Here is a 55908-nt window from a genome sequence, read left to right as displayed (position 1 = left end):
CTTTCAGGGCCGGCTCCATCTGGTGCGACCCGGGCTGCAGCCTCGCCACGAGCAGCTGACATTGGCCGTGGGGGAGACGCTGATCCTGCCGGACGGGCTGGGGGAGGTGCGCTTGCTGCCGCGAGTGGAAGGCGAGGGGCTGCGGCAGCCAAGGGCGGACGAGCCGCTGTCGGTGCGCTTCGGGGTGGCCGCCGGCAGCATGCTCAAGCCGGTAGGGCGTGGCGGCAGCCGGCGCCTCAAGAAGCTGCTGCAGGAGTACGGGGTTCCCTCCTGGCAGCGCGGCCGCATTCCCATCCTCTATTACGGCGAGCAGGTGGCGGCGGTAGGTGAGCTGTTCTTCTGTGACGGATTCATGACGCAGGGCGCCGGTCTGGCCTGGCACTGGCTGCCGGCGGCGGCCTGTCAGCCTCCGGCGTGACGCTCTCCTTCGCCAACGCGGATAAAGCACAAGGCCGGCATATGCCGGCCTTGTCGTCTTCAGCGGCTGGCCGGTTCAGTCCAGCAGGCCGGCCTTGCCCGCTTTCTTGCGGGCATAGAGGTGGGCATCGGCGGCCTCGTACAGGCTGTGCACATCCACCCCGGACTGCCAGCTGGCGGCTCCCAGGCTGCAGCCAACCGAGAAGGTGCTGAGCTCCTTGTGGATCATCAGCATGTGCTGCAGGCGCAGCCAGACCGGGCGCCAGGCCTCGGGCTCGGCGGGTTGCAGCAGCAGGGCGAATTCGTCGCCGCCGAGGCGAAACGCCTGATCCGTGCTGCGGATGCAGTGGGTCAGCAGCTGGGCGAAGCGGCTCAGCACCAGATCGCCGACCGGGTGGCCCCAGGTGTCGTTGATCTGCTTGAAGTTGTCGAGATCCAGCAGCACCAGCACCAGGCCGTGGGATTCCCGGCTGTGCTGCTCTACCGCCCGGCCGATGGCTTCGTCGAAGTAGGAGCGGTTGCCGAGCCCGGTCAGGTGATCGAGCCTGACCTGCAGCTCCAGCTGTGACAGGCGCAGATAGAGAGGCAGGGGCAGGCAGAGCAGCTGGTGATACTGCTGCAGGATCCGCTGCTGGCTGCCGCTCAGGGCATGTTCCAGGGTGTAGTGCAACTGGCCGATCAGCTGACCATGCTGGCCGCGCAGCTCGAACGGGTAGCTGTGCAGGGTCAGGCTGGCCTGGGGCGGATGCTGGATCAGGGTGTGAGGCTGGCCGCAGTCGAAGTGCAGGCTGTGGATCCGGACAATTCTTGCCGCACGATCGGCAAAGGTTGCCAGCAGGCTGCCGAGGTCCATCTGCACCAACAACAACTCGAGCAACTGGTTGCGATCCTGACTGGCCAGCGGCGTGAGCCGCTCCATCTGGCGAACCCACTGCTCGATGCCATGTCCCAGACCATTCAATGATGATGTGTTTTCCACGGTACAGCCCTCAAACAACCTACTTCCTGACTCTTACCTGCAATCCTTGTGCCCAAAATATGTTCGATGTGAACAAGAGTGGCTGGCTAGGCTTAAGTAGATAAAAAGGGAGGAAATATTGTACGCAGATGTGTTGATCCTGCTGCTTGCCGCCGTGCTGTTGGTGGCGATTTTCCGGCGCCTCGGCCAGCCGGTGATCCTCGCTTACCTGCTTGCCGGGGTACTGCTCGGCCCCTATGGCGTGGCCGTGATCACCGGCCAGGCGATCATGCAGACCATCGCCGAGCTCGGCATCGTTTTTCTGATGTTCTCGCTCGGCCTCGAATTCTCGCTGCCCCGGCTCATCGCCATGCGTCGGCTGGTGATCGGGGTGGGCGGTCTGCAGGTGTTGCTCACGTCATTGCTGTTTTTCGCCATTGCCTGGTGGTGGGGCCTGAGCCTGCCCCAGGCGCTGGTGGTGTCGGGCACCCTGGCGCTCTCGTCCACCGCCGTGGTGATCAAGCAGCTGGGGGAGCAGAAGCAGCTGCACACCCGCCGCGCCCAGCTCGGGGTGAGCGTGCTGCTGTTTCAGGATCTGGCGGTGGTGCCGCTCTTGGTGATGATCCCCATCCTGGCCAGGCCCGAGATCCAGGGCAGCGCCCTGCTGGCGGAGATCGCCTGGGCCACCCTCAAGGGGCTGTTTGCCCTGCTGAGCCTGCTGGCGGTGGGCAAGTGGCTGCTGCCGCTGCTGTTTCACGAGGTGGCGCGGGCCCGCTCCGACGAGCTGTTCGTGCTGAGCGCCCTGCTGGTGGCGCTGCTGGCCGCCTCGCTGACCCAGTGGATGGGGCTCTCCATGGCGCTGGGGGCCTTTCTGGCGGGCATGATGCTGGGGGAGTCCCACTATCGCCATCAGCTGGAGGTGGACATCCGGCCGTTTCGGGACGTGCTGATGGGGCTCTTCTTCATCACCATCGGCATGACCATGGACTGGCAGCGGGTGGCACAGGACTGGTGGCTGGTGGCCACCAGCGTGCTCTGCCTGATCCTGTTCAAGTCCCTGCTGGTGCTGCTGGCTGGCCGGCTGATGGGGGAGCGCAAACGCGATGCCATGGCGGCGGGGATCATGCTGAGCCAGGTGGGGGAGTTCGGCTTCGTACTGCTGGCGCTGGCCAACCACCACGGTCTGCTCGACCATCGGCTGGTCTCCCTGCTCATCGGCATCGGCGTTACCTCCATCGCCATGACGCCCTGGCTGGTGCTGCAGGCCCATCATCTGGCCCGCTCCCTCACCGATCCGGCTCTGCTCACCCGCTCCGAGGTGGCCCAGTCGGGCCTGAGCAAGAGCCAGCACGTGATCATCGCGGGCTTTGGTCGGGCCGGCCAGACCTGCGCCCGTTTTCTCAAGCAGGAGGAGATCCCCTTCCTGGCGCTGGATCTCGACCCGGAGCGGGTGAGCGAGGCCAAGTCGGCGGGGGAGCAGGTGGCGTTTGGCGATGCCAGCCGCCGCGACATCCTGCTGGCCGCCGGCCTGCTGCGGGCCAGGCTGGTGATCATCACCTTTGACGATCACAAGCGGGTGGAGGCCATGCTGGCGCTGATCAGGGAGCTGGCGGGGGAGGTGAAGGTGCTGGTGCGCACCCGGGATGACAGTTTTCTGGAGGCGTTCAAGCGGGCGGGCGCCTTTGCGGTGATCCCCGAATCCCAGGAGGGGGCCCTGATGCTGGTCTCCCACCTGCTGCTCAACTGCGACATTCCCATCGGCCGGGTGATCCGGCGCATGGAGCACGAGCGCAGCAGCCAGTACCGCTTTCTGCACGGTTTCTACTGGGGGGATCAAAGCGCCGGCAATCTGGAGACGGACCAGCTGCTCGAGCGGCTGCACCCGGTGCTGCTGCACGAGCAGGCCTGGGCGGTGGGGCGCAGCGTGCAGGCCCTGGCGCTGGAGACGGTGCGGATCAAGGAGGTACAGCGCGGCGAGTTGCGGTTGGAGCCCAAGCCAGAGCTGGTGCTGGCGGCAGGGGATCGGCTGGTGCTGTTCGGCAATGGGGTGGCGGTGGAGCAGGCGGAGCAGCGCCTGCTGGAGGGTCGTTAGCCCTCCCTCAAGGTGTGTTCACCCTCGCCACAGGTGAGTGAGCCGCTTGCTGGCGTGCCGGCTCCCCCTTCAAGGGCCCAATTCAAGCTTCGACCGGTACCATCTCCTCTATCCCCAGAAACGCTTCGACCCGTCGGCGCTCGTTCAGGGTATCCAGGTAGCCCAGCTTGATCAGCTGCTGGCAGTAACCGGGATAGAACATCAGGAAACTGGCCAGGCTGCTGGTCTCGTCCCCTGTCACCCCCAGTACCCGCAGCAGGCGGCGCAGGTGCACCGGCAGTTTGCGCAGATAGGCCAGCGCCAGCAGGTCGAGATCCTGACTCGGCTTGAGTACGCAGGTCTCTACCCGTTTGAGTTTCAACCGGTTGCGCTCCCGCTCCGGGATGAGATCCAGGGTCTGGTTGATGCGCCACAACCGCTCCAGATCCGAGTTGAGGGTGTCGGTGAAGACGGTGTCCAGCAGGTGGCTGGCGATGTTGGAGCTGGTCAGGTGGCCATGGTGGAAGGTGGGGGCCGTGTGCGCCGGCGGATCCAGGGTGATCAGCAGGATCCGCTCCGCCCCCAGGTGGATGGCGGGGCTGAGCGGGCTCAACTGATGGATGGAGCCGTCGCCGTAGAACTTGTCGCCGATGTGGGTGGCCGGGAAGACGAACGGCAGCGCCGAGGAGGCGAGCAGGTGATCCGAGGTGAGCAGGGTGCGCAGCCCGCGCCGTCTGGCCCGCTCCCACGGCAGGTGCTCCGCCCGCCCCTGAAAGAAGGTGGTGGAGAGGCCGTCGTCGTAGTCGGAGGCGGTGATGGCCAGCGCCTCCAGGCTGCCGTAGAGGATGTTGTCGTCGATGCGGTGATAGTCGATGAGCTGATCCAGCAGGCGGCGCAGCGGCGCGTTGTCGAACAGGTGAAAGGCGTGGTTGGTGTGGGGATTGATGAGCCCGGCCGAGCCCTCATACATCAGCCGCCACAACAGGCGCCCCGGGTGAAAGTCGAAGATGTGGTGGGTCTCGAAGCGGCGCCAGACCCACTCCAGCTTGCGTACTCCCAGATGAAAGCAGGAGGCGTAGCAGGCCAGCGCGGTGACATTGATGGCGCCGGCTGAAGTACCGCACAGGATGGGAAACGGAATGCCGAGATTGCGGGGATAGAACTCGGCGATCGCCTTGAGGGCGCCGACCTGATAGGCGGCGCGGGCACCACCACCGGTCAACAGAAGAGCTGTGTTGGGTTTGGCCATGATACTGCGCCTTATGCATGCCACTGGGGGTGTTGCCACCGAGCAATTTAACTATAAGACGCTGTATCAAATATAAAAACAGGCCTGCCAACCATTTTTTGCAGGCCCTTTTTGAGGCTGTTCAGTTGGCGTGGCGAGCGGCGCTCAGCTGATCGAACGCGGCGAATGCGGGGGCACTGGCGAGGATGCGGCCGTGGCCGAGGCCACGGGTGCTCACCAGCCGGGTACGACCATCCTGGGTGGCGCGCAGGGAATCGCCGTGCGGAGCGAAGCGATCCTCCTCGTCGTGCACTATGATGGCGGGCCCGCTGCGGCCGGCGAGCCGCCCCAGCGGGTCGACCGTGCTCAGGGGGTGCTGGTACTCCTGCTCAATCTCCTTGACCACCGCATCGAACAGCCGGATGGAGTAGCCGGATCGCGCCACCATGCCGTAGAGCTGGGGCACGTAGTCGAGCACCGGCGAGATGAGCAGCAGCGGCAGGGCATCCAGCTCGCGTCGGCGGCTGGAGAGGGTGACGGCGCCCCCCATGCTGTGGGCGATGACACCCTGCAGCGGGCCGTACTCGGCCGTCATCTTTTCCACCAGTTCGTCGAAGGCGCGCACGAAGCGGGGCAGGTGGCCGGTATGGCCGGCGCTGTGGCCGTGCGCCGGGTGATCGTAGGCAATGGCCGTGAAGCCCTGGTCGGCGATGTGGCTAATCAGCGGGTAGAACTGGCCGGCGCTGCCTGACCAGCCGTGCATCAGCAGCCAGACCGGCCCCTGGCCGAGCCGGTAGCTCATCAGGGTGCCTTCGCTGGTGTGCACGGCCTGTTTGACCAGTCCGGCCGGCGCCGTGTCATCCCGCTGGTTGCGCTGGGGGGTGAGCAGCAGCTTGCTGGCGGTGCGCTTGGCATGAACGGGGGCCAGGGTGTGATGCAAGCGGGTGCCAAGGCCAAGCAGCCATTTGCTCGGGCTGAAGCGGCGGGTGTTGAAGTAGATCTTGCTGCTCATGGTCATCCTGTGGTTTTTATGTGCGAACGGTCGTGCTTTTTTGTCGGTTTTAAAAAAGAGAGGTCAATCTATCAGCGCCAGCCATCCAGCAGCGTCTCCACTTCGGGCCAGAAGTGGCGGGCCGGATCCTGACACAGATCGAGGGCATTGAATACCTGATCCGCCAGATAGAGGCCATAGAGGCGATAGACGGCGCGCCAGGGATCCATGTCGCTGCGCCACTCGCCCTCGCTCTGTCCCTGCACCACCTGACGGGCCAGGTAGTCGAGCCAGAAGCGCACCAGCTGGCGGGCGGCCTGCTGCACCTCCCCCTCCTGGGCCGAGGTCCAGGCGTCGAGGAACATGCAGCGGCCGGCGAAGCACTGGTTCCAGGCCAGCCAGGCCTGCAGCAGGGCCATCAGCTTCGCTCGCTGGCTGCCGTGCTGCTGCTGGCGCACCGGCTGGATCACCCGCTCCCGGAACACCTCGGCGGCGTACTCCAGCACGGCAATCTGCAGGTTGTCGCGGGACTGGAAGTGGGCAAACAGGCCGCTTTTCGACATCTCGCAGGCGCTGGCAAGGGAGCCGATGGTGAGGCTCTCCAGCCCCTGCTGGCTCGCCTGCTCGAACGCAGTCTGCAAAATGTTGTCGCGGGTCAGCCGGCCCTTGCTCATCGCACTCTCCTTCATTGACCGGAGCAGCATAAAGTACGACCGTGCTATTTGTCGAGCGGCGAATCAGCCTGCAAGAGGGGATGAGGCGGGCTCAGTCGTCCTTGATATCCATCTGCTGCAGGGCGATAACCGCCTGGGTGCGGTTCTTGACGCCGAGTTTGCGGAAAATGGCAGTAATGTGGGCCTTGATGGTGGCCTCGGAGACGTTGAGCTCCCAGGCGATCTGCTTGTTGAGGCTGCCGTCGCGCAGCATCACCAGCACCTTGTACTGCTGGGGGGTGAGGCTGGCGAGCTTGCTGGCGAAATCGGCGCCGTCAGTGGGCTCGGGGTGGAGCGAGATGCCGGCCGGCACCCAGTTGTCACCCCCGATCACCGTATTGAGGGCGTTGACCAGCTCCTTCATCGGCGCCGATTTGGGGATGAAGCCGAGCGCGCCGAGCCGCAGCACCTGCTGGATGATGGCGGGCTCTTCCGAAGCCGACACCACCACGATAGGCAGGTCGGGATATTGGCCGCGCAGGTGGGCGAGGCCGGAGAAGCCGTTGGCCCCCGGCATCTTGAGATCGAGCAGCAGCAGGTCGACTTCCGGGTGCTCACCCAGCAGGTGGGCCAGGCTGTCGATGGAGTCCGCTTCCAGCAGCTGGGCATCGTCGATGGCCATGTGCACCGCTTGATAGAGGGCGCCCCGAAACAGGGGGTGGTCATCTGCGATGACGATGGTAAATTGGCTGTCCATTGCTCACATTAGTTGCTAACTGATTGTTTTGGAAAATCAAACTAGCACCGCTCCCGGAGAGGGTCAAACCTGCCGGCGTGCAAATGTGAAGCGACCGTCGGATGTCGTGCCATTGGGGCAGATGGGATGGTCATGAACAACCCATGCAGGAGGCAATAGATGGGATCTCTGGTATTGACGGTGGGCACTGGCTCCACCTGGGCGATGCGGGCGGCACTGGTGCTGGCCATGAGCGGGCTGGAGTGGCAGGAGCAGGTGTTCGACCTGGAGGATGCCAAGGAGCTGCAGCGGCTCAAGCGGCTGGCCCCCGCCGGCCTGGTGCCCTGGCTCGATCACGATGGCGTGCGGATACACGACTCGCTGGCCATCGCCGAGTACCTGCACGAGCTCTGCCCCGCGCGCCGGCTCTATCCCGAGGCGCGAGCCGAGCGGGCGTTGGCCCGCAGTCTCTGCGCCGAGCTGCACGCCGGTTTTCGCCAGATCCGCACCCTGCTGCCCTTCTTCCTCGGCGCTCCCACCCGCAGCGAACCGCCGGTGGAGGCCATCGGCGAGCTGGCCCGGCTGCAGACCATCTGGTCCCAGGCGCGGGGCCCCTTCTATTTTGGCGAGGCGGGGATCCTCGATGCCTTCTATGCGGTGATGGCCTACCGGCTGGCGAGCTACGGCACCCAGCTGCCCGGGCAGGCGGGCGCCTATCAGCAGGCGCTGCTGGCCTGGCCGCTGTGGCAGCAGACCCTGGTCAAGGCGCGTCTGCAGTGGCCGGCGGCCGCCCGTCAGCCGCAGTGAACCCGCGGGCATAACCGCTGTATACAGCTTGTCTGAACAGCTGGTGTAAACGGAGAGGGGAGCCACTGGCTCCCCTCTCCGTTTGGGTTTGATTCCTTGGGCCGGATTACGGCTGGCGGCCGGCGAACACCACCACTACCTTGTCATCCCCCTTCTCCCGCACGAAGGCATAGGGGCTGTCGGCCAGTTTCTTGTGGCTGCCCGCCGCCACCGCCGGGTGGGCGGCGCGGAACTGGCCGAGCCGCTGCCAGTGCTTGACCAGCTCGGCCTTCTCGCCGCCGGCCAGCTCCTGCCAGTTCATGTCAGAGCGCAGCGCCTGATCGAACACGCCGCCATCTTTGGCGAGCCCGCGGCCGGACTCATCGCCGTAGTAGATCTGGATGCCGCCCGGCAGCAGCATGAAGCTGCTGGCGACCCGGCGCTGCAGCGGCACGTCCTGATAGTCGCCGAAGAACAGCTTGGTGTCGTGGGAGCTGATGTAGCTCAGCACGTTGAACTCGGGATCCTGATTGATGCGGCTGGCGTAGCCGGCATAGGTGGGCTCGGCGCTGGCCAGACACTGGGCCTGGGGCAGGGCGAACTCGCGCTGATAGTCGAAGTTGATCAGCGAATCGAAGCCGTTTTGATACCAGAAATCCTTGGCCACCCCGTGATCCCACACCTCGCCCACCATGTAGAAGGGCAGGTCGTCGAGCTTCTTGGCCGGGTTGGCGGCTTTCCACTCCTTGAGGGCGGCGGTGCCGGCCTGCTTGAGACGGGCCCACACCTCGGGCTCCAGGTGTTTGACGGTGTCGGCTCTGAAGCCGTCGATGCCGAAGCGGCGTACCCAGTCGGTGTGCCAGGCAATCAGATAGTCGCTCACGGTGGCGTTGGGCAGCGCCTTGGCCCTGGAGTCCTGTTTGGCCGCCAGCAGCGGCGGCAGCCCCACCGGTTTGGTGGATTCGGTGAGGAAGTCCGGCAGCCCCGCCACCGAGCCGGTGACGTCGTCGGTGCCGGGCTGCGGATAGCCGGGCAGGCCGGCCCGCACCCAGTCACCGCTCCACCACTGGTCCCACTTCGGCGACTGGTAGTCGATGAACTGGTTGTAGCCATGCCAGTTGAGGCCGCCGCTCGGGCGCCACTGGTTCCAGCGGGCCGGCAGTTTGCCGGTGTTCTGGGTGAGATCGGTGAGCCCCAGATCTTGCAGGTCGGCGAGGGTGGCGTAGCCGGCGTGGTTCATCACCACATCGAGGATGATGCGCATGCCGCGCTTGTGGGCCTCGTCCACCAGGGTCTTCAGGCTCTCTTCGTCGCCGTAGTTGGGATCTATCTTGGTGAAGTCGAGCGCCCAGTAGCCGTGATAGGCGTAGAAGGGGAAGTTGCCCTGCTCGCCACCGCCGATGAAACCGTGCACCTGCTCCACCATGGGGGTGATCCAGATGGCGTTGATGCCAAGCTGCTTGATGTAGTCGAGCTTGGCGGTCAGCCCCTTGAAGTCGCCACCGTGCCAGGTGGCCACTTCATCCTGACCGTCCTTTTGGCGCCCGAAGCTGTGGTCGTTGGCGGGATCGCCGTTGTTGAAGCGGTCGGTGAGCAGGAAATAGACGCTCGCCTGATCCCAGCTGAAGGGGGCCGCCGTGGTCGCCTTGACCGGCTCGAGCAGCAGCAGGCCACCGCTCTCTTTACTCGGCGTCAGGGTCAGCTTGCCGCCCTTGACCACCCCTTGCTGGCCGGAGTAGGCGTCCCGCAGCTGGGTGCCGTCGGGCCAGACTCCTTTCAGGGATACCGTGACCGGGCCGCCATCCCAGCTGATACAGGGTTCCGCTGGCGGCTGACGTTTGAATTCGCTCTTCTTGATGGCTCGCAGCACCTTGAGGCTGGGAGTATCCGGGTTGAAGGTGAATTGATAATCCCCCGCCAGCATCACCCGCAGGTTGAAGTGTTGCCCCTTGCTGCACTTGTCCATGGGCTGGGCGGTGCCGAAGGGGAGCGGTTTGGCCTCGCTCGGGCCGAAGCTGGTGCCGCAGCTGTTGCCTGCGTCGCTGATGCGGATCTGGTGGCTTCCCTTGGTGAGCGGATGGGTCATCTGCACCGCCCCCTTGTCCAGCGCCAGCGGCGCGCCGACCGGCTGGTCATCCACGTAGAGGCGCACCTCGGCGGCCATGGCCTGATGGAGGAAGAGGGGGCTGGCCAGCAGGGCGAGCCAGAGGGAAGAAACCGAGGGAGTGCGACGCATAAGCCATTCCTTGCTGGGGTTAAGCGGACCAGATTGCCGTCAATGGGGCTCATTCTAGGAGGCATGAGGGCGGGCTTGGACAGGCAAACCGTCGATTTGTGACATCAGTTCAAATGGTTACGTTTTCAAGAATGGAAAAGTGTGAGCGGGGTGTCGCGCCCATAAAAAAAGCCGGTCGATAGACCGGCTTGTTGCATTGCCACCTTCGTCACACGGTGAAGAACTTGAAGTTGACGAAGGCCACCGCGATGAAGGATGCCACCATGCCGCTCAGGCAGAGCACGGCCGGGCGAATGGCCGGCCAGCGATGGGTCAGCAGGATGATCGCCAGCATGGTCGGATAGAGGCCGAACATGTAGCGCGGCATGGCGTTGAGCCCTGTCATCAGCGGAATGGTGCAGCAGATGAACATCAGGGTCGCCTCGGCCCAGCGCTTCTGGCTGAACAGATAGAGGTTCAGAGCCCAGCCGAACATCACCATGATGGAGAGGTAGGATTTGCGTCCGCCCAGCTCGAAGCCGCTCAGCCACCAGTCCAGCGGGCTGTCCATGTAACGGCCCCAGGCCACCTGGATGTGCTTGAACGCCAGCGCGTCACCGGTGAGGTGATAGAGGTAGAACATGTAGGCGAACAGGCCGAGCGGGATCATCCAGAGGGTGAACACCACCTTGAAGGCGCGCTCGGTAAAGCGGAAGAACTCGCGCCAGCCGTAGGCCTGCAGCGCCAGGATCAGCACAGGGAACACCATCATCACCCCCAGGTTGCGGGTGGCGGAGATGAACACGCCGAGCAGCGCCACCATCAGCCACTGCTGGCGATAGGCGAACAGGAACATCCCCAGCATCAGCGCCATGAACATCGACTCGGTATAGCCGGAGACGAAGTAGGCGGAGAAGGGGGAGAAGGCCAGCAGCCAGACGCCGAAGCGGGCGGTATCGTCACCCAGCTTGAGCTGGCGCAGCACCAGCAGCATCAGCGGCAGGCTGATGAAGAACGCCAGGTTGGCCACCAGCATCAGGCCGATCAGGCTCTCGACGTTGAGCAGGTTGGAGATGGTGCCGGAGATCATTGGGTAGAGCGGCATGAAGGCCCAGTTGGCCGCATTGCCCTTGCTCAGCCAGCGCGGGTAGAGATCGTAACCGTTCTCGATGATGCGCTGGAACCAGACGCAGTCGAACTGGCAATAGGCCTGCAGCGGGCCTATGTCGGGGGAGCCATAGAGCTGCACACCGAAATAGCCCATGCCGTAGAGGGCGGCCCGGCTCAGTACGAAGGCGGCGATGATCATCAGCCAGTCACGGCTGCTGATGGCCAGTGACGGGCGATAGGGGCCCGCATTGTCAGGGGTGATGGAGGTAGTCATGTCATTCATCAGGCAAATACCCAGATCCTGGAGAGGAGGTAGGTGAGCACGGTGACCGTCAGGGTGGCGATCACCACCGGCAACAGACCGGAAAGACCCGCAAACAGCAGACCGCTCAATATCAGGTTACGCACCGCCAGCGAGAAGAGGGCGACCAGCAAGAACTTGCTGGCGGCACCCTGCTTCTGGAAGGTGATGTAACGGTGACCGAAGAAGGAGAACCAGAAGGCGATGGCAAAGGCCAGCGTCGTCACCAGGTGCTCCGAGATGGTGGGCCAGGTGTGAAACAGGGCGATGGAGGTGCCCAGATCGACGAGGGTGGCCCCCCCGCCGACAAACCCGAAACGTACCAGCCGCCAGAATTCCTCGCGGGAGATCATTGAGAAGCCTGCTCCTGCTGGTCATCAGCGGCTTTCGCGGCAGCAGCCTTCTTGCCGGCGTTCTTCTTGCTGCCGGTGGCGGCATCCTGCTTCGGCTCTTCATCCTGCTTGGCATACTGGCCGTACACCCCTTCGATGAGGTAGACGGGGCGCTGCTTCACTTCCACGAACATGCGGCCGATGTACTCGCCGATGATGCCGAGCGACAGCAGCTGGATGCCGCCGAGGAACAGCACCACCGACATCAGGGAGGCGTAGCCCGGCACGTCGATACCGAAGAAGACCACCTGAGTGACGATCTTGAGGATGTAGAGGAAGGCGACGAAGGAGACGCCGACGCCGACGTAGCTCCATACCCGCAGCGGCCAGCTGGAGAAGCTCATCAGGCCGTCGAGGGCGAAGTTCCACAGCTTCCAGTAGTTGAACTTGGTCTCGCCGGCATGGCGGGCGGGGCGCTCGTAGGGCACGCCGACGGCACGGAAACCGGCCCAGGCGAACAGGCCCTTCATGAAGCGGTTGCGCTCCGGCAGCTGCTTGATCGCCTCGACCACCTTGCGGTCGATCAGGCGGAAGTCGCCGGCGTTCTCCGGCAGCTTGGTGCTGGTGGAGAGCGCGTTGAAGAAGCGGTAGAAGCCGCCGGCGGTGAGGCGCTTCATCGGGGTGTCGGCGCTGCGATCCACCCGGATGCCGTAGACGGTGTCGTAGTCGCCGGTCTGCCACAGCTTGACGAATTCGAGAATGAGTGCGGGCGGATCCTGCAGATCCACGTCCATCGGCACCACGGCATCACCCTTGGCGTGATGCAGGCCGGCGGTCATGGCCGCTTCCTTGCCGAAGTTGCGGGCCAGATTGACCAGGGTGACGCGCGGGTCGCGGGTGATGGCCTGCTCGACTACCTCACGGGTGCGGTCGCGACTGCCGTCGTTGACGAATACAATTTCCAGCTGATCCTTGAGCGGCGCCAGTTCGTTATCTATCGCGTTGATGAAGGCATCTATGCTCTCTTCCTCGTTGTAAACGGGAACGATCAGAGAGAGTCGAAAATCGGCATGCGACATGAAAACTTCCTTATTTGGAAAATTATTTTATAAAACAGCGTATTGGAGAATACGTCTTATTGGGCGACGGTCAAGCGCACCGACTGGACATTGAGCGGCGTCGGGGCGGAGAGCGCCAGAAAGTTGGGACGCTTGGGGTCCGAGGTCAGCGACTCGCCCGGCAGGCTGAGACGGATCTCGTTGATGCCGGCCTTGGCCAGCTTGACGGTGGTGGTGAAATCGTGACCCAGCGCCACCTTGAGCAGAGCACCGGCCTGCGGGCTGTTGACCCGGGCCTGGATGGTCAGCTGTTCCGGCTGTGCCTGCTGCTTGGGCAGCACGAAGTAGAGGCCGCCCTGGCCGCTCAATTCGGTGCCGTCCGCGCTCGGCTTCTTGGCCCAGCCTTCGCTGGAGAGAAAACGGCTCGGCTTGGTCAGATTGAGCTCGTTGCCGGGCTGGTAGGTCATGCTGGAGTTGTGCTCCCAGAAGCGGGTCTTGCCTTCCAAGTAATAGAGCTTGTAGGCCAGGCTCACGTTGGGGTGGGCGGCCAGGTAGAGGGTATAAAGGTAGAAACCACTCAGCGCCATGATGGCGGTCAGAAAACCAAACTTTTTGTACGTCATATCACTCTCTGCGCCTCACGGTTTGTAGGCTGATTTCGCGCATATGCTAATCCAATTGCAAAAAAAGCATAGTGGATCACAAAAATATATTTGGTCACATATTAACCCCTTTCCGGCCGGTGTTCCAAATGTTGCTGTTCCCGTATTTTACCTGCCCTGGCGAGCCGGAGATCCGGCGCAGGCCGGGGGCATTTCAGGCCCGGCTTCGACAAGCATAAACGAGGGTGCCGCTCACACGGCCGGGAGCCTGCATCGCTGTGGCAGGATCTGTCGCCATTTTGCCTAGGCCGATTTATGATGGCGTATCACGCAGTCAAGGATGACCCATGAAGCTGAAACTCTGCTGCTGGATGCTCTGCTTGCTGGCGCCGCTGGCCTCGGCAAACAGTCTGTGTCCCTCGCCCTTGCGGGTCGGTTTTGACAACTGGCCGCCTTATCACTATTACGCCGGCACGGCGGCCGGGCAGAAGGAGCTGCGCGGCTTTGCCGTCGAGGCGCTCACCGCCATGCTCAAGCGGCTCGACTGCAAGGCCAGCTATGTGGAGATGCCCTGGAAGCGGGTGCTGCACGGTCTGTCGCTGGGCTCGGTCGACATCGCCATGGAGGCCTATTTCAACGAGGACCGCGCCCGCTATGCCTGGTTCTCCGATGCCTACAATCCGGGTCGCAGCGCGCTCTGGATCCGCAAGTCATCCTCTTACCCCGAAACCGATCTGGCCAGCTGGCTGGCCAGCGGCCATACCCTGGGCATCACCAAGGACTACTACTATGGGGCCGAGATCAGCGAGTTGCTGCGCCGTTATGCCGCCCAGGTGAGCGTGGTCAATGACGAGCAAAACTATGGCAAGCTGGTGCTGGGGCGCATCGACGGCTTTCTCGGCGATGTGCTGGCCACCCCCTGGGGCCTGAAGGAGGAGGGGCTGGGCGATCTGATCGTCCCCCACACCATGGCCGTATATGAAGCGCCGACCTTCTTCATGTTCAGCAAGAAGCGGCTGTCACCCGAATTTGTCAGCGCGTTCAATCGCGAGCTGGCTGAATTTAAAGCAACAAATGAGTATGACATTATCTGGCGGCGCTACGCGCCCGCCAGCTAGTAAAGTCGCGGGCATTCACGCATCATGAGCGCCTTGACCGCCGGGTCTGACAGGCTGAAGTGAACCGATCTTGAGGTAAGCATGGGGAAGAAGTATTGGCTGGCATTGGCAAACCTGATCTGGCTGGGCTGCTGGCCGGCGGCCATGGTACAGGCCAGCGAGGGCCAGGTGGTGGTAAGCAATGCTGCGATGCAGCACGACTGGTATCAGAACAGCACCGCAGAGCAGGCCAGGCGTGAGCTGGAGCTGCAGCTGCAGGAAGCCGTGCTGGCCCAGTTGCACCCGGATTTTTACACGCTCTGGAAGAAACTGCAGGCCAAGCCGGCGGATCAGCGTGGCGCCCTCTATGACGAGGCGTTCGGCAAGCTGGCCCGGTTCCAGCAGGCGTGGCGGGCCATGGATCTGGTCTCCCGCGAGCAGATGCAGACCCTCAAGCTCAACCTCAACAAGCCGCTTGCCCACGAGCCGGCCGGCGACAACCTGCTGGAGCAGGTCAGGCAGCTCAGACCCCAGGTCGCGGAATATGACGCGGTGCGCGAGGAAGTGCGCAAGCTGCTGGCGCTGCCCATGGCCAAGAAGTGGCCGACCCTGACCATGCCGACCCTGCGGGCCGGTGAAGTCTCCCCGGAGCTGGGCCAGATCCGCTCCATCCTCAACGAGCTGGGCGACACGGCCCCGCGCCATGATGACGCCACCTACGACGCCGAGACCCTGCAGGCCGTCAAGCAGTTCCAGCGCCGCCACGGCCTGACCGCCGACGGCATCATAGGCCGGCAGACCCGCAGCTGGCTCAATACCGGGCCCGAGGTGCGCGCTAGCCTGCTGCTGCGCAACCTGTGGCGACGTGATCTGGTGGATCAGCTCTCCGGCGCCCGCTACGTGCTGGTCAACATCCCCGACTATCGGTTGAGCGTGGTGGAGTCCGGCAACGAGGTATTCACCAGCCGGGTGATCGTGGGCAAGGAGCAGCGGGCGACCCCGATCCTCGCCAGCGAGATCCGCTCCATCGTGCTGAACCCGGCCTGGCACGTGCCGCGCTCCATCTTGAGCAAAGACATTCTGCCCAAGCTGGGACGGGATCCCGCCTACCTCAATCGCGAGCAGTTCGAGGTGATCGACGGCGAGGGCAATCCGGTGCAGTTTACCGAAGAGGGCTGGCAGCAGGCGCTGGCGTCCGGCTTCCCCTATCGGCTGCGGCAAAAGCCGGGCGATCACAATGCGCTGGGTCGCTACAAGTTCTATCTACCCAACAACGAGGCCATCTACCTGCACTCCACGCCGCGCAAGGCGCTGTTCGAGCAGGGGGCGCGCGCCTTCAGCTCAGGCTGCATCCGAGTGGAGCATGCCGACGATCTGGCCGAGTTGCTGCTGGCGGACTCCCGCTACCAGCCGGACAAGGTGGCCAGCATCCTGAAAGAGACCCAGACCAAGTGGCTGCCGCTGACCACCCCGATCCCGGTGTTCACCGTCTACTGGAGCAGCTGGATCGACGAGGATGGACGTCAGCAACTGCGCAACGACATCTATGGATTTGATCGAGTCAGCTACCAGAGTCGCTTGCTGTGATCCTCGCCACAGAGTGAAAAGCCCGGCCTGCGCCGGGCTTTTTCATGGCCCCTTGCGGTTTGACAGCGGCCGGCTCGGCGGGTAGTTTCAAGCGCCTGTATCAAATTCATTCAACGGTTTCACCTCAACATAGCGATGGACGGACAAGGGATGCTTGATCAAGAGATAAGCCGACGTCGCCTGCTGCTGGGTGCCGGTTGCCTGTTGGGGGGCTCGCTGCTGTCCTTCCCCGCCATGGCGAGCCGCAGTACGGCAGGACGTGAACTCAGTTTCTTCAATCTCAATACCGGCGAGCGGGTGCGCGCCAGCTATTGGGAAGACGGCCGCTACCTGAAAGACGGGCTGGCCGAGCTCAACCACATCTTTCGCGACTACCGTCGCAACGAAGTATTCAACATCGACCGCAAGCTGTTCGACCAGCTCTACCTGCTGCAGCACAAGCTGGGTCGTCACGGTGAAATCCAGCTCATCTCGGGCTATCGCTCCCCCGTGACCAATCGCCAGAAGCGCAGCCGCAGCCGCGCCGTGGCCAAGCACAGCTACCATACCCTGGGGCAGGCGGTGGATGTGCGCATTCCCGGAGTTCAGCTGGCGCACCTGCGCAAGGCGGCGCTCCATCTCAAGGTGGGTGGCGTCGGTTACTACCCGAGCGACAACTTCGTGCACCTCGACACCGGGCCGGTGCGTAGCTGGTAACGGCCGGCTGCCGACCACTCCTGCCCGGCGGGTGGACTGGTCAGCGGGGTGGCCGAGCTGGTAGGCTCTGGACACCATGCAGAGGAGAACCAGATGAAACATATTTTGCTTGGCGGGCTGATTGCCCTGCTGCTGACGGGTTGCGGCAAGCTCAACCGTGAAAACTACGACAAGCTCAAGATGGGGATCAGCTACGCCGAGGCGAGCAGCATCCTCGGCAAGGCCGAGCGTTGTGACGATGCACTGGGGACCACCAGCTGCATCTGGGGCGACGAGGGCAAGAACATCAAGATCCGTTTCATCGCCGACAAGGCGACCTTCTTCAGCTCGGAAGGGATCAACTGAGGTAGCCACAGCCCCGTTGCCCATATAAAAAAGCGCCTGACCGGCGCTTTTTTGTTGGCTGCAATCCGTACCGGCTTGCCAGAAGCTGGCGCGCTCAGTGCGTGGCGTACTGGTAGTGGAAGGTAGGCAGCCCCCACTTGAAGCGCACCGCCAGGAGGCGCAGCACGAAACCGATGCCGATGGCGCCGAAGGCGGCCCAGTCGTTGGGCAGACCCTGATCCAGCGCCAGGCAGTAGATGGCGGCCGTCACCAGCGAGATGGCGGCATAGAGCTCGCGGCGAAACACCAGTGGAATGCGCTGGCAGAGCAGGTCTCTGAGCACGCCGCCGAAGGCCCCCGTCACCACCGCCATGATGCAGGCGATCCCGGCGCCGTGGCCCATTTCCAGCGCCCTTGCCGCGCCGAAGATGGAGAAGACCACCAGCCCCAGGGCATCGAGCGCCATGAACAGCTTGCCGAGGTAGCGCATCAGCGGCGCCGAGATGACGCCGGCCATGGCCGCGCCAGCGACCAGCAGCACATACTCCGGGTGTTCAACCCAGAGCAGGGGGTAATGACCCAGCAGCACGTCGCGAATGGTGCCGCCCCCGATGGCGGTCGCCGATGCGATGATCACCACGCCAAACAGATCCATCCGTCGCCGGCCTGCGGCCAGCGCGCCTGTCATCCCTTCGGCCACCAGGCCCAGCAAGAAGAGTGCATGTAACATGAGATATCCCAGGGTGCGAGAAAGCTCCGCATCCTATCAACTCGCGCTATAGGGGACAAGCAATGAAGGCTATGCATTATTTTTTATAATGCAAAAATGAAACGGGGCACCCAAGGGAGCCCCGTTGTCACCAGCAACCGGCTCAGCGTCTGAGTTGCTCGGCGCGGTAGTGATCGACCCACATGGCGGTGGCGCCGCAGATGGCCACCGGCATCACGAACAGGTTCACCACCGGGATGGCGGAGAAGAGGGTGACCAGGGCACCGAAGCTCAGGCACTTGCCGCGCCGCTGCTTGAGGGCGTCGCGCATGGTGATGAAGTCGATCTTGTGGTTGTCGAACGGATAGTCGACGTACTGGATCGCCATCATCCAGGCGCTGAACAGGAACCAGAGCACCGGCGCCAGGGTCTGGCCCACCACCGGAATGAGGAACAGGATCAGGCAGCCGATGGCCTTGGGCAGGTAGTATTTGAGCTTGGTCCACTCGCGGCCGAAGGTGCGCGGCACGTCCTTGACGATGTCCAGCATGCCGGTATCGCTGACGGTCTCGCCGGTGAGAGCCTGTTCCACCTTCTCCGCCAGCAGGCCGTTGAAGGGGGCCGCTATCCAGTTGGCCACCGAGCTGAACAGGAAGGAGAAGACCACCAGGATGGTGACCAGGGCGATGGGCCAGAGCAGATAGTCCAGCCAGTCGAGCCAGCTCGGGATCTGCTGGTGCAGCCAGCCGAACAGGCCGTCCAGCTGCAGCAGCAGGGCGTAGAAGGCGCCGGCAAACAGCACGAAGTTGACCAGCAGGGGGATCAGCACGAAGGTGCGGATGCCGGGCTGGCGAATGAGCGAGAAGCCGCGCAGGAAGTAGTCTGCGCCGCTGATCGAGTCTTTTACCATACGGGGTGAGTGGCTCATCTGAGCTCCATCTGTTCATGGGAAACTGCCTGCATATTACAAACAAGCTTTTGATTTGGTAAAGTCGCCTGCCCGCCTCCTCTTTATTTCGTTACCCACATAGGCCGCCATGCGTCTGAAATTGATCAAACTCGCCGGTTTCAAGTCGTTTGTCGAGCCGACCCGCATCGAGCTCAACGCCGACATGACCGCCGTGGTGGGCCCCAACGGCTGCGGCAAATCCAACGTCATCGACGCCGTGCGCTGGGTGCTGGGGGAGAGCTCCGCCCGCCATCTGCGCGGCGAAAACATGACCGATGTCATCTTCAACGGCTCCGTCAACCGCAGCGCCCACGGCCGTGCCTCGGTGGAGCTGGTGTTCGACAATCCCCACAACCGGGTGCCCGGCGAGTTTGGCCGCTTTACCGAGATCTCGGTGCGCCGCGAAGTGCTGCGCGACGGCTCCAACCACTACCAGATCAACGGCCAGAAGTGCCGCCGCAAGGACGTGACCGACCTCTTCCTCGGCACCGGCCTCGGGCCCCGCAGCTACGCCATCATCGAACAGGGCACCGTCAGTCGGCTGGTGGAGTCCCGCCCAGCCGATCTCAAGCTGTTCATGGAAGAGGCCGCCGGGGTTTCCCGTTACAAGGAGCGGCGCCGCGAGACCGAGCAGCGCATCCGCCATACCCAGGAGAACCTGGAGCGCCTGGGCGACATTCGCGGCGAACTGGGCTCACGCCTCGAGCATCTCAAGGCCCAGGCCGAGACCGCCGAGCGCTACAAGCAGCTCAAGAGCCGTTCGCGCGCCGCCCGCGCCGAGCTGATCGGCTCGGAACTGTGGGCGCTGGAGACGCGCCTCGGCGAGGCCAAGACCGAACTGGCCCAGACCGAACAGGCACTGGCGGCGCTCGATGCCAAGCGCACCGCCGACGAGGGGCGTCACGTCACCCTGTCGGTGGCCCGCCAGGAGGCGCAGGCCGAGCAGGCCAGCCGCCAGCAACAGATTTTTCTCGGCGGGCAGGCCATCGCCCGTCTCGAGCAGCAGCAACTGCACCAGAGCGAGCTTGGCCGCGACTGGCAGGCGAGGCGGCAAGCCCTCGGCGAGCGCATCGAGGGGCTCAAGGCCCAGCTGGCTAGCCAGCTGGAACAGTTGAGCGAAAGCACGTTGCAGGGCGAGGTGGCATCGGCGCGCCTCGAGCAGTGTGAGCAGTTGCTTACCGACCAGCAGAGCGTGCGGGCGGCGGCGACCGAGCGGCTCGAGCAGGCGCGCCAGCGCCAGCAGCAGTGGCAGCAGCAGCTGGGCCAGTTACAGGGGCGGCTCAATCAGACCCGCGCCGAGGTGAACGGTCTGCAGGAGCTGCAGGCCAAGACCCGGCTGGCCCGTCTCAAGCTGGAAGATGAACAGGCCGGGCCCCTCGGCGGGGAAGGGGAGAATCTGCAACCGGCGCTCGATGTGCTGGCGGCGGAACTCGCGCTCTCCCGCGCCCGCCATGAGGAGTCCGAAGCGGCGTGGCAGGCCGCCGTGGCACATCATGAAGCACTCAAGACAGAGCAGGGTCACCAGCAGGGCTTGCTGCGCGAGCTGGAGGCTCGCCTCGCCACCCTGGATCAGATCCTGGGGGAGCAGATGGCGGGCGCCACCCTGGCGGATCGGCTGCAGGTGCCCCCCGAGTGGGCTCAAGGGCTGGACAAGGTGCTCGGCCGCTGGCTCACCGCCACCCCGGCGGATGAGTGCAATCTCACGCAGTCCGGGCTCTGGATCGGCCCGGCCCAGCCGGCGGTTGCCGGTACCCTGGCGGCGCAGCTGGGCGGCGAGCACATCCCTTCCTTCCTCAATGCCATCTGGCTGGTGGAGAGTCGGGAGGCAGCATTGGCCCGCCAGCCGAGCCTGACGGCCGGTGAGTCGCTGCTCACTCCTGCGGGCGACTGGTTTGGTCCCAACTGGGCGGATCTGGGGGAGGGCATGGCCCTCGGTACCCTGGCGCTGCTCGGCGAGCGTGAGCGGTTGCACACCGAGCAGGCCGCAGGCCGGGAGGCGCTGCGCCGGCTCGATGAGCAGTTTGCCGCCGCCGACGCGACGCGGGCCCAGCTGCACGGCGCCCATGAGCTGGCTCAGCGCACCCTGCGCGAGCAGGAGCAGCAGTGGCAGCAACTGCGCGAAGCCTGGAGCCTGCGCGAGGGGCAACGGCAGGAGCGGTTGCAGCGCCTCGGCCAGCTGGGGGAAGAGCTGATCATGCTCGACCAGGAGCAGGCCGAGGAGGCCGAGCGTCTGGCGTCGACCGGGGAGCGGCTTGAGCAGGGTGAAGCGGCCCTTGGCGAGTTGCAGGAGCAGGGCGAGGCGCTTGCCGAGGCGCTGCTGCTTGCCCAGGAGCAGGCGAGCGGGGCGGAGCGGGCGCTGGAGGAGGCGCGCTTGCGCCGGGAGCAGCAGCAGGCCGCCTGCCAGCGACTGCAACTGGAGCAGCAGAACTTGCGCCAGCTCATCGCCCTGCGCGAACAGGAGCTGGCCCGCCTCGGGCTGGAGCTGGCCGAGCTCAAGGAGCCGGGCGCTGCGCCGGGTCAGGATCTGTCGCCCCTGCTGGCCGAGCAGCGCAATCTTGAGGCGCAGCAGCTCGCCTGTCATCAGCGGCTTGCGGAGCTGGAGCGTCAGCTGACCGAGCTGGAGCAGGCCAGAAGCGCCGATCACAAGCAGCTGGTGCAAATTCAGGAGAAACTGGCGACCCTGCGCCTTGAGCGTGAACGCAACCTGACGCGCCGGCAGGGGTTGCACGAGCAGTTCGAAGAGTTGGGCGTGCGGCTGGTGGATCTCGATCAGGCGGTGCTGATTGCCGCTGATCGCGGCAAGCTGCGCCAGGAGATCCAGACCCTGGAGGCACAGGTGGAGGCACTTGGCGCCATCAACCTGGCGGCCCTCGAGGAGTATGAAGAGGCGAAAACCCGCTCAAGCTACCTGGAAAACCAGTGCCAGGATCTGGAGCAGGCGCTGGAAACCTTGAGCCAAGCCATTAAAAGAATTGATAAAGAGACACAAATACGGTTCCGGGATACTTTCGATAAGGTCAATGAAGATTTAAAATCCCTCTTTCCGAAAGTGTTCGGGGGGGGCAGTGCCTGGCTTGAGCTCACCTCCGATGATCTTTTGGAGGCCGGAGTGAGCATCATGGCGAGACCTCCGGGTAAGAAGAATGCTACCATTGCCCTGCTTTCCGGGGGGGAGAAGGCGTTAACCGCACTTGCGCTGGTTTTTGCCATCTTCAGACTCAACCCAGCACCATTTTGTCTGCTGGATGAGGTGGATGCACCGCTCGATGAAGTGAACGTCGGTCGCTTCTGTTCTCTTGTCAAAGAGATGTCGAGCACAGTACAGTTCGTTTACATCAGTCATAATAAGGTCTCCATGGAGATGGCTGAGCAGCTGGTTGGCGTCACGATGCAAGAGCCCGGGGTTTCGCGCATAGTGTCGGTCGATATCGGTGAAGCCGTCGCTTTGGCTGAGCAAAACTAGAAAGAGAAGCAGCTAATGCAGGAATTGCGTTACATCTTGGTTGCCCTGGGCGGTATTGCCATCGCGGCATTGCTCATTCACGGGTTGTGGAGCAACAGAAAGAATCGTCAGGCACCGATCAAAGAGAAACCTCTGGGCCGGATGGAATCCAAATCACGGGATCGTGACAACGACGCCTTCGACAGCGATGGCATCGGTCAGGTGCGAGTGGTCAGCGGTGGCCGTCGTGCCGAGCCCAAACTCCACCATGATGAGCCACGCCAGCCGGAAGTCAGCCGTCGTGCGCCTGCGCCCGCCTTCGATGATGAAGATGACGACGCCGATCTGCCGCCGCCCGTGGTACGCAAGCCTGCCGCCCGCCCCGTGCCGCCACCCCCCGTCTATGAAGAAGACGAGGAGGAGTTCGAGGAGCCGGTTGCCGCAGCCGTCGAGGAAGTGCCTGCCGCGCCGGTGCGCAAGCCCGCCCAGGTCATTCGCCGTACCCCGGTCCACCGTTCCCGTCCCCAGCGCGAGCCGCTGCTGCAACCGCTGGACGAAGAGCCGCTGGTCGAGCCCGCCTACGCGACCGCACCCACTTTCGGTGCCCGCGAGCCGGCCCCGGTCGCCGCTCCCGAATACCAGGCGCAGCCCCGTCATGCAGCCCCCGAGCCTGCCTACGAGGAGCCCGTCTATGAAGAGCCGGTACGTGCCGCGCCGGTCGAGAAGATCTGGCAGGATGTCTATGTCATCAACCTGATGGGCCGTCCGGGTCACGATCTGCAAGGGGCCACCCTGCTCTCTTCCCTGCTGGCGCTGGGCTTCAAGTTTGGCGAGATGGATATTTTCCACCGCCATGAAGATCCGAACGGCAAGGGAGAAGTGCTCTTCTCCATGATCAACATGGTCAAGCCGGGCACCTTCAACCCGTACCGGATGGAGCAGTTCGCCACCCCGGGCGTGTCGCTCTTCATGCAGCTGCCGCTGCGCAGCAACGCTGCGTTTGCCTTCGAGGACATGCTGCAGGCCGCCGATCAGCTGGCCAGCGATCTCGATGCCATGCTGACGGATATGGATCGCAGCCCGCTGAGCGACGAAACCATCGCCCGTTACCGGCATGAGCTGGCCGCCTACGAGGCCAGTCGCGACTAATACGCCATGCGGGTCGAATGAATAAAAAGTGCGGTACCCAGGTGCCGCATTTTTATTGGTCCGCTGGCCGGTTTTTCCATCACACTTCGAGACTTTTTCATGAGCGATATCCTCTCCCGCCACCGTCAACTGTGTGAGCTGCTGATCGAGTATGGTCATCAGTACTATGTGCTGGACAACCCCACGGTGCCGGACGCCGAATACGATCGCCTGATGCGCGAGCTGATCGCGCTGGAAGCCGAACACCCCGAGCTGAAGACGCCGGCCTCGCCGAGCGTACGGGTGGGCGGCCAGCCGCTGACCGCCTTCAAACAGGTGCGCCACGAGATCCCCATGCTGAGCCTGGACAACGTGTTCAGCGGCGAGGAGTTGCAGGCCTTCGAGCAGCGCATGCGCGATCGCCTCAAGCGGGAGGTGAGCTTTACCTTCTGCTGCGAGCCCAAGCTGGACGGTCTGGCGGTGAGCCTGCTCTATGTGGATGGCCAGCTGGTGCAGGCCGCCACCCGGGGCGATGGCACCACGGGTGAGGAGATCACCGAGAACGTGCGCACCATCAAGGCCATTCCCTTGTCCCTGCGCGGCGAGGGCTGGCCGGCCCGGCTGGAGGTGCGTGGCGAGGTGTTCATGCCCAAGGCGGGGTTCGAGGCGATGAACGCCAAGGCGCTGGCCGCGGGCGAGAAGGTGTTCGTCAACCCGCGCAATGCCGCCGCCGGCAGCCTGCGTCAGCTCGACTCGCGCATCACCGCCAGCCGCCCGCTGGCCTTCTACGCCTATGGCGTGGGGGTGGGCGGCGAGCAGCTCGGTGGCTCCCACTTCGAGCGCCTCAACCAGTTGAAAGGCTGGGGGCTGCCGCTCAGCCCTGAAGTGAAGCTCAAGGAGGGGGCCGCCGGTTGCCAGGCGTTCCACGACGACATCCTGGCGCGCCGTAGCGAGCTCCCCTACGAGATTGACGGCGTGGTCTACAAGGTGGATGCCATCCCCCTGCAGGAGGAGCTCGGCTTTGTGGCCCGCGCCCCGCGTTGGGCCACCGCCCACAAGTTCCCGGCCCAGGAGGAGATGACGGAGCTTGAGAACGTCGAGTTCCAGGTCGGCCGTACCGGCGCCGTGACCCCGGTGGCCAAGCTCAAACCGGTGTTCGTCGGCGGCGTCACCGTCTCCAACGCCACCCTGCACAATGCCGACGAGATTGAGCGCCTTGGCGTCATGATCGGCGACACCGTGATCGTGCGCCGGGCCGGGGATGTGATCCCGCAGATCGTGGCGGTGGTGGAGGCGCAGCGCCCGGCGGATGCCCGCGCGATCCTGTTCCCGACCGAGTGCCCGGTGTGCGGTTCGGCGGTGGAGCGGCTGGAGGGAGAGGCGGTGACCCGTTGCTCCGGCGGCCTGTTCTGCGAGGCGCAGCGCAAGGAGGCGATCAAGCACTTCGCCGCCCGTCGTGCCATGGACGTGGACGGCCTTGGCGACAAGATAGTGGAGCAGCTGGTGGACAAGGGGCTGGTGAAGACCCCGGCGGACTTGTTCAGCCTCAACGCCATCCAGCTGGCCGGGCTCGAGCGGATGGGACAAAAGTCGGCCCTCAATCTGGTGGCGGCCATCGATGCGGCTCGCAGCACCACGCTGCCCCGCTTCCTGTTTGCGCTGGGGATCCGCGAAGTGGGGGAGGCGACCGCCTTGAACCTCGCCAACCACTTCCTCACCCTGGACGCCCTGCGCGCCGCCTCGGTGGAGCAGTTGCTGGAAGTGGCCGACGTGGGGGACATAGTGGCCAAGCATGTCTACTACTTCCTGCGCCAGCCCCACAACATCGAGGTGCTGGAGGCCCTGTTGGCCGCCGGCATCCACTGGCCGGCCATCGAGAAGAAAGAGGCAAGCGAGCAGCCTTTTGCTGGCAAGACCTTCGTGCTGACCGGTACCCTCACCACCCTGTCGCGCAACGACGCCAAGGCGGCGCTGCAGGCGCTGGGGGCCAAGGTGGCGGGCTCGGTGTCGGCCAAGACCGATGTGCTGGTAGCGGGAGAGGCGGCAGGCTCCAAGCTGGTCAAGGCCCAGGAGCTCGGCATCACCGTCTGGAGTGAAGAGGAGCTGCAACAGGCGTTGCAGGGCTGAGTTGCAGCTTCAATCAGATAAACAAAGAACCCGGCATGGCCGGGTTCTTTGTTATGGGGGCGCTGATCAGCGCTCAATCACGCCAGAGGATCTTGTAGCGCCACTTGTCCGGCAGGGTGAGCTGCCAGCGGGCCAGCTCGCTCTTGCTGAACACATACTCGCCACGCAGGGCGGCGCGCGGTGCCAGGGTTTTGGGCTGGGCACCCGCCAGGATGGCGTTGACCAGCTCGGCCGCCTTGGCCCCCTGATCGCGGCCATCCAGTACCAGGCCACCGATGGCCTTGCCCTTGCCCACCGAAAACTCCCAGAAACAGAACAGCGGTACCGGGCTGTGGGCGCTGGTCCATTCCAGCACAGTCTGCTCGCTCACGTGCTTGCCATCATCGTCCACCAGCGTGTGGTAGAGGCCGATAAAGATGGCTTCATAACCACTCTGCTTGGCATTGAGCACGGCCTCCTGCCACAGGCTGTAGTCGCCGATGAGCTGGCTGTTGACCCGGGTCTGGCCGACCCGCAGCTCGGTCTGGGTCTTGAATTCATCCTCGATGGCGGTGAGCGCCACGTTGCTCGAGTCAAACAGCACCAGTGCCTTCTTGATCCCCCCCATCAGCTGGCTCATCTCGCTGATGTTGCGTTTGAGCAGGGGGCGCTCCAGCACGCCGGTGATCTTGGGGTGGCCGACCAGCCCCTTGTGGCGCGGGTTCTCGTTCATGCCGAGAAACACTACCGGGGTGCCGAGGGAGGCGATGTCGCTGGCCAGGTAGTTGATGGCGTTGTCATCGCCGAGTACCACCAGATCCGGTTTCACCTGGCGATAGTAGGCGAGCGCCTGCTCGGCTATCTGATCGAACTCCTCGGCGGGGCGGCGCTTGGTATCCATGTAGAAGTGGCTGATGTGGTGGTCGCCCTTGAGGTTGGCGGCCAGGCTGGCGTTGTAGCTCTGATCCCACAGGTATTCGGGGTGGTAGCTGCTGATCACCAGAATCTCGGCCGCCCACAACCGCAACGGAAGGGCACACAGCAGCAGTAGCAGCAATAGCGGGTTGGTCATGTCGCTTCCCATCGAACAAGAGGAGTTGTCCTTCATTATGTCCATCTTGGTGCAAACCTGTCCCGGTCAATTACTGTCGGAAGGGAAATCTTTTTCCCTCTGGCCGGTATCGGGCGCCAGCCCGCATCAGGCTTGAATTGGGTCTTGTATGGGGCCGTTTATGACTGGTCGGGAACTGCGCCACTCGCCTCAAAACCTGTTCTGGATCAAGAAATACGGTCACGCTTTGGTGCCTAATAGACACCACATATAGGGCTGTATTAGTTTTTAATGCCTATATGTTGTGTTATTAAGCTGTATACAAGCTGTTCCCTTCTCATCGTCAGCCCTGGCTTGTCAAGCCTCGGCTGAATTTATTTGCGCCGAGGACGAGGCGTGGAGGAGGGGGCCAAACAAGGGTAAGCCGAGGGCGAGAGCCTGGCCTTTTTAACGGGGAAAATCCATGAAACCGGTTGTGATCAAACGTGATGGATGTCGCGCACCATTCAATGCCCAGCTGATTGCCGAGGCAGTGGGCCGAGCGGCAGAAGCGGTCAATCAGGCCAGCCCGGCGCTGGCCGAGCGCATTGCCGCCGCCGTCACCCAGGAGCTGGAAGGACGGGGGGAAGTGGACATCCACGAGATCCAGAACCGGGTCGAGAACCACCTGATGGCCTCCGACGACAAGGCCATCGCCCGTGCCTACATCGAATACCGTCACGACCGGGATCAAGCCCGCGAGGCCCGCGGCCGGCTGGCCCAGGAGATCCGCGGCCTGGTGGAGCAGACCAACGCGGCCCTGCTCAACGAGAACGCCAACAAGGATTCCAAGGTGATCCCGACCCAGCGTGACCTGCTGGCGGGCATCGTCGCCAAGCACTACGCCACCAGTCACATGCTGCCCCGCGATGTGGTACAGGCCCACGAGAGCGGCGATCTGCACTTCCACGATCTCGACTACTCCCCCTTCTTCCCCATGTTCAACTGCATGTTGATCGACTTGAAGGGGATGTTGACCCACGGCTTCAAGATGGGCAACGCGGAGATCGACACTCCCAAGTCCATCAGCACCGCCACCGCGGTCACGGCCCAGATCATCGCCCAGGTGGCGAGCCACATCTATGGCGGCACCACCATCAACCGCATCGACGAAGTACTGGCCCCCTATGTGACCATCAGCTGGGAGAAGCACCGGGAAGTGGCGCTGGAGTGGGGCATCAGCGATGTGGATGCCTACGCCATGGCCCGCACCGAGAAGGAGTGCTACGACGCCTTCCAGTCGCTGGAGTACGAGGTCAACACCCTGCACACCGCCAACGGGCAGACCCCGTTTGTCACCTTTGGCTTTGGCCTCGGCGACAGCTGGCAGTCACGCCTGATCCAGCGCGCCATCTTGAGCAACCGCATCGCCGGCCTTGGCAAGAACAAGAAGACCGCCGTGTTCCCGAAACTGGTGTTTGCCATCAAGGATGGCCTCAACCACAAGCAGGGCGATCCCAACTACGACATCAAGCAGCTGGCGCTGGAGTGCGCCTCCAAGCGGATGTACCCGGACATCCTCAACTACGACCAGGTGGTCAAGGTGACCGGCTCCTTCAAGACGCCCATGGGCTGCCGCTCCTTCCTCGGTGCTTACGAGGAGCACGGTGAGCTGGTCCACGAAGGGCGCAACAACTTAGGCGTGGTAAGCCTCAACCTGCCGCGCATCGCCCTGAAATCCCGCGATGAAGCGGACTTCTGGGACAAGCTGGACGCCGCCCTGCGGGTAGCCAAGACCGCGCTGATGTACCGTATCAAGCGCCTCGACGGGGTCAAGGCCCGGGTCGCGCCCATCCTCTACATGGAAGGGGCCTGCGGGGTACGCCTGAAGGCCGACGACAATGTCAGCGAGATCTTCAAGCACGGTCGCGCCTCCATCTCCCTTGGCTACATCGGGGTACACGAGACCATCAACGCCCTGTTTGGCGATCAGGTGCACCTGTTTGACAGCGCCGAACTGCAGCAGAAGGCCATCGCCATCATTGCGCGGCTCAAGGCGGCCACCGACGAGTGGAAGGAGGAGACCGGCTACGGCTTCAGCCTCTACTCCACCCCGAGCGAGAACCTCTGCTCCCGCTTCTGCCGCATCGACGCCAAGGAGTTTGGCGTGGTGGCGGGGGTGACCGACAAGGGTTACTACACCAACAGCTTCCACCTCGACGTGGAGAAGCAGGTCAACCCGTACGACAAGCTGGACTTCGAGGCACCCTATCCGCCCATCGCCAGCGGCGGCTTCATCTGCTACGGCGAGTACCCCAACATCCAGCACAACCTGGAAGCGCTGGAGAACGTCTGGGACTACAGCTATGACAAGGTGCCCTACTACGGTACCAACACCCCCATCGACGAGTGCTACGAGTGTGGCTTTACCGGCGAGTTCGAGTGCACCTCCAAGGGCTTCACCTGCCCGCGCTGCGGCAACCACGACCCGGCCAAGGTGTCGGTGACCCGCCGTGTCTGCGGCTACCTCGGCAGCCCGGATGCGCGCCCCTTCAATGCGGGCAAGCAGGAAGAGGTGAAGCGCCGCGTCAAACATATGTAAGTGCGGTAACGATGAAGCGCTGGCCCCTGTTGCAAGGGGCCATTTTCATGGGGTGGCGACCGTTTGCACACCCATGAAGGAGGCAGGAAACAAGCGATGCACTACCACCAATACTACCCGGTCGATGTGATCAACGGCCCCGGCACCCGTGCCACCCTGTTCGTCTCGGGTTGCGAGCACCAGTGCCCCGGCTGCTACAACCAGAGCACCTGGCGGCTCGATGGCGGCAAGCCGTTCGATGAGGCGATGAGCGATCGCGTCATCGCGGATCTCAACGACACGCGCATCAAGCGGCGCGGGCTGTCGCTCTCCGGCGGCGATCCGCTCCACCCCGCCAACGTGCCCCACGTGCTGGCGCTGGTTAAACGGGTGCGCGCCGAGTGCCCCGGCAAGGACATCTGGTGCTGGACCGGCTATCTGCTTGGTGAGCTCAGCCCGGCCCAGCGCGAGCTGGTGGCCTTGCTGGACGTGCTGGTGGATGGCAAGTTCGAGAAGGGGCTGGCGGATCCCGGCCTGCTCTGGCGCGGCAGCAGCAATCAGGTCATCCACGACCTCAATGCCTGGCGGGAAGGGGGTGAGCGCATTCCCTGTCTGGTTTGCAGTTGAAGCCAGGGATGTTTATGGTTAGCCCATTGCTATCCCTGTGACATCGTTGACGAGGAAATCCGAGATGAACAATCTGCTCAAGATCCTGCTGGCCATCTTTCTGCCCCCGGTCTGTGCCTTTCTTCAGGTGGGCTTCAGCCTGCATTTTCTGATCAACATAGTGCTGACCCTGCTCGGCGGCCTGCCCGGCATGGTGCATGCGCTCTGGCTGGTGGTCAGCGACAAGCGCGGCTGACGCTGAGCCGCTTTGCTAAAAGCCAACCCGATGGGGTTGGCTTTTTTTATGCTGCTCAAACGGGTTCCGATTGTTACAGTAACGGGCCGGTAACCCTGCCGGGGAGGGGTGACCCCTCTGATCTGACTCAACAAGGAGTGTTGAATGGGTTTGAAGGTCTTGCTGCTGGGCACTGTGCTCGGTCTGCTGGGGGGCTGTGCCAGCCCCAGTCCCACCGTGAAACTGAACCAGCCGCCGCTGGAGGTGACCATGGCGGAGCTTGGCAAATACTGGGTGCAGGATGGCGAGGTGCCTCCGTTTGAACCAGTGGGCGGTGCGCCAGCCAAGCGGCCCGTCAAGGGCTATGTGGAGATCCGTTATCTCATCGACTCCAACGGCAATCTGTTCAGCCCAGAGATTGTGGCCTCGGAGCCGCCCGGCGTGCTGGACCTGATCGCCCTGTCGGGGCTGGCCAAGACCCGCTATCGCGTGTCGAAGCAGAACCCGCAGGCCATTCCGGTGCGAGTGGTGGGTCGCTACGAGATTGAAGTGGAGTAAACAACAACCCCGGCCTGGCCGGGGTTGTTGTTTACTGCTGCTTGCAGTCGTTGTAGACGCTCTGCCACTCGCCATCCTTGTCGCGCATCTCGACAAAGCCTTCATCTCCCTTGTTCCACCAGACGGCCTCATGGTCGTCGGTGTAGCGGGCGCCGGAGGCGGAAACGCTCTGCGGCAGGGTGTAATCCTTGCCGTCTGGCAGCGCCAGCTTGACGAAGTTGAGGCTCTGATCGGAGAGGGCGAAGTAGCGTACCTGCACCCGTTTGCCCTGTTCACACAGATAGGTGACGGGATCGCCACCGGTCACGCTCAGGGTGCCGGCGCCGCGTTCGCAGCCGCTCAGCAGGGTCAGGCTCGTGATGCCCAGCAGCAGAAGGTTGGCGTGCTTCATGTTGATTCTCCATCGGTGTCATCCGGGCGTGATCCTAACAGCTTGCCAAAGGGGTGCAATGGGCCTCGATCCGGCTTGCGTCGATATGCGTCCATGGGCGTCAAAAGAAGCGCTAATGAGCTGTGGCTCAATGCAGGCCGAGTCGGGCCTCGAAGGCGCGCACCAGCGCCTCGTAAGTGCCGTTGTTGCGGATCTTCTGCAGCCCCTCCTCGAAGCGCTTGGCCATTGCCTCGCCCTGGGGATGGGCGCGGGAGAAGGCGAGCCAGAAGCCGTCGGTGGAGATCTTGCCCACCTTGACCACCTTCCCGCTCAGCTGTTTTTGCTGGATCTTGAGGTAGCCCGGCATCTCGTTCATCAGGATGTAGTCGACCCGGCCGCGCACCAGCATCTCGATGATCTGGGCATCGGACTTGGCCTGGAAGCGGGTGATCCTGGGGTTTTCCATGAAGTCGGTGGGGTAGGTGTAGCCAAGGGTGATGCCCACCGTCTTCTGTTCCAGCGAGGTGAGCTTGAGATCCCGGCGCGGTTCGCGGGCCAGGGCGAAGATGGCGAGATCCTCCTCGAACATGGGGGTCTCGTGCCAGAAGTACTGGTAGCGGTTCTCCTCGGTGATGGTGGCATCGAAGCAGCCGAGCACCTTGTCGCTGCGCGCCTCGTACATGCAGCGGGCGAAGGGGATGGTGCGAAACTCGACGTCGACCCCCTCGGCGGCAAAGGCCGCCTTCACCAGCTCGGGGGCCAGCCCCTGCGGCTGACCGCTCTGCTTGTCGAGGGCGCAGTAGGGGGCCCAGTCATCCTCGGCGGCAATGAGCACCTGCTCTGCCCGGGCACAGGTCATCCCCAGCAGCAGAGTGATTGCCAACCAGTGGATGTATGCTGCTCGTGCCATGGTCTCTCTCCTGTTGCCGACTGCCCTAGCAAGCATAGTTGCTGGGGCTGGCCGCAGGCGCCGTCAAACGGGAGACAAAAAAACGCCCCGGTAGGCATAGCGGGGCGAAAGGCAGCACATCCTTGAGCTAACAACAGGGGGTCAATAACCGAACCGAGTGGCCTCGAAGCGGTTAAGCAGTCGGTGGATGAGGTAACAGGCCAGCAGGGTGGCGACGATGGCAAACAAGATGCTGCTGACCCGGTAGAGGGCGCTGAACACCAGATCGTTGCCCGGCGTCAGGTATTGGCCAAACAGGATGCCGAGGGTGGTGAGGGCACCGAAGCCGACCCCGGAACCGCTCGCCTCCTTCACGTGGGCATGGCTGAACAGCATGGCGCCGAGCCAGAGCATGGGGGCGACCAGCAACAGCAGTCCCGACCAGTCGTAGAGCACCAGCTGGCTGACCAGGCCAAAACTCACCCCGAGCAGGGTACCCATGGCCCGCTTGCGGGCATAGCTCAGGGCGCCGTCCCAGTGCATGGGGAAGAGCACCAGCAGGGTCGTGGCCTGGGCCGACATGGAGTCCCGCAGATCAAAGATCTGGAACACCATGAAGGAGAGGGTGGCGATGCTGGCGCCAAGCAGCGCCTCGTGCCGCATCCGGTGCGGTGCCTTGGGGGAGGGGGCCGGTTTGGGGCGCTCCTCCACGTCCGGGATCAGCGCCGTCATCAAGTAGGCGATGAGCACCGACAGCACGCTGGCCCACAGGTTGCTGAAGATGAGGTCGTTGAGATCGGTCTGCGGGTAGCTGGCAAAGTGCAGCATGATGCTGAGACTCAATACCCCGTTGGCACCGAACAGGAACAGGCTGCCCCGCGACATGGCGGCGAAGCGGTAGAGAAACAGCAGGAAGGCGATGGGGATCATCAGGCCGGGATGACCGCCAAACAGCCCCCCCAGCAGCCCCACCTCCAGCCCGCAGACCACGGCGGCGGCGATCAGCTGGCGGGCGGCATGGCCGTTCATCACCGGCACCATGCCCAGCAGCAGCACCGGCGTGACGGTGTAGAAGACGCCGTAGTTCCAGCCAAACAGCTTGCAGAGCAGAAAGCCGGTAGTGCTGCCAAAGGCGATGCGCAGGCATTGGCGCAGTTCGTTGGCGGTGAGGGGCCTGTGCCATAGCGTCATTGCCGTCACCTCAGTAGATGTAGTGCAGCAGACTGAGCAGGCGGATCTGGGCGCGGGCCAGCAGTCCGGTCAGGGCGTTGTCGGGCAGCAGCTGCACGGTGGCGCGGGCACCGGCCGGCAGATGGGCGGGCAGCTGTTCCAGTGCCAGGTGCAGGCGCAGGCGCTGGGCGTCGCGTACCCAGCGATCCGACTCGGTGGGGCTGGCCAGGAGGCCGTTGGCATCGAACTGGCCGGCGCTGACCCCGGCATCCAGGCTGGTGACCCGGGCCGTATAGAGGCGACCCGGCTCGCCATCGAAGGCGACCAGTGCCTGGCTGTCCTGATTGACGTGGCGCAGGCTCTTCTCGCGAAAATCGGCGATCACGTCCACCTGCTCGGAGACCAGCGCCAGCAGCGGTGCACCCGCCGCGGCGAAGCTGCCCGGCTTGAGCTGCAGGTTGGTGATGATGCCGTCCTGGCTGGCGTGCACCCGGCTGTAGGCGAGGTTGAGCTCGGCCTGGGCGAGGCGGTTGCGGGCCTGGCGCAGCAGCAGGTTGTCGTCGCCGGGCAGACCGCGGTTGACCCTGGCCTGGGTCATGCGAGCCTTGCTGGCCAGCAGGTTGGCCTGGGCGGTGCGAAACGCGCTGTCGGCATCATCCTTCTGCTGCTCGGAGACCATGTGGCGGCGATAGAGGGCGTCGATGCGCTCCGCTTCCCGCAGCTTGAGGGCGGCCTGGGTCTGCAGCGAACTGAAGTCGGCGCTGGCGGCATTGAGGGTGGCATCGAGCTGGCGATTCTGCTGCTCGGCCTGGGCCAGGGCGAGACGGGGCTGCTCCACCGCCAGCTCAAAGGGGGCGGGATCGAGCACGAACAGCAGGTCGCCCTGCTTGACGTGCTGGTTGTTGCCGACGGCCACCTCGACCACCTTGCCGCTGACCTGGGGCGCCATCTTGGTCACGACGCGGGTCGCCATGGCTTGCGGGGTGAGCGGCATCTTGAGGTCGGCCAGCAGGAAGTAGGCAAAGACCAGTACGAAGGCGCCCATGGCCCATTTTATCCAGCGCTTGAATTGTTGATCCGGGGTCATTTCACTCTCTCTCTTCACTCTGTGCACCTATCTTGCCGAGGGCATTAGCGCAGATGCGGTGCACGATATCTTCAAACTGTTCCAGCTCCCGCTGGCTGATGCCGGCGAGCAGCTCCCGGCGTATCTCCATGATGCGATCTTCAATCTGGTCGAGCAGCGCCTTGCCGGCCGGAGTCAGGGTGACGATGCGGGCCCGCTTGTCCTGACTGCAGCAGTGGCGCTCCACCAGCCCCTGCTCTTCCAGCTGGCCCAGGGTGCGCATCAGGGAGGGCAGTTCAATCTCCAGCGCTTCGGCCAGGGTCTTCTGGCTGAGGTGCCCACCGAGCCGGCTCAGCTTCCACAGCGCTGTCCAGCGGGGGTGGGTGAGGCCGAGGGGGGCCAGTTCGAGATCGGCCACGGTGCGCCACAGCCGATGCAGCCGGCCGACCCGTTCGGCGAGGGACAGCTCGCGCAACATTTCCAGATCCTTCATCATGAGGCTCTCCATTTACTTAGCTTGCTAAGCATTGTAGTTGTTTAGCAGGCTAAGTAAATAGTGTGATCGCGATCTTGTTTATGAAAATTGGAGGTAGGTTTCTTGTGGAGCTTGCTTGCTGGGCTTGAGCTCCCCGCTGGCAGCCACCCGTGTCTGCCGCGAGCCTATTTGGGTGAACCATTCCCGCCATGGGCCGGCGAAATAACCAAATAATGTCACCAATCCGTGCTGAAAATAGCCTTGGAATAGCCATGGCCGATCATGTTGGCGGCAGAAAAATATTATCTGAATTCGGCAGGCTGTTTTTTATCCACTAATATTGATGGGTCAGCTAAACAGGGAGACGATAGCTGTGGAACGATATGAATCGGGTGACCCCCATTTCTCCATCGAGAGTCTGTTGGTGGAGGTGGAATATGTTGCCGATGGCCATTATGGGCTCAGCCTGGAAAGTACCGAAACCTGTCATGAATTTGACCCTGCCAATATTCCACTGTTATTAGCCGAATAGTTTTTCGGTTTATGTCATGAGGCCGTCATCATCACCTGACGGTCTGTTGGAGGGCCCGCTTGTATCGGCTTAAACGCGCCCCTGAGGCAGGCACCGCCTGCCATGGGCAGATCATCTTTGCGGACCTCGACGTGATCGCACGCCCACAATCTTCCAGTTGTTTCTTCCGGTCTGCGGCGGTTTGTCCGATTGGTATTTGCCGATCTTGAGATCGCCACTCAATCCTTGCCGGTGATCAATCTAAATAGCGTGGAGCGGGGCAAGCATGGTTTCCCATTATTGAGAAGCATGCCGCCCATTATTTAATCATTATTTGATAATGGCCCCATCAAGAGCCTGCTGGCATTGAGAGATGAGTACCCACCGGTTTGATTGGCGCGGCACAATAGTGCGCCTGAATAATGCAAATAACAGGCCGGGCGGCATCCTCTGCCAGCCATAACGTTTAAGAATTTAATGTTTTTATATGCCTTTGCAGACAGGCTAACCGACAGGGGGGAGAGAGATGGCTAGAGTGGCGCCACACCACACGCTGGAGCATAACAATGAAAAACCTCTCTACCCCACAGACCCGGATCGCGCTGTTTGGCGACCGACAGATTGCCGGCATGCCCATGATGATCTTCCTCGGGCTTGCCACCTGCGTACTCTTCTCGGGCTGGAACGGCTCTTTGCCACTCGGCATGGTCGGTGCGCTGGCCTTGATGTTCGTGCTCGGCACTCTGCTGACCGAGCTGGGGGAGCGCATCACCCCCATCCGCGAATACCTGGGGGGCGGCACCATACTCGCCATCTTCGGCGGCGCCGCCCTGTTTGAATACCGGGTCCTGCCCGTCGAGGCGGGCCAGGTGATCATCGGCTTCATGAAGGAGGGGGGCTTTCTCAACTTCTTCATCGCCAGCCTGGTGACCGGCTCGGTGTTCGGCATGAGCGGCGCCCTGCTGAAGAACGCCGCCATGCGCTACCTGCCGGTGATCCTGGGGGGCGTCGCGCTGGCGCTGCTCAGCGTCGGTCTGGTGGGTGCCCTGATGGGGTATGGCTTCAAGAATGCGGTGCTGCTGATCGGTCTGCCCATCATGGGCGGCGGCATGGGGGCCGGCGCCGTGCCGCTGGTGGAGATCCTCTCCGGGCCGCTGCAGATGTCGAGCGCCGATCTGCTGTCGCGCATGGTGCCGGCGGTGGTGATCGCCAACACCCTGGCCATCCTGGTGGGGACCTTGCTGGCCCGCCTCGGTCGCCGCTACCCCTCCCTGACCGGCAACGGCAAGCTGATGATAAAAGAGAGTGCCGCTGGCGTGGCCGAAGAGAAAGTGCAGGCACCGACGCTAGAGAGCCTGGGCCTCGGGCTCTTCATCAGCTCCAGCATGTTCGTGCTGGGCTCATTGCTCGGCAACTTCATCCCCATGCATCCCTTCGCCCTGATGATCCTGGCGGTGGCCGTCATCAAGGTGAGCGGCCTGCTGCCCCGTCGCTACGAGCAGGCGGCGGCCGACTGGTACCAGTTCGTGGTCAGCAACCTGACTCCCTCCCTGCTGGTGGGGATCGGTGTCGCCTACACCAGCATCCCCGAGCTCATCAGCGCCTTCTCGGTCAGCTACTTCGTGCTGGTGCTGGTGACCGTGGTCGGCGGTGCCCTGGGGGCGGCGCTGGTGGGCCGAATGATCGGCTTCTACCCCATCGAGGCGGCCATCACCGGTGGCCTGTGCATGGCCAACATGGGGGGCACCGGCGACGTGGCCGTGCTCTCGGCGGCCCAGCGCATGACCCTGATGCCGTTTGCCCAGATCTCTTCTCGTCTCGGGGGGGCCGTCATGCTGATCCTGGCCACCCTGCTCATCTCGCTGCTGGCATAAGGAACAAGATAATGAACGACATCATGATGGGCACCAGCCTGCCCTATGCCGAGCGCAAGCGACAGGGACTGATGGGGCGCATGCCCCACAAGGAGGAGTCGCTGGCCCAGCAGCGGCGCCGCATCTACCGGCTGGTTTCGGCCATGCAGAGCCCGTTTGATCAGCACCTGCTGCTGCGCCAGCTGCAGGAGGACAACCCGGTGCTGTTCTACGAGCTGGTGCGCCACCACCTGCCCGAGCTGTTACCCATCATCTATACCCCGGTGGTGGGAGAGGCGTGCCAGCGCCACAGCGACCTTTATCTGCGCAGCCACGGCCTCTACCTCTCCTGGCACGACCGGGACGAGCTGGACGACATCTTCGCGGCGGTGGAGCAGGAGGTGGACGTCATCGTCATCTCCGATGGCGAGCGGGTGCTGGGGCTCGGCGATCTCGGCATCGGCGGCATGGGGATCTGCATCGGCAAGCTGGCGCTCTACTCCGCCGCCGGCGGCATCAACCCGGCGCGCACCCTGCCGCTGTGCGTGGACGTGGGCACCAACAACCCCGAGCTGCTGGAAGATGACTCCTACCTCGGCTGGCAGGCGCCGCGGGTGGATGGCGAGCCTTATTACCAGTTCATGGACAAGGTGGTGGCCGCCATTCGCAAACGCTGGCCCCAGGTGGTGCTGCAGTTTGAAGACTTTGCCGGCAAACATGCCGCCAATCTGCTGGCTCGCTACCGCGATGAGCTCTGCATGTTCAACGACGACATCCAGGGCACGGCGGCGGTGGCATCGGCCTGCGTGCTGGCGGGCCTGCAGCAGGCGGGCAGTGCGCTGGCCGAGACCCCGGTGCTCATCGTCGGGGCCGGCTCGGCCGGCTGCGGCATCGCCGCCATGCTGGCCCAGCTGGCGGGCAGCACGGAGCGGGTGCAGCTGTTTGATCAGGATGGCTTGGTCTGCCAGGACCGCGCCGGGCTCACCCCTGCCCAGCAGCCGTTTGCCCGTCCGGCGGCGGAGGCATGCAACTCTTTGTCCGCGCTCATCGAGCGGCTGCGCCCCGGGGTGCTGATTGGGGTGAGCGGTCAGGGCGGCCTGTTCGACGAGGCGGTGCTGACGGCCATGGGGGAGGTGTGCGAACGGCCGGTGATCCTGCCGCTCTCCAACCCCACCCGCAGCGCCGAGGCAACCCCGGCCCAGGTGTGGCAGGCTACCGGCGGGCGCGCCCTGCTCGCCACCGGCAGCCCCTTCCCGCCGGTGGCGGTGGACGGCGCGCCGCGGGTGGTCTCCCAGTGCAACAACGTCTATGTGTTCCCGGGCATCGGCCTCGGCGCCTGCGCGGTCAAGGCGCGGCGCATCAGCGACGGCATGCTGCGGGCGGCGGTGCAGGCGGTGGGCGCCTATCCACTGGCCGAAGGGCGGCTGCTGCCCCCCATCGAGCAGGTGGGGGAGGTGGCCCGCACGGTGGCGAGGGCGGTGGCACTGTGTGCCCGTGCCGAGGGGCTGGCGGATTTTGCCGGCGATCCCGCACCTTTGATTGACCAGACCTGGTGGCGCCCGCACTATTGGTCCGCGTCCTGATGTTGCAAGGCTAATCGATGAAACTGCGTCACCAACTGGTCACCCTCTCTTTGGGCCTGTCACTGCTCCTGATCGTCATCCTGGGCAGCCTGCTGGCGCTCTTCATTCGCCACCTGCTGGAAGTGAACCTGGAGGAGAAAGGGGGCGATCTGGCACGGGTGCTGGCGGCGGACCAGCGGGTGGTACAGGCTCTGGAGTGGGGGAGCGATCCGGGTCTGCGCGACTATGTGCAGGGGATCTGCAGCCGCACCGACGCCGCCTACATGGTGGTGACCGACGAGCACGCCCGCCGGCTGAGCCACCCCTCCCCGGAGCTGGTGGGCGGCCTGTTTCGTGGCGAGGATATCTGGCCCTCCCTCAACGAGCGCAGCAGCTACTGCTCCAAGGACGTGGGCACCCTGGGGCCGGCCATCCGCTGCTTCGCCCCGGTGATCGGGGCGGACGGACGCGCCATCGGCGCCGTGGTGGTGGGTTATCTGATGCAGACGGTGGAGGGTATCTATCTGGATCGGATCGCCCTGCTCATCAGCGCCATCGGCGCCGTGCTGGGCTGCGGCCTGCTGCTGGCGCTCTGGATCCAGCATCGGCTGCGCCGCACCCTGCTGGATCTGGAGCCGGAGACCATAGTCAACCGCTTCGTGCTGCAGGAGCTGGTGCTGGAGCACATCTCCGAGGGGGTGATCGCCCTCGACAGCCAGGGCCACATCCGCATGCTCAACAGCGCCGCCTTTTACCAGCTGCGCCTGCCCGGCACCGGTCGCCACTCCCTGCTTGGCCAGCCGCTGGCGGAGCTGTCGCCGCCGCTCGCCCCCGCCCTGACCCAGCTCGAGACCGAGCTCGGCTTCACCGTGCACGGCGAGTCGTTCATCGGGCGCTGGCAGGCGGTGGAGGGCAAGATCCCCGGTCGGCTGCTGATCTTCAGCCGCCCCGAGGTGACCGGCAGCCTCGGCATGCAGGTGACTCACCTGCGCCAGTATGCCGAGATGCTGCGGATGCAGACCCACGAGTTCGCCAACAAGCTCAGCAGCCTCTCCGGCCTGCTGCAGCTGGGCCACGTGGAGCAGGCGGTGGAGCTCATCCAGCAGGAGAGCGAGGCGTGCCAGACCATGCTGCACGATCTGCTGCGGGCCATCGAGGACAAGCCGGTGGCCGGGCTCATCCTCGGCAAGTTCAGCCGGGCTCGCGAGCTCGGGGTGGAGCTGGTGCTGGATCCCGATTCGGCGCTGGGCGAGTACCCGGCGGCGGTGTCGGCGGATCTCATCACCCTCATCGGCAACTTGCTGGACAACGGCATTCGTGCCGCCTGGGCCCGGCGCAAGCAGTGCCCGCCACGGGTGCTCATCTCCCTCAACGACTTCGGACGCCGGCTGGTGATCGAGGTGGAGGACAGCGGTGAGGGGGTGGACGAGGCGCTGGCGGACCATCTGTTTGATTACGGCATCAGTCGCCAGACCGGCGATCACGGTGTCGGCCTGTTCCTGGTCAAGGAGACGGTGGCCAGGCGAGGGGGTGTGATAGAATGGCGCCGCACCGCCGAACAGACGACGCTGTTCGGTATCTACTTGAATAAAAACCAATTGGTGTGATCTATGGAGCCCATTTTCACTCTGGTGATCGAGGATGACGAACGGATAGGATCCATTCTGGCCGAGCTGGTCTCCTCCACCCCCGGATTTTCCCTGCTGGGTCGGGCCGAGAGCCTGACCCAGGCCGATCTCATGATGCGCGCGGCCCAGCCGCAACTGCTGCTGGTGGACATCTCGCTGCCTGACGGCTCTGGCCTGGAGTGGGTGAACCGGCTGCGCAGCCACAACCGCGAAGCATACGTCATCATGGTGACCGCCTCCTGCGACGTGGAGACCATCCAGCAGGCCCTCAATCAGGGGGTACAGGATTACATCATCAAACCGCTGCGGCTGTTTCGCATCCAGCAGAGCCTGGACGAGATCCTCACCCTGCACCGGCGCATCTGCGAGCGCGGCTCCCTCGAGCAGAGTGACCTGGACCGCTTGATGGGCAAGGTGAGGCCCCAGGGGCGCGAGGTGCGTGACACCCCCAAGGGGATCGACGCCATCACCCTGCGCCAGGTGCTGGAGCTGCTGGCGGGCGAGCCGGACAGCGCCTTCTCCACCGACACGGTGGCGCTGCGCTTGTCCCTCAGCCGCACCACGGCGCGCCGCTATCTGGAGTATCTGGAATCGGAGGACCGGGTGGACGTGGATCTCAACTACGGCCAGCGCGGCCGGCCCGAGCGCCGCTACCACTGGCGGCGGGGTAGTTGAGCCGCTGGCCACACGCAGATCCATGCCAACAAAAGAGGGAGCCTGAGCTCCCTTTTTTGTGTCTGCCGTTGGTGTAAAAACCCATGTTGCCGGCCGCTCAGGCCTTTTCCAGCAGGGCCGGGCGGACCTTCGGTTTGAACTGGGAGAGCATGACCCCCGCCAGGATGAGACCGCCCCCCAGCAGGTGATAGCAGTGAATGGGCTCCCCCAGGCTGATGACGGCGATGAGCGCCGTGCACAGCGGCATCAGGTTCATGAACACAGAGGTGCGCTCTGCCCCCATGCAGGCGAGGCCGCGCATCCAGCAGTAGGCGGCGAAGAGGGAGGAGGCGATGCCGGCAAACAGCACCAGGCCCCAGCCTTCGGCCGGCACCGCCAGCGACTCGGCGCAGAGGGCGACCGGGATCAGCAGCAAGACCGCCAGCAGGATCTGCAGGTAGAGGTTGAGCCAGGGGCCGAACGGCAGTTGCCAGCGGCGGATCAACAGGCCATAGAGGGCGTAGCTGGCGGAGCCGAGCAGCATGAGGCCGTCGCCCTGATTGATGCCGTCGTGCAGCAGCGCCAGCGGCTGACCCAGGCTCAGCAGCCAGAATACCCCGAACAGGGAGATACTCATGCCGAGCAGCGCCTGTTTGCCCGGCCGCTGACCGAAGAAGAGCGCGCTCTGCAGCAGGGTCAGCAGCGGGATGAGGGAGCCGATGACCCCCATGTTGGTGGCCGAGGTGGTGTGGGCGGCGTAGTAGGCGAGGCACTGATAAAGCACCATGCCAAGGGCCGCCAGCACCAGCAGCTTGCCGAGCCAGGGGCGGATCTCGCCACGGCGGCGCCACAGCTGCGGCAGGCAGAAGGGGGTCAGTGCCAGCGCGGCGATCACCCAGCGGTAGAAGGAGATGGCCGCGGGATCCAGCACATCGGCGGCGGCTTTGGACACCACGGTATTGGTGGCCCAGATCAGCACGGCGAGCAGCGGAAACATCAGCGGGTAGAAGATTCGCATCAAAGACTCCTTATTATCGAGGTGACCAGTCTACCCTTGTCTTTCTGATATCAAGTAACGTAAAACTGACAAATCATCCCGCGCAAAGGACAATCCGCCCGCCATGGCCATACGTCACTACCATCCGACGGACCTGCATCTGCCAGAGCCCAATCCGCTCTATCTACGCTACCAGCAGATCCAGGCCGAGAGCGCATGTGCGCCCCACAGCCACCCCTGGGGCCAGCTCAGCCTCATCAGTCTGGGGGTGATGGAGATAGTGCTGGACGATCACCGGCTGGTGGCACCGGCCGACTACCTCATCTGGGTGCCAGCGGATCTGGAGCACGCCTCTTACAACCAGCAGGCCCTCGACTACACCTCCATCTACGTCAATCACGCTCTGGCGGCGCGGCTGCCGGCCGAGCCCAGGCTGCTGCAGATGACCCCGCTGATCCGCGCCATCCTGGCGGATTTTTGCGATCGCAAGCTGGGCCACATGGCGGATGAGTGGGATGTGCGCCAGGCCGAGCTGCTGGTGGAGAAGCTGACCCGCACCCGCTGCCAGGACAGCTACCTGCCCATGAGCCAGGACAAGCTGCTGGCCCCCATGCTGGCGGCACTGCACAGCGATCCTGCCGACCTGCGCACCCTGGCCCAGTGGGCCGAGCAGCTGCACACCACCGAGCGCACCCTGGCCAGGCGCTGTGTGCGGGAACTGGGGATGAATTTCGGCCAGTGGCGGGCCCGGCTCAAGCTGCTCAAGGCGCTGGCCTGGCTCAAGGGGGAGTTGCCGGTGCAGGAGATTGGCTGGCGGCTCGGTTACGGCTCCACCTCGGCCTTCATCGCCATGTTCAACCGGGAGCTGGGCTGCTCGCCCCAGCGCTATCGCCAGCAACTGGGCATCGGCGCCGGGCAGGCGGCGCTCTAGCTGCGACCACTCTAAGCAATGAAAAGGGCGCCTGCAGGCGCCCTTGTTGATCACCGGATGGGCTTAGAAGAAGCCGAGGGGATTGATGTCGTGGCTCACCAGCAGGTTCTTAGTGTTCTGGTAGTGGTCCAGCATCATCTTGTGGGTCTCGCGGCCGATCCCTGACTTCTTGTAGCCGCCGAAGGCCGCGTGGGCCGGGTAGGCGTGGTAGCAGTTGACCCAGACCCGGCCGGCCTGGATGCCGCGTCCCATGCGCCAGGCCAGGTTGCTGTCGCGGGTCCACAGGCCCGCTCCCAGCCCGTACTGGGTGTCGTTGGCAATCGCCAGCGCCTCCGCCTCGTCCTTGAAGGTAGTGACCCCGAGCGCCGGCCCGAAGATCTCCTCCTGGAACACCCGCATCTTGTTCTGGCCCGAGAAGATGGTGGGCTGGATGTAGAAGCCCCCCTCCAACCCGCTCACCCTGGCCGGGCCGCCGCCGATCAGCATCTTGGCCCCTTCGCCGCGACCGATCTCCATGTAGCTCAGGATCTTGTCGAACTGCTCGCGCGACGCCTGGGCACCGACCTGGGTGGCGGTGTCGAGGGGGTTGCCCTGCACGATAGTGCGGGCGCGGGCCAGCACCTTGTCCATGAAGTCGTCGTAGATGCTGGCCTGCACCAGGGCGCGGGAGGGGCAGGTGCACACCTCGCCCTGGTTGAAGAAGGTCATCAGCATCCCTTCCACCGCCTTGTCGATGTAGCTGCTCTCGTGCTGCATCACGTCGGCGAAGTAGATGTTGGGGGACTTGCCGCCCAGCTCCACGGTGGAGGGGATCAGCTTGTCGGCGGCGCAGCGCAGGATATGGGCGCCCACCTCGGTGGAACCGGTGAAGGCGAGCTTCTGGATCCGGTTGCTGGTGGCGAGTGCCTGGCCCGCCTCGGCGCCGAAGCCGTTGACCACGTTGACCACCCCGGCAGGCAGGATGTCCTTGATGAGATCCATCATCAGCATGATGGTGACCGGGGTCTGCTCGGCGGGCTTGAGCACGCTGCAGCAGCCGGCCGCCAGCACCGGGGCCAGCTTCCAGGCCGCCATCAGCAGCGGGAAGTTCCACGGGATTATCTGGCCGACCACCCCGATGGGCTCCTTGAAGTGGTAGCTGACGGTGTTCTGGTCCAGCTCGGCGGCCGAACCCTCCTGGGCGCGGATGCAGCCGGCGAAGTAGCGGAAGTGATCCACCACCAGCGGCAGGTCGGCGGCCAGGGTCTCGCGCACCGCCTTGCCATTCTCCCAGGTCTCGGCGATGGCGAGCACCTCGATGTTCTGTTCGATGCGATCGGCGATGCGCAGCAGCAGGTTGCTGCGCTCGGTGACGCTGGTCTTGCTCCAGCTGGTGAACGCCTTGTGGGCGGCGTCCAGCGCCAGCTCGATGTCGGCGGCGTCGGAGCGGGCCACCTCGCAGAACACCCTGCCGTCTACCGGCGAGATGTTTTCAAAGTAGCGGCCGGCGCGCGGCGCCACCCACTCACCACCGATGAAGTTGTCGTAACGGGACTTGAAGCTGACCAGGGCACCTGCCTGACCGGGAGTGGTATAAATCATCTCATCATCCTTTATGTGTGTGGTCCTGACCGAGCTGGCGGGCAACCCGGTTGCTGCTGTGTATCGCAAGGGGCGTGCCAGAGGGTCTGACCAGCACAGTAAAAGTTACAAAAACGTTATCAAATGGGGTGCGGCAGCGTATCTTGGTTAACCAATGACCAGGGCGAAGGTGAGGAAACTGTGCCGATTCTGGACAGTGACCGTGACAGTCGTGCCGTTTGTGAACAGGAGGCGTGATGAGCGAATTATCTCAATCCAGTGCCAGCCCGATCGAGCGTTCCTGGCAGCGCTGCCTGCATCAGGGGCTGAGCCGCCGGCAGAGCGCCGAGCTGGACTTGCTGCCCCAGGGGGAGCTGTCGGCCCGTCAGGAGCAGCACAGGGTGCTGATCGCCAGCTTCCAGCGCTTCGTGTTGCCGCTGTTTGGCCAGTTGCTGGCAGGGCGCCCCTGTCGCTTGCTGCTGTGCGACGGTGAGGGCGCCATCCTGGCCGCCAGCGGTGACGACGGCTTCGCCCGCCACGCCGAGCGCATTTTTTTGCGCAGCGGCGCCCGCTGGGGGGAGGCGAGCAAGGGCACCAACGCCATCGGCACCGCGCTGGCCGAGCAGAGCGAGGTGCAGGTGCTCGGCAATCAGCACTTCTTCGCCCAGCACAGCTTCCTCAGCTGCAGCGCCTGCCCGCTGCTCGGGCCGGACGGGCAACTGCTCGGGGTGCTCGACATCTCCACCGATGCGGCCCATCACGATGGCGACATGCTGGGCACGGTGCGACTGTTGGCCATGACCCTGGAAAACGCGCTGCTGGCGCGCCAGCCGGGCTGGCTGGTGGATCTCGAGCCCCAGAGTCTCTGGTCCGCCCGTCTGCTGCTGGGGGAGGAGGGCGAGCTGCTCGGGGCCAACCGGGCCGGCCGGCTTTGGCTCGGCCAGCACCCCTTCGACGGCAAGCAGCTGCTGCGGGATCGGCGCGGCTTGCGGCTGGTACCGGAGGCTCAGCCCGTGGCGGCCCTGCCCGGCTTGGCGGCCGATGCCGACGGCTCGCACGGCCGGCAGGTGCCGCTCAAGATGCTGGAGCGCGGCATCTCGCTGCTCATCGAGGGGGAGACCGGCAGCGGCAAGGAGCACCTGGTGCGCGAACTGCACGGGCAGTCGAGCCGGCGGGCGCAACCGCTGGTGTGCGTCAACTGCGGCGCCCTGCCGGCGGAGCTGGTGGAGGCCGAGCTGTTTGGCTACGTCGGCGGGGCCTTCAGCGGTGCCCGCAGCCAGGGCAGCCAGGGGTATCTGCGCGCCGCCCACGGCGGCATCCTGATGCTGGACGAGATCGGCGAGCTGCCGCTGCTGGCCCAGACCCGGTTGCTCAGAGTGCTGCAGGAGCGCGCCGTCACCCCGGTTGGCAGCCACAGACCTGAGGCGGTGGATTTCTGGCTGGTCAGCGCCAGCCATCGGGATCTGGCGGCCATGGTGGCGGCCGACACCTTTCGCGAGGATCTCTACTACCGCATCTGCGGCTGGCGCCAGCAGCTGGCGCCGCTGCGCGACTGGCCGACCCGCGAGCGGCAGGCGCTGGTCCGGCGGCTGCTGGCCGAGATGGATCCTGCCCTGCGCCTGGCCGATGAGGCCGAGCGCCAACTGCTGGCCCACCCTCTGCCCGGCAACGTGCGCCAGCTCAAGCAGGCGCTGGAAGTGGCCTGCGTGCTGGCGGAGGGGCAGGGCTGGATTGAGCCTGCCCACCTGCATCTGCCGACCGTGGCCGTGGCGCCGATCGCCACCATGGCGGTGGCGGGCAGCACATTGCGCGAGCAGAACCGGCAGCGGGTGCAGCAGACCCTGACGGAGTGCGATGGCAACGTGAGCGAGGCGGCGCGCCGGCTCGGCATCAGCCGCACCACCCTCTATCGGGCGCTGCGGGAGGCAGGCTGAGGTGTTTGTTACCCGAGCTTTTTCGTGGTTAAGATGGGTCCACAAGAGACCCTTTGATGATTCTTTTGCATGGCATGGAGTGCTTTATGACGCGTACCCGATTTGATTGGCAAGACCCCTTCTTTCTCGACGGCCAGCTCGGCGAAGAGGAGCGGCTCATCCGCGACGCCGCCCGCGATTACTGCCAGGCGCGGCTGATGCCCAGGGTGCTGGAGGCCAACCGCCGCGAGCAGTTTGATCGCACCATCATGAACGAGCTGGGGGAGCTGGGGCTGCTTGGCGCCACCCTGCCGGAGCAGTACGGCTGCGCCGGGGTCAATCACGTGGCCTACGGCCTCATCGCCCGGGAGGTGGAGCGGGTCGACAGCGGCTACCGCTCGGCCATGAGCGTGCAGTCGTCCCTGGTGATGCACCCGATCCACGCCTATGGCGACGAGGCCCAGCGCCAGCGCTGGCTGCCGGGGCTGGCCCGGGGCGAGCTGGTGGGCTGCTTCGGCCTCACCGAGCCGGACGCGGGCTCGGACCCGGGTTCCATGAAGAGCCGGGCCGAGCGGGTTGACGGCGGTTATCTGCTGGGCGGCAACAAGATGTGGATCACCAACTCCCCCATCGCCGATCTGTTCGTGGTGTGGGCCAAGCTGGACGGCGAGATCACCGGCTTCGTGCTGGAGAAGGGGATGGCCGGGCTCTCTGCCCCCAAGATCGAGGGCAAGTTCTCCCTGCGCGCCTCCATCACCGGCGAGATAGTGATGGAGCGGGTCTTCGTGCCAGAAGCGAACCGGCTGGCGGGGGTGAGCGGCCTCAAGGGGCCGTTCGGCTGCCTCAACAAGGCGCGCTACGGCATTGCCTGGGGGGCGCTCGGCGCCGCCGAGTTCTGCTGGCACGCCGCCCGCCAGTACGGGCTGGATCGCCAGCAGTTCGGCCGCCCGCTGGCCGCCACCCAGCTGTTTCAGCTCAAGCTTGCCAACATGCAGACCGAGATTGCCCTCGGCCTGCAGGGCTGCCTGCAGGCAGGGCGCTTGATGGACGAGGGGCGCTGCCCGGTGGAGCTGGTGTCGCTCATCAAGCGCAACAGCTGTGGCAAGGCGCTGGAGATAGCCCGCGTCGCCCGCGACATGCACGGCGGCAACGGTATCAGCGACGAGTTTCACGTCATTCGCCACGTGATGAACCTGGAGGCGGTCAATACCTACGAGGGGACCCACGACATCCACGCCCTGATCCTGGGGCGGGCCCAGACCGACCTGCAGGCGTTTGAGTGATGGGGCCCCTTGCCGGCGTGCGCGTGCTGGATCTCAGCCGCGTGCTGGCCGGCCCCTGGGCCAGCCAGCTGCTTGCCGATCTCGGCGCCGACGTGGTCAAGGTGGAGGCCCCCGGGCGTGGTGACGACACCCGCCACTGGGGCCCGCCCGAGCTGGTGGCGGGGGAGGCGGCCTACTTTCATGCCGCCAACCGGGGCAAGCGCTCTATCGCCCTCGATCTGGCCCGCGATCGCGAGACCCTGCTGGCCCTGGTGGACCGGGCCGACGTGGTGATCGAGAACTTCAAGGTAGGGGGGCTGGCGCGCTACGGCCTGGATTACCCGAGCCTCAAGGCCCGCCACCCAGAGCTTATCTACTGCTCCATCACCGGTTTTGGCCAGGACGGTCCCTGGGCCCAGCGACCCGGTTACGATCTGCTGATCCAGGGGCTGGGCGGCTTGATGAGCATCACCGGCCAGCCGGACGAGGCCCCCGGCGGCGGGCCGGTCAAGGTGGGGGTGGCGCTTGTCGACATCCTTACCGGCCTCTACGCCACCATCGGCATCCAGGCGGCCCTGCGCCACCGGGAGCAGACCGGAGAGGGGCAGCAGATCGATCTGGCCCTGCTCGACGTGTCGGTGGCGGTGCTGGCCAACCAGGCGATGAACTATCTCGCCACCGGTCAGGCGCCCGGGCGCCTTGGCAACGGCCACCCCAATATCGTCCCCTACGACGTCTATCCCACCCGGGATGGTCATCTGATCCTCGCGGTGGGCAACGACGGCCAGTTTGCCGCGCTGGCGGCCCTGCTGGGGGAACCCGGCTGGGCGACGGCCTCCGACTTTGCCAACAACAGCGCCCGGGTGCGCCAGCGCCACCGGCTCAATGCCCTGATTGCCGAGCGGCTACTGGTTCGTAGCAGCGCCGAGTGGAGTGCCATGCTGGAGGCAGCCGGGGTGCCGGGCGGCCCCATCCTTACCCTGGATGCGCTGTTCGCCCTCGAGCAGGGGGTGGTGCGCGGCTGGGTGCAGCAGGTGCAGCGCGGTGAGCAGCCCTTGCCCACCCTGGCCAATCCGCTGCATCTGTCGGCCACCCCGGTGCGCTACGGGCGTGCCTCGCCGGCGCTGGACGGGGACCGGGATAGCGTGCTGCGCGACTGGCTCGGGCAGGGCTGACCCGGTTGCTTTAGGCGGGGAGGTTGCGCCTGCCCGGCGGGATGCTTACGCCTTCAACCCCTTCCCATCTCAATCAGCCCCGGTGCTGGAGCACGGGGCCGTCCCCCGTTATGATGCGCCCCGTCCATTCATCTGTTGAGGAACTTCCCATGGCACAACACATTGGCGCCCTGGCCCTGCTGGTGGCCGATTACGACCAGGCCATCACCTTCTTTACCCAGGGACTGGGGTTCGAACTGCTGGAAGACACTCCCCTCGACGAGCCGGGCAAACCGGGCAAGCGCTGGGTGCGGGTTGCCCCCAAGGGGGCCCCCGGTTCCGCCCTGTTGCTGGCGCGCGCCGCCACCCCGGAGCAGCGGGCCGCCATCGGCCAGCAGGGGGGCGGCCGAGTCTTCCTGTTCCTCGAAACCGACGACTTCTGGGGCGATTACCAGCGCATGCAGGCGTACGGTGTCCATTTTTGTGAACAGCCGCGTAGCGAGGCTTACGGCACCGTGGTGGTGTTCGAGGACATCAGTGGCAACCGCTGGGATCTGCTGCAACTCGCTGCTGCCAACTGAATCTGAAAACGTTTATCATCTCGCCTGTCATAAAGTCATAAAAGTGTCACAGAAAGTTCTAATAATTGGCGCACCCATCTTCACAGAGGAGAGAGAAGGGATATGGCTAAGCGAATTCTGGTGGTCGAGGACGAAGCACCGATCCGCGAAATGCTCTGCTTCGTGCTCGAGCAGAAGGGATATGAAACAGTAGAAGCTGAAGATTTTGCCGACGGATTGGCGAAGGTGCGCGAACCCTACCCCGAACTCATCGTGCTGGACTGGATGATGCCGGGCGGCAGCGGCATCCAGTTCATCAAGCAGCTCAAGCAGGATGAGGTGACCCGCCAGATCCCGGTGGTGATGCTGACCGCGCGCGGCGAGGAAGAGGACAAGGTGCGCGGGCTGGAGGCGGGGGCCGATGACTACATCACCAAGCCGTTCTCGCCCAAGGAGCTCACCGCCCGCCTGCATGCGGTGATGCGCCGCGTCTCTCCCACCTCGGTGGACGAGGTGATCGAGGTGCAGGGGCTCAAGCTGGACCCCGTTTCCCACCGGGTCAGCGCCGAGGAGAAGGCGCTCGACATGGGGCCGACCGAATTCAAGCTGCTGCACTTCTTCATGACCCACCCGGAGCGGGTCTACAGTCGCGAGCAGCTGCTCAACAATGTCTGGGGTACCAATGTGTACGTCGAGGACAGAACCGTGGATGTGCACATCCGTCGCCTGCGCAAGGCCATTGAAGAGACGGGGCACGATCGCTTGATCCAGACGGTGCGCGGCGCAGGCTATCGCTTCTCAACCCGTCTGTAGAGGAAGTTATGTTGCAACCTTATGCCTGGCGGCGCCAGTTGTGGCGAATGGCGTTCTTCTATGCGCCCTTCGCCTTGGTCGGCTGGTTGACGAATACCCTCGCCCTCTGCCTGCTGGCGGCCACCGTGCTGCACCTGGGCTGGCACTATCGCTTCCAGAAGCGGCTGTCGGACTGGCTGTGGCACGATCGCAGCCTGGTGCCCCCCAACGGCAGCGGCAGCTGGGAGTACATCTTCAACGGCATCTACAAGTTGCAGCAGCGCCACCGGGCCCGCCGCCGCGAGCTGGCGGGGCTGATCCGCCGTTTTCGGGAAGGGGCGGAGGCACTGCCCGACGCGGCCGTGGTGTTTCGCACCGACGGCAGCATCCTCTGGTGCAACCGGCTGGCCGAGCAGCTGCTCGGTTTTCGCTGGCCGGAAGACGCCGGTCAGCATATCGGCAACCTCATTCGCAATCCCGCCTTCGGCGCCTACCTCGGCAAGGGGCAGTATGACGAACCGTTCGAGATGACTTCACCCATCAACGAGGAGAAGTTTCTCGAGTTTCGCATCATGCCCTACGCCGAGGATCAGGCCATGCTGGTGGTGCGGGACGTGACCCGGCTGCGCAGCCTGGAGAAGACCCGCAAGCACTTCGTCTCCAACGTCTCCCACGAGCTGCGCACCCCGCTCACCGTGCTCAAGGGCTATCTGGAGATGACCGAGGAGCCGCCGCCGCCCGCCATGTGGGCCAAGGCGCACAAGGTGATGATGGAGCAGACCATCCGCATGGACAATCTGGTCAATCAGCTACTCACCCTGTCGCGCATCGAGGCGGCGCCGAGCGTGGATCTCTCCCACCTGGTGGACATGCCCGCCATGCTGGGGTTGCTGGAGCAGGAAGCGCGGGCGCTCTCCGGCGAGCGGGCCCACCAGATCGAGTTCATGGTGCAGCCCAATCTGTTGGTGCGTGGCGATCAGGATCAGCTGCGCAGCGCCGTCTCCAACCTGGTCTACAACGCCATCCACTACACCCCGGCGGGGCGCAAGATCACGGTGGAGTGGCGCAAGCAGGGGGCGATGGCGCTGTTTGCGGTGCAGGACGAGGGAGAGGGGATCCCGCCCGAGCACCTGGCGCGGCTCACCGAGCGGTTCTATCGGGTCGACAAGGCCCGCTCCCGCCACACCGGCGGCTCGGGGCTCGGGCTTGCCATCGTCAAGCATGCCTTGAGTCACCACGACTGCCAGCTCGACATCGAGAGCCGGGTCGGCCTCGGCAGCCGCTTCAGCTTTCTCATCCCCGGCCGCATGGTGGTGGTTAAATAGTCTTTTCCGGCAAGGGGTTGGCATCAAAAGAGGGCGGCGATGGCGGCCCTTTTTTCATTTGTTAAACAAGCCCGCCATGTCATTAAAGTGTCACATTAAATCCATAAATTTGTCACTGCCAGGTCAGATACTGGCGCCGTCTTGAGAACGGACCTGTCGCCGGTTTGGCGCAGGGAGAGTACGAAACGCGACCTGCCGATCGCAGTGCTCGGGATGTGACCACTTTCGGCCTCAGATTGACGCTTGCCTTCTGCCACCACAGGACTGGGGGAAGAGGGCAGGAAATGACACTCAGCGCATCGTCCGGCGTGGCCGGCGGTGAGCCAAGTTAACCCGTGTTTTGATGGACTGCGTTCTGCAACCTTGGAGAGATTGGATGAAACTCAACAAACTGGCTGGTGTAATCGGATTCACCGCAGCTACCCTGTTTTCCGTCAGCACCCTGGCTGCCGGTGTGGATAAAAACCTGCCGGATTACACTCCGACCAGCGGCATCTCGGGCAACCTGTCCTCTGTCGGCTCGGACACCCTGGCCAACATGATGACCCTGTGGGCCGAAGAATTTAAGCGCATGTACCCCAACGTTAACGTGCAGATCCAGGCCGCCGGTTCCTCCACCGCACCGACCGCACTGACCGAAGGCGTTGCCCAGTTCGGCCCCATGAGCCGCGCCATGAAATCCGGCGAGGAAGAGGCCTTCGAGAAGCGCTACGGTTACAAGCCGACCGCCATCCGCGTCGCGGTCGATGCCCTGGCGGTGTTCGTCAACAAGGACAACCCCATCAAGGGGCTGACCATGCCGCAACTGGATGCCATCTTCTCCAGCACCCTCAAGTGCGGCGAAGCCAAGGCCGCCACCAAGTGGGCTGATCTGGGTCTGGATGGCAACTGGTCTTCCAAGGATCTGCAGCTGTTCGGTCGCAACTCGGTGTCCGGTACCTACGGTTACTTCAAGGAACACGCCCTGTGCAACGGTGACTTCAAGAGCGGCGTGAACGAGCAGCCGGGTTCTGCCTCCGTGGTGCAGTCCGTCTCCTCCTCCCTGAACGGCATCGGCTACTCCGGCATCGGTTACGTCACCTCCGGTGTGCGCGCCGTACCGCTCTCCAAGGATGGCAAGACCTTCATCGAGGCGACCTCTGACAACGCCATCACCGGCAAGTATCCGCTGTCGCGCTTCCTGTACGTTTACGTGAACAAGCACCCGAACAAGCCGCTCTCTCCGATGGAGCAAGAGTTCCTGAAGATGGTGCTCTCCAAGGCGGGCCAGAACATCGTTGCCAAAGATGGCTACGTACCGGTACCGGCCAAGGTGGTCGAAGCCGACCTGAAGAAACTGGGCATCATGTAAGCCGGTTTCCTTTGCCAGACGGGCCCTGCGGGGCCCGTTTTGTTTTTTGGCCGCCGCATGATGGCGGTATGTGACCGCTTTCGCCAGACCGGGTGATTTGCCGACTTGCACCGGACGCCCGCATTTCCGAAAATAGGGCATCTTTATGGTGAAGGACACCTCCATGACATCTCCCCTGTTCAAGCTTGGCCTGGCGGCACTCTGTTCCACCCTGCTCGCCAGCTGTGCCCAGTCTCCCACCGGCCGCAGCCAGATGCTGCTGTTCTCGCCCCAGCAGATGAGCAAGCTGGGGGCCGACTCCTTCGAAGAGATGAAGAAGCAGGAGAAGGTGAGCACGGATGCGAAGATGAACGCCTATGTCTCTTGCGTCGCCAAGGCGGTGACCGCCCAGGTGCCGAGCCAGTACGGCATCACCAGCTGGGAGGTGGTGGTGTTTGACTCCAAGCAGGTCAACGCCTTCGCCCTGCCCGGCGGCAAGATCGGGGTCTACAGTGGCCTGCTCAAGGTGGCCAAGAACCAGGATCAGCTCGCCACCGTCATCGGCCACGAGCTGACCCACGTGCTGGCCCAGCACTCCAACGAGCGGCTCTCCCGTAGCCAGCTGACCGGCCTTGGGCTGGCGGCGGCCGACATCGCCATGGGCAGCAGCGAATACCGCGGTGCCACCATGGCGGCGCTGGGGCTCGGGGTGGAGGTCGGCGTCATGCTGCCCTATGGCCGTGAGCAGGAGAGCGAGGCGGACCGACTGGGGCTGGATCTGATGGCCCGCGCCGGTTTCAATCCCGCCGAAGCCATTCCCCTGTGGCAGAACATGAGCGCGGCCGCGGGTGGCAATGCGCCGCCCCAGCTGCTCTCCACCCACCCCAGCAACGAGAACCGGATCGCCGAGCTGCAGGCCCAGCAGGCTGAAGCCGTGCCGCTCTACGAGCAGGCCCGAGCCTCCGGGCTGGTACCCCAATGCAAGGCATAAGCCTGCGCATGGCGCGGCCCGATGACGCCGCAGCCATGACGGTGATGCAGCGGGCCAGCTGGCTCGCCGCATACGGCGGCGTGCTCGGTGCCGACATGCTGGCCCAGCTGGCGGTCACCGAGCATCTGCAGATCTGGCAGCGCCGGCTGGCGGAAGCGGGCCCAAGGCCCATGCTGCTGTGCCAGGACGAGGTGGTCATCGGCCTGCTCTACTGGCAGCCGGAGACGACGGGGGAGTACCCCACCGCCTGGATCCGCGCCTTTTACCTGCACCCCGACCACTGGCGCCAGGGCCACGGCAAGCGGCTGTGGCAGGCGGTGGCGATGCAGATGCGGCGCGCCGGCTGTGAAGGCGTCAGATTGTGGCTGCTCGATGGCAACCACATCGGCGAGGGGTTCTACCTGCGCCGCGGCTTCATGTTCGATGGTCAGGAGCGCACCCTGATGAGCCTCGGCCAGCCCTGCCTGCAGCGACAAATGTTTCGTTTGCTTTGATCTCTCTCCCGTTTTTCGCCTCTGGTCACTTTATTTTTTTTGCGAATTAATACAATGTCCCCCTCTGGGCAGGCTGAGGTGAGGCGACTCATCGACAAGGGAGTGTGGCATGTATTACGGCTTTGATATTGGTGGCACCAAGATAGCGTTCGCTGTGTATGACGGCGCCTTGAATCTTTGTCACGAGGAGCGCATGAGCACTCCCGGCAATGATTACGAAGGGCTGCAGCAGCTGATCCGCGCGCGGGTCGAACAGGCGGATGCCCGTTTCGGCGCCCGTGGTGCGGTGGGCATCGGCTTTCCCGGCATTCTCAACCGGCACGACCACAGCATAGTGGCGGCCAATCTGCCCTCCATCAATGGCCGCCACCTGGGCGCCGATCTGGCCGAACTGCTGGAGCGCCCGGTCAAGGTGGACAACGATGCCAACTGCTTCCTTTGGTCCGAGGTACATCAGGGGGCGGCGGCAGGGGCCGACAGCGCCCTCGGCGTCACCATCGGCACCGGCATCGGTGGCGCCGTCTATCTGGCGGGCAAGCTGATCCAGGGCCGTAACTGGCTGGCAGGGGAGATAGGCCACTACCCGCTGCCGGCCACCATGCTGATGAAGTACCCCGACCTGCCTCGTCCCCGTTGCGGCTGCGGCCGTCTGGTCTGTTTTGAAACCTATGCCTCCGGCACCGGGCTGGAGCGGCTCTACCATCACTTCCACGGCCAGCGTGCCAGCGGCCACCAGATAGTGGGGCGCTTCGAGGCGCACGAACCCCATGCGGTGGCCACGGTCGACTGCTGGCTCGAAATCATGGCTGCCGGGCTTGCCACCGCCATCTCGGTGGTCGACCCCGACGTGGTGGTGCTGGGGGGCGGTCTGAGCGGTCTGCCTGCGCTCTACGAACAGCTGCCGCTGCGCCTGCCCGGCCATCTGCTGCCCGGGGTCGCCCTGCCCGAGATCCGCGAGGCCCGCTTCGGCGGCGCCGGCGGGGTGCGCGGGGCCGCCTTGCTCAATTTATGAGATCAGATCCGGGGTCTGATCTCCCCAATAAAGGAGTCCATCATGACCTCTCTTGAAATCTGTATCGACAATCTGGAATCCCTGTTTACCGCCCAGGAGGCTGGCGCGAATCGCATCGAGCTCTGCTCTGCGCTGGGGCTGGGCGGCCTGACCCCCTCCTATGGCTTCATGCAGCTGGCGGCGCGCCATGCCACCGTTCCCGTCTACGCCATGATCCGGCCCCGGGCCGGCGACTTCTGCTTTGGCGACGGGGAGTTCGAGATGATGCTGCAGGATATCACGGCGGCCCGCGCCGCCGGCCTGCAAGGGGTAGTGGTCGGTCTGCTGGACGAGCAGGGACGGGTGCCTGCCGCCAAACTCACCCAGCTGGTGGAGGCGGCAGGGCCTCTTGGCGTTACCTTCCACCGTGCCATCGACCTCTCCTCCGACTGGCGCCTCGACTTGGAGACCATAGTCGCCGCCGGCTGCGAGCGCATTCTGAGCTCGGGCCACGCGCCGACCGCGCTGGCGGGGCTGGAAACCCTGCAGGCGATGCAGCAGGCGCTGGCGGGACGGGCCAGCCTGATGCCGGGTGCCGGGGTCAATGCCGACAATGTGCGCACCATAGTGGAGTTCACCGGGGTGAACGAGGTGCACATGTCCGGCATGGGCTGGCGCGGCGGCATGGTGCCCCATGGCGTCAACATGGGCACCTCGGACGATGGCCGGGTCAATATCACCGACGGCGCCAAGGTGGCGGCGGTTCGGGCTCTGCTGGACAGGGCCTGATACGGGCCGCACAGCGGCATGGTGTCTCTATAGCGTCAACATGGGCACCTCGGACGATGGCCGGGTCAATATCACCGACGGCGCCAAAGTCGCAGCGGTGCGGGCTCTGCTGGACAGGGCCTGATACAGGCCGCG

Annotated in this window: 51 protein-coding genes (1 of these 51 only partly in view); 31 read left to right on the top strand and 20 right to left on the bottom strand. The window is 64.2% G+C overall.

Translation table 11 applies throughout. From position 1 onward, the window contains the following. A protein-coding gene (tilS, locus tag OKC44_RS03000; RefSeq protein ID WP_270810961.1) for a tRNA lysidine(34) synthetase TilS crosses the window boundary here: on the top strand, nt 1-418 show its 3' end. Its footprint begins 923 nt before the window's first position; the window shows 418 of its 1341 coding nt (coding positions 924-1341); its start codon lies off the left edge, out of view; its stop codon occupies nt 416-418. A 75-nt stretch (nt 419-493) separates the two neighbouring features. On the opposite strand, the gene OKC44_RS02995 is transcribed toward tilS, so the two are convergent. Then, entirely contained in the window at nt 494-1414 is a 921-nt protein-coding gene (locus OKC44_RS02995; RefSeq protein WP_029301567.1) for a GGDEF domain-containing protein, read from the bottom strand. A 100-nt stretch (nt 1415-1514) separates the two neighbouring features. Here OKC44_RS02995 and OKC44_RS02990 point away from each other — a divergent pair, with 100 nt between their 5' ends. Continuing rightward, complete coding sequence (locus OKC44_RS02990; protein ID WP_017408584.1) at nt 1515-3467, top strand: monovalent cation:proton antiporter family protein; 1953 nt, start codon at nt 1515-1517, stop codon at nt 3465-3467. Between the two features lie 82 nt (nt 3468-3549). Here the strand turns inward: OKC44_RS02990 and OKC44_RS02985 are convergent, their stop codons facing one another. From OKC44_RS02985 to OKC44_RS02970, 4 genes are all read right to left on the bottom strand, one after another. Then, the gene (locus tag OKC44_RS02985) at nt 3550-4695 is read right to left on the bottom strand and encodes a patatin-like phospholipase family protein (protein WP_024946021.1); all 1146 of its coding nucleotides are present in this window, start codon (nt 4693-4695) and stop codon (nt 3550-3552) included. Between the two features lie 121 nt (nt 4696-4816). Then, complete coding sequence (locus OKC44_RS02980) at nt 4817-5686, bottom strand: alpha/beta hydrolase (RefSeq protein ID WP_270810958.1); 870 nt, start codon at nt 5684-5686, stop codon at nt 4817-4819. Between the two features lie 71 nt (nt 5687-5757). Then, on the bottom strand, nt 5758-6339 hold the full coding sequence (locus OKC44_RS02975; protein ID WP_270810956.1) for a TetR/AcrR family transcriptional regulator: 582 nt from the start codon (nt 6337-6339) through the stop codon (nt 5758-5760). A 91-nt stretch (nt 6340-6430) separates the two neighbouring features. Next, on the bottom strand, nt 6431-7075 hold the full coding sequence (locus tag OKC44_RS02970) for a response regulator transcription factor (RefSeq protein ID WP_029301564.1): 645 nt from the start codon (nt 7073-7075) through the stop codon (nt 6431-6433). A 159-nt stretch (nt 7076-7234) separates the two neighbouring features. On the opposite strand from OKC44_RS02970, the gene OKC44_RS02965 reads away from it, so the two are divergent. After that, entirely contained in the window at nt 7235-7861 is a 627-nt protein-coding gene (locus OKC44_RS02965; protein WP_270810952.1) for a glutathione S-transferase N-terminal domain-containing protein, read from the top strand. 106 nt (nt 7862-7967) lie between these two features. On the opposite strand, the gene OKC44_RS02960 is transcribed toward OKC44_RS02965, so the two are convergent. From OKC44_RS02960 to OKC44_RS02940, 5 genes are all read right to left on the bottom strand, one after another. Then, the gene (locus tag OKC44_RS02960) at nt 7968-10076 is read right to left on the bottom strand and encodes an alpha-amylase (protein WP_270810950.1); all 2109 of its coding nucleotides are present in this window, start codon (nt 10074-10076) and stop codon (nt 7968-7970) included. 208 nt (nt 10077-10284) lie between these two features. Further along, nucleotides 10285-11448 carry a membrane protein gene (locus OKC44_RS02955; protein WP_011705134.1) on the bottom strand — a complete coding sequence of 388 codons (1164 nt, stop codon included), beginning with the start codon at nt 11446-11448 and terminating at the stop codon, nt 10285-10287. Further along, nucleotides 11448-11819: a GtrA family protein gene (locus tag OKC44_RS02950; RefSeq protein ID WP_005303379.1), complete on the bottom strand. Its 372-nt coding sequence runs from the start codon at nt 11817-11819 to the stop codon at nt 11448-11450. Before OKC44_RS02950 ends, OKC44_RS02955 begins: the two co-directional genes overlap by 1 nt. Further along, nucleotides 11816-12877, bottom strand: a complete 1062-nt coding sequence (locus OKC44_RS02945) for a glycosyltransferase family 2 protein (RefSeq protein ID WP_270810948.1) — start codon at nt 12875-12877, stop codon at nt 11816-11818. Before OKC44_RS02945 ends, OKC44_RS02950 begins: the two co-directional genes overlap by 4 nt. A gap of 56 nt (nt 12878-12933) precedes the next feature. After that, nucleotides 12934-13479 carry a hypothetical protein gene (locus tag OKC44_RS02940; protein ID WP_016349902.1) on the bottom strand — a complete coding sequence of 182 codons (546 nt, stop codon included), beginning with the start codon at nt 13477-13479 and terminating at the stop codon, nt 12934-12936. Between the two features lie 326 nt (nt 13480-13805). Between OKC44_RS02940 and OKC44_RS02935 the strand changes: the two genes are divergently transcribed. From OKC44_RS02935 to OKC44_RS02920, 4 genes are all read left to right on the top strand, one after another. After that, a complete protein-coding gene (locus tag OKC44_RS02935) occupies nt 13806-14576 on the top strand; it encodes a substrate-binding periplasmic protein (protein ID WP_236766020.1) in 771 nt (256 codons plus the stop codon). 81 nt (nt 14577-14657) lie between these two features. Continuing rightward, complete coding sequence (locus OKC44_RS02930) at nt 14658-16142, top strand: L,D-transpeptidase family protein (protein ID WP_049048373.1); 1485 nt, start codon at nt 14658-14660, stop codon at nt 16140-16142. Between the two features lie 150 nt (nt 16143-16292). Beyond that, a complete protein-coding gene (locus OKC44_RS02925; protein WP_011705140.1) occupies nt 16293-16838 on the top strand; it encodes a DUF882 domain-containing protein in 546 nt (181 codons plus the stop codon). Nucleotides 16839-16931: 93 nt separating this feature from the next. After that, the gene (locus OKC44_RS02920; protein ID WP_005303367.1) at nt 16932-17183 is read left to right on the top strand and encodes a hypothetical protein; all 252 of its coding nucleotides are present in this window, start codon (nt 16932-16934) and stop codon (nt 17181-17183) included. 94 nt (nt 17184-17277) lie between these two features. Here the strand turns inward: OKC44_RS02920 and OKC44_RS02915 are convergent, their stop codons facing one another. Next, nucleotides 17278-17892: a trimeric intracellular cation channel family protein gene (locus tag OKC44_RS02915; protein ID WP_011705141.1), complete on the bottom strand. Its 615-nt coding sequence runs from the start codon at nt 17890-17892 to the stop codon at nt 17278-17280. Between the two features lie 142 nt (nt 17893-18034). After that, the gene (cysZ, locus tag OKC44_RS02910) at nt 18035-18799 is read right to left on the bottom strand and encodes a sulfate transporter CysZ (protein ID WP_016349905.1); all 765 of its coding nucleotides are present in this window, start codon (nt 18797-18799) and stop codon (nt 18035-18037) included. A gap of 109 nt (nt 18800-18908) precedes the next feature. Here cysZ and OKC44_RS02905 point away from each other — a divergent pair, with 109 nt between their 5' ends. The 3 genes from OKC44_RS02905 to ligA all read left to right on the top strand — a co-directional run bounded on the left by OKC44_RS02905 (nt 18909) and on the right by ligA (nt 25517). After that, entirely contained in the window at nt 18909-22283 is a 3375-nt protein-coding gene (locus OKC44_RS02905) for an AAA family ATPase (protein WP_270810941.1), read from the top strand. Between the two features lie 15 nt (nt 22284-22298). Then, nucleotides 22299-23411, top strand: a complete 1113-nt coding sequence (gene zipA, locus OKC44_RS02900) for a cell division protein ZipA (protein ID WP_011705144.1) — start codon at nt 22299-22301, stop codon at nt 23409-23411. A gap of 99 nt (nt 23412-23510) precedes the next feature. After that, nucleotides 23511-25517: an NAD-dependent DNA ligase LigA gene (gene ligA / locus OKC44_RS02895; RefSeq protein ID WP_270810939.1), complete on the top strand. Its 2007-nt coding sequence runs from the start codon at nt 23511-23513 to the stop codon at nt 25515-25517. A gap of 73 nt (nt 25518-25590) precedes the next feature. Here the strand turns inward: ligA and OKC44_RS02890 are convergent, their stop codons facing one another. Then, on the bottom strand, nt 25591-26568 hold the full coding sequence (locus tag OKC44_RS02890; protein ID WP_081304515.1) for an ABC transporter substrate-binding protein: 978 nt from the start codon (nt 26566-26568) through the stop codon (nt 25591-25593). Nucleotides 26569-27010: 442 nt separating this feature from the next. Between OKC44_RS02890 and nrdD the strand changes: the two genes are divergently transcribed. The 4 genes from nrdD (at nt 27011) to OKC44_RS02870 (ending at nt 30506) form a co-directional block, all read left to right on the top strand. Further along, on the top strand, nt 27011-29128 hold the full coding sequence (gene nrdD, locus OKC44_RS02885) for an anaerobic ribonucleoside-triphosphate reductase (protein ID WP_029301554.1): 2118 nt from the start codon (nt 27011-27013) through the stop codon (nt 29126-29128). A gap of 96 nt (nt 29129-29224) precedes the next feature. After that, nucleotides 29225-29734, top strand: coding sequence for an anaerobic ribonucleoside-triphosphate reductase-activating protein (gene nrdG / locus OKC44_RS02880; protein ID WP_113994904.1), 510 nt, complete (start codon nt 29225-29227; stop codon nt 29732-29734). 64 nt (nt 29735-29798) lie between these two features. After that, entirely contained in the window at nt 29799-29969 is a 171-nt protein-coding gene (locus OKC44_RS02875; RefSeq protein WP_005303354.1) for a YqaE/Pmp3 family membrane protein, read from the top strand. Between the two features lie 144 nt (nt 29970-30113). Next, nucleotides 30114-30506, top strand: a complete 393-nt coding sequence (locus OKC44_RS02870) for an energy transducer TonB (RefSeq protein WP_270810931.1) — start codon at nt 30114-30116, stop codon at nt 30504-30506. A gap of 31 nt (nt 30507-30537) precedes the next feature. On the opposite strand, the gene OKC44_RS02865 is transcribed toward OKC44_RS02870, so the two are convergent. From OKC44_RS02865 to slyA, 5 genes are all read right to left on the bottom strand, one after another. Beyond that, entirely contained in the window at nt 30538-30897 is a 360-nt protein-coding gene (locus tag OKC44_RS02865; protein WP_043168440.1) for an MliC family protein, read from the bottom strand. 127 nt (nt 30898-31024) lie between these two features. Continuing rightward, nucleotides 31025-31786 (bottom strand): substrate-binding periplasmic protein, encoded by a 762-nt coding sequence (locus OKC44_RS02860; protein ID WP_029301550.1) that lies wholly within the window; start codon nt 31784-31786, stop codon nt 31025-31027. A 141-nt stretch (nt 31787-31927) separates the two neighbouring features. Then, nucleotides 31928-32956, bottom strand: coding sequence for a DUF2955 domain-containing protein (locus OKC44_RS02855; protein WP_065476310.1), 1029 nt, complete (start codon nt 32954-32956; stop codon nt 31928-31930). Nucleotides 32957-32966: 10 nt separating this feature from the next. Beyond that, entirely contained in the window at nt 32967-34022 is a 1056-nt protein-coding gene (locus tag OKC44_RS02850) for an HlyD family secretion protein (protein ID WP_270810924.1), read from the bottom strand. 1 nt (nt 34023) lies between these two features. Beyond that, nucleotides 34024-34497 (bottom strand): transcriptional regulator SlyA, encoded by a 474-nt coding sequence (slyA, locus tag OKC44_RS02845; protein WP_010634735.1) that lies wholly within the window; start codon nt 34495-34497, stop codon nt 34024-34026. A 319-nt stretch (nt 34498-34816) separates the two neighbouring features. On the opposite strand from slyA, the gene OKC44_RS02840 reads away from it, so the two are divergent. The 5 genes from OKC44_RS02840 (at nt 34817) to OKC44_RS02820 (ending at nt 40705) form a co-directional block, all read left to right on the top strand. Next, on the top strand, nt 34817-35008 hold the full coding sequence (locus tag OKC44_RS02840; RefSeq protein WP_073349272.1) for a hypothetical protein: 192 nt from the start codon (nt 34817-34819) through the stop codon (nt 35006-35008). 545 nt (nt 35009-35553) lie between these two features. Beyond that, nucleotides 35554-36861, top strand: a complete 1308-nt coding sequence (locus OKC44_RS02835; RefSeq protein ID WP_270810922.1) for a 2-hydroxycarboxylate transporter family protein — start codon at nt 35554-35556, stop codon at nt 36859-36861. An 11-nt stretch (nt 36862-36872) separates the two neighbouring features. Next, entirely contained in the window at nt 36873-38423 is a 1551-nt protein-coding gene (locus tag OKC44_RS02830; RefSeq protein ID WP_044799449.1) for an NAD-dependent malic enzyme, read from the top strand. A 17-nt stretch (nt 38424-38440) separates the two neighbouring features. After that, nucleotides 38441-40009: an ATP-binding protein gene (locus OKC44_RS02825; RefSeq protein WP_044799450.1), complete on the top strand. Its 1569-nt coding sequence runs from the start codon at nt 38441-38443 to the stop codon at nt 40007-40009. A 3-nt stretch (nt 40010-40012) separates the two neighbouring features. Further along, nucleotides 40013-40705 (top strand): response regulator, encoded by a 693-nt coding sequence (locus tag OKC44_RS02820; RefSeq protein ID WP_011705161.1) that lies wholly within the window; start codon nt 40013-40015, stop codon nt 40703-40705. Nucleotides 40706-40802: 97 nt separating this feature from the next. On the opposite strand, the gene OKC44_RS02815 is transcribed toward OKC44_RS02820, so the two are convergent. After that, a complete protein-coding gene (locus OKC44_RS02815) occupies nt 40803-41702 on the bottom strand; it encodes a DMT family transporter (RefSeq protein ID WP_270810917.1) in 900 nt (299 codons plus the stop codon). Between the two features lie 103 nt (nt 41703-41805). Between OKC44_RS02815 and OKC44_RS02810 the strand changes: the two genes are divergently transcribed. Further along, nucleotides 41806-42612, top strand: a complete 807-nt coding sequence (locus OKC44_RS02810) for an AraC family transcriptional regulator (protein ID WP_168756110.1) — start codon at nt 41806-41808, stop codon at nt 42610-42612. Nucleotides 42613-42675: 63 nt separating this feature from the next. Here the strand turns inward: OKC44_RS02810 and exaC are convergent, their stop codons facing one another. Next, nucleotides 42676-44193, bottom strand: a complete 1518-nt coding sequence (gene exaC / locus OKC44_RS02805; RefSeq protein ID WP_270810915.1) for an acetaldehyde dehydrogenase ExaC — start codon at nt 44191-44193, stop codon at nt 42676-42678. 236 nt (nt 44194-44429) lie between these two features. Between exaC and OKC44_RS02800 the strand changes: the two genes are divergently transcribed. The 11 genes from OKC44_RS02800 to OKC44_RS02750 all read left to right on the top strand — a co-directional run bounded on the left by OKC44_RS02800 (nt 44430) and on the right by OKC44_RS02750 (nt 55773). Beyond that, nucleotides 44430-46106: a sigma-54-dependent Fis family transcriptional regulator gene (locus OKC44_RS02800; protein WP_270810913.1), complete on the top strand. Its 1677-nt coding sequence runs from the start codon at nt 44430-44432 to the stop codon at nt 46104-46106. Between the two features lie 86 nt (nt 46107-46192). Beyond that, nucleotides 46193-47368, top strand: a complete 1176-nt coding sequence (locus OKC44_RS02795; protein ID WP_270810911.1) for an acyl-CoA dehydrogenase — start codon at nt 46193-46195, stop codon at nt 47366-47368. Continuing rightward, nucleotides 47368-48522, top strand: a complete 1155-nt coding sequence (locus OKC44_RS02790) for a CaiB/BaiF CoA transferase family protein (protein WP_270810910.1) — start codon at nt 47368-47370, stop codon at nt 48520-48522. The genes OKC44_RS02795 and OKC44_RS02790 overlap by 1 nt, the downstream gene beginning before the upstream one ends. 149 nt (nt 48523-48671) lie before the next feature. Further along, nucleotides 48672-49082 carry a VOC family protein gene (locus tag OKC44_RS02785; protein WP_024944740.1) on the top strand — a complete coding sequence of 137 codons (411 nt, stop codon included), beginning with the start codon at nt 48672-48674 and terminating at the stop codon, nt 49080-49082. A gap of 102 nt (nt 49083-49184) precedes the next feature. Continuing rightward, nucleotides 49185-49874: a phosphate regulon transcriptional regulator PhoB gene (phoB, locus tag OKC44_RS02780; protein WP_005298527.1), complete on the top strand. Its 690-nt coding sequence runs from the start codon at nt 49185-49187 to the stop codon at nt 49872-49874. Nucleotides 49875-49882: 8 nt separating this feature from the next. After that, entirely contained in the window at nt 49883-51178 is a 1296-nt protein-coding gene (gene phoR / locus OKC44_RS02775) for a phosphate regulon sensor histidine kinase PhoR (protein WP_024944739.1), read from the top strand. 376 nt (nt 51179-51554) lie between these two features. Beyond that, nucleotides 51555-52529, top strand: coding sequence for a PstS family phosphate ABC transporter substrate-binding protein (locus OKC44_RS02770; protein WP_011705170.1), 975 nt, complete (start codon nt 51555-51557; stop codon nt 52527-52529). A 163-nt stretch (nt 52530-52692) separates the two neighbouring features. Beyond that, nucleotides 52693-53499 carry a M48 family metallopeptidase gene (locus OKC44_RS02765; protein ID WP_011705171.1) on the top strand — a complete coding sequence of 269 codons (807 nt, stop codon included), beginning with the start codon at nt 52693-52695 and terminating at the stop codon, nt 53497-53499. After that, a complete protein-coding gene (locus tag OKC44_RS02760; RefSeq protein WP_029303670.1) occupies nt 53487-53993 on the top strand; it encodes a GNAT family N-acetyltransferase in 507 nt (168 codons plus the stop codon). The genes OKC44_RS02765 and OKC44_RS02760 overlap by 13 nt, the downstream gene beginning before the upstream one ends. Nucleotides 53994-54102: 109 nt before the next feature. Further along, nucleotides 54103-55005, top strand: coding sequence for an ROK family protein (locus OKC44_RS02755; protein WP_017408554.1), 903 nt, complete (start codon nt 54103-54105; stop codon nt 55003-55005). Between the two features lie 42 nt (nt 55006-55047). Continuing rightward, nucleotides 55048-55773, top strand: a complete 726-nt coding sequence (locus OKC44_RS02750; RefSeq protein WP_270810905.1) for a copper homeostasis protein CutC — start codon at nt 55048-55050, stop codon at nt 55771-55773. The last annotated feature ends 135 nt before the right edge of the window (nt 55774-55908 follow it).

The organism is Aeromonas sp. S41-2 (assembly GCF_027705845.1).
GTDB classification, from domain to species: domain Bacteria; phylum Pseudomonadota; class Gammaproteobacteria; order Enterobacterales; family Aeromonadaceae; genus Aeromonas; species Aeromonas hydrophila.
This window is presented reverse-complemented; position numbering and strand designations above follow the sequence as displayed.

What these genes read in the sequence shown, in the direction of transcription:
- OKC44_RS02985 (WP_024946021.1), bottom strand. Translation starts at nt 4,695, where the DNA reads ATGGCCAAACCCAACACAGCTCTTCTGTTGACCGGTGGTGGTGCCCGC.
- OKC44_RS02980 (WP_270810958.1), bottom strand. Translation starts at nt 5,686, where the DNA reads ATGAGCAGCAAGATCTACTTCAACACCCGCCGCTTCAGCCCGAGCAAA.
- OKC44_RS02975 (WP_270810956.1), bottom strand. Translation starts at nt 6,339, where the DNA reads ATGAGCAAGGGCCGGCTGACCCGCGACAACATTTTGCAGACTGCGTTC.
- OKC44_RS02970 (WP_029301564.1), bottom strand. Translation starts at nt 7,075, where the DNA reads ATGGACAGCCAATTTACCATCGTCATCGCAGATGACCACCCCCTGTTT.
- OKC44_RS02965 (WP_270810952.1), top strand. Translation starts at nt 7,235, where the DNA reads ATGGGATCTCTGGTATTGACGGTGGGCACTGGCTCCACCTGGGCGATG.
- OKC44_RS02960 (WP_270810950.1), bottom strand. Translation starts at nt 10,076, where the DNA reads ATGCGTCGCACTCCCTCGGTTTCTTCCCTCTGGCTCGCCCTGCTGGCC.
- OKC44_RS02955 (WP_011705134.1), bottom strand. Translation starts at nt 11,448, where the DNA reads ATGAATGACATGACTACCTCCATCACCCCTGACAATGCGGGCCCCTAT.
- OKC44_RS02950 (WP_005303379.1), bottom strand. Translation starts at nt 11,819, where the DNA reads ATGATCTCCCGCGAGGAATTCTGGCGGCTGGTACGTTTCGGGTTTGTC.
- OKC44_RS02945 (WP_270810948.1), bottom strand. Translation starts at nt 12,877, where the DNA reads ATGTCGCATGCCGATTTTCGACTCTCTCTGATCGTTCCCGTTTACAAC.
- OKC44_RS02940 (WP_016349902.1), bottom strand. Translation starts at nt 13,479, where the DNA reads ATGACGTACAAAAAGTTTGGTTTTCTGACCGCCATCATGGCGCTGAGT.
- OKC44_RS02935 (WP_236766020.1), top strand. Translation starts at nt 13,806, where the DNA reads ATGAAGCTGAAACTCTGCTGCTGGATGCTCTGCTTGCTGGCGCCGCTG.
- OKC44_RS02930 (WP_049048373.1), top strand. Translation starts at nt 14,658, where the DNA reads ATGGGGAAGAAGTATTGGCTGGCATTGGCAAACCTGATCTGGCTGGGC.
- OKC44_RS02925 (WP_011705140.1), top strand. Translation starts at nt 16,293, where the DNA reads ATGCTTGATCAAGAGATAAGCCGACGTCGCCTGCTGCTGGGTGCCGGT.
- OKC44_RS02920 (WP_005303367.1), top strand. Translation starts at nt 16,932, where the DNA reads ATGAAACATATTTTGCTTGGCGGGCTGATTGCCCTGCTGCTGACGGGT.
- OKC44_RS02915 (WP_011705141.1), bottom strand. Translation starts at nt 17,892, where the DNA reads ATGTTACATGCACTCTTCTTGCTGGGCCTGGTGGCCGAAGGGATGACA.
- cysZ (WP_016349905.1), bottom strand. Translation starts at nt 18,799, where the DNA reads ATGAGCCACTCACCCCGTATGGTAAAAGACTCGATCAGCGGCGCAGAC.
- OKC44_RS02905 (WP_270810941.1), top strand. Translation starts at nt 18,909, where the DNA reads ATGCGTCTGAAATTGATCAAACTCGCCGGTTTCAAGTCGTTTGTCGAG.
- zipA (WP_011705144.1), top strand. Translation starts at nt 22,299, where the DNA reads ATGCAGGAATTGCGTTACATCTTGGTTGCCCTGGGCGGTATTGCCATC.
- ligA (WP_270810939.1), top strand. Translation starts at nt 23,511, where the DNA reads ATGAGCGATATCCTCTCCCGCCACCGTCAACTGTGTGAGCTGCTGATC.
- OKC44_RS02890 (WP_081304515.1), bottom strand. Translation starts at nt 26,568, where the DNA reads ATGACCAACCCGCTATTGCTGCTACTGCTGCTGTGTGCCCTTCCGTTG.
- nrdD (WP_029301554.1), top strand. Translation starts at nt 27,011, where the DNA reads ATGAAACCGGTTGTGATCAAACGTGATGGATGTCGCGCACCATTCAAT.
- nrdG (WP_113994904.1), top strand. Translation starts at nt 29,225, where the DNA reads ATGCACTACCACCAATACTACCCGGTCGATGTGATCAACGGCCCCGGC.
- OKC44_RS02875 (WP_005303354.1), top strand. Translation starts at nt 29,799, where the DNA reads ATGAACAATCTGCTCAAGATCCTGCTGGCCATCTTTCTGCCCCCGGTC.
- OKC44_RS02870 (WP_270810931.1), top strand. Translation starts at nt 30,114, where the DNA reads ATGGGTTTGAAGGTCTTGCTGCTGGGCACTGTGCTCGGTCTGCTGGGG.
- OKC44_RS02865 (WP_043168440.1), bottom strand. Translation starts at nt 30,897, where the DNA reads ATGAAGCACGCCAACCTTCTGCTGCTGGGCATCACGAGCCTGACCCTG.
- OKC44_RS02860 (WP_029301550.1), bottom strand. Translation starts at nt 31,786, where the DNA reads ATGGCACGAGCAGCATACATCCACTGGTTGGCAATCACTCTGCTGCTG.
- OKC44_RS02855 (WP_065476310.1), bottom strand. Translation starts at nt 32,956, where the DNA reads ATGACGCTATGGCACAGGCCCCTCACCGCCAACGAACTGCGCCAATGC.
- OKC44_RS02850 (WP_270810924.1), bottom strand. Translation starts at nt 34,022, where the DNA reads ATGACCCCGGATCAACAATTCAAGCGCTGGATAAAATGGGCCATGGGC.
- slyA (WP_010634735.1), bottom strand. Translation starts at nt 34,497, where the DNA reads ATGATGAAGGATCTGGAAATGTTGCGCGAGCTGTCCCTCGCCGAACGG.
- OKC44_RS02835 (WP_270810922.1), top strand. Translation starts at nt 35,554, where the DNA reads ATGAAAAACCTCTCTACCCCACAGACCCGGATCGCGCTGTTTGGCGAC.
- OKC44_RS02830 (WP_044799449.1), top strand. Translation starts at nt 36,873, where the DNA reads ATGAACGACATCATGATGGGCACCAGCCTGCCCTATGCCGAGCGCAAG.
- OKC44_RS02825 (WP_044799450.1), top strand. Translation starts at nt 38,441, where the DNA reads ATGAAACTGCGTCACCAACTGGTCACCCTCTCTTTGGGCCTGTCACTG.
- OKC44_RS02820 (WP_011705161.1), top strand. Translation starts at nt 40,013, where the DNA reads ATGGAGCCCATTTTCACTCTGGTGATCGAGGATGACGAACGGATAGGA.
- OKC44_RS02815 (WP_270810917.1), bottom strand. Translation starts at nt 41,702, where the DNA reads ATGCGAATCTTCTACCCGCTGATGTTTCCGCTGCTCGCCGTGCTGATC.
- OKC44_RS02810 (WP_168756110.1), top strand. Translation starts at nt 41,806, where the DNA reads ATGGCCATACGTCACTACCATCCGACGGACCTGCATCTGCCAGAGCCC.
- exaC (WP_270810915.1), bottom strand. Translation starts at nt 44,193, where the DNA reads ATGATTTATACCACTCCCGGTCAGGCAGGTGCCCTGGTCAGCTTCAAG.
- OKC44_RS02800 (WP_270810913.1), top strand. Translation starts at nt 44,430, where the DNA reads ATGAGCGAATTATCTCAATCCAGTGCCAGCCCGATCGAGCGTTCCTGG.
- OKC44_RS02795 (WP_270810911.1), top strand. Translation starts at nt 46,193, where the DNA reads ATGACGCGTACCCGATTTGATTGGCAAGACCCCTTCTTTCTCGACGGC.
- OKC44_RS02790 (WP_270810910.1), top strand. Translation starts at nt 47,368, where the DNA reads ATGGGGCCCCTTGCCGGCGTGCGCGTGCTGGATCTCAGCCGCGTGCTG.
- OKC44_RS02785 (WP_024944740.1), top strand. Translation starts at nt 48,672, where the DNA reads ATGGCACAACACATTGGCGCCCTGGCCCTGCTGGTGGCCGATTACGAC.
- phoB (WP_005298527.1), top strand. Translation starts at nt 49,185, where the DNA reads ATGGCTAAGCGAATTCTGGTGGTCGAGGACGAAGCACCGATCCGCGAA.
- phoR (WP_024944739.1), top strand. Translation starts at nt 49,883, where the DNA reads ATGTTGCAACCTTATGCCTGGCGGCGCCAGTTGTGGCGAATGGCGTTC.
- OKC44_RS02770 (WP_011705170.1), top strand. Translation starts at nt 51,555, where the DNA reads ATGAAACTCAACAAACTGGCTGGTGTAATCGGATTCACCGCAGCTACC.
- OKC44_RS02765 (WP_011705171.1), top strand. Translation starts at nt 52,693, where the DNA reads ATGACATCTCCCCTGTTCAAGCTTGGCCTGGCGGCACTCTGTTCCACC.
- OKC44_RS02760 (WP_029303670.1), top strand. Translation starts at nt 53,487, where the DNA reads ATGCAAGGCATAAGCCTGCGCATGGCGCGGCCCGATGACGCCGCAGCC.
- OKC44_RS02755 (WP_017408554.1), top strand. Translation starts at nt 54,103, where the DNA reads ATGTATTACGGCTTTGATATTGGTGGCACCAAGATAGCGTTCGCTGTG.
- OKC44_RS02750 (WP_270810905.1), top strand. Translation starts at nt 55,048, where the DNA reads ATGACCTCTCTTGAAATCTGTATCGACAATCTGGAATCCCTGTTTACC.